The organism is Acidobacteriota bacterium (assembly GCA_038040445.1).
GTDB lineage: Bacteria > Acidobacteriota > Blastocatellia > UBA7656 > UBA7656 > Onstottus_A > Onstottus_A frigus.
The window spans coordinates 57,672-104,113 of record JBBPIG010000009.1; the positions used below are offsets into that span (position 1 = coordinate 57,672).

Sequence of the window (46,442 nt, forward strand, 5' to 3'; positions counted from 1 at the left end):
AGAAATGGTACGAGATGTCGCGCAAGATGGAAGAAGTGATGATGCGCGAGAAGCACTTGAACCCGAACGTGGACTTTTACTCGGCTTCGACCTACTACGCGCTCGGTATTCCTACCGACCTGTTCACGCCGATTTTCGCTTGCAGCCGCATCTCCGGGTGGACAGCGCACGTGCTCGAACAGTACAGGAACAACCGGCTGATTCGGCCACGAGCTGAGTACATTGGCCCGCGCGGATTGAAGTACATTCCTATTGAACAGCGTGACTAAAAGTGAGTCCTCGACGAAGTTGATGGAGCTCGATTCTTCCTGGTCCCCTCGCAACTTGCCTGACATCACGCGCATTTAGTCGTATAATCCACGCGAGTGGACTGCAGCCCGGGAGACTATGAGATTAGTCCTTCCTAAATGTTTGCCTTCCCCAAGGTCGCGAAGCTTACGCGATCAACGTACATTAACGGAGGTCCCCATATGAGAGCGAAACTCGTGACGTTCGGATTCACCGCAGCCGCAATTCTAGCGCTAGTGCTTCAGGCTTCATCGCAGGCTATCGCACAAGGAAACGCCAACAAACCTGCCGCCGCAAAGAAGGCGAAGCCGGCGCCTAAACCCCCTGAAGCTAAACCAGCTCCACCCGCCCCTGCCGCCGGGGAGGCAACGATGGCTGCCAAACCGAAGCCCAAACCGAAGCCAAAACGAAAAGCCTCGATGGCGATGGCGGGCGTCCCCATGGGCGCGCCAGCTTGCATTAAGCACCTGACCAAGATGGCGGAAAAGGATCCCTTGATCGACTACGACGGGCATCCGTCGGAGATCATCAACGGCGGCCTGCTCTGGAACGACCCCAAGTCCCGCTGCTCAATTGCCGGCGACGAAGCGACGAAGAAGAAGGTGGTCGAGCTGGCAATCGCGTGGCGGAGCAAGGACGCCTCGAAGGTGCGCTCGCTTCTCCAGGAGCTCGAAGGTATGGCCAAGTAGAACTGGCCGATCGCAAAGCGCGGCTGTTCCGGGTGGTGGTGCGAGCTGACAGGCCCGTGCCACCATTCGGTGCATATAACTTTCCCTTCCTCTATACCCGCCCGCCCGAGCGCAACCATGTCGTTGCTTGACATGCCCAGACACGCTCGGATAGGTTCTACTTAACCCAAACCATTTAAGATGCAAAAGACAACAATATCGGTCAAGCGGATTACTGTCGGTTGTGCTGTCGCGCTGGCCAGCTTGTTGATCGCCGGGTGCGGCTTGCTGTCTTCCGATGCAAAGATCGATGAAGGCATAGTCATCGCTCCGAAGCTGAAGATTCGCTCGTCCACTGCCCTCGCTGCGCTCGATCTCGCAGAAGTGAAACGCGGCGACCGACTCGAGATACTCGAGCAGGCCCAGGTGAAGACGCCGACGCGCACCAACGAGTGGTACAAAGTCAGAACGAAAACCAAAGACGCGACCGAAGGGTGGGTCGAGGCGCGCTACGTCATAAACAAGCCGGTCGTAGACAAAACGCAAGAGCTTTACGAAAAATCGAAGACGATATCCTCACAAGCCACCGGCCGCTTGAAGGTTCAGACTAAGCTCAGAGTCGATCCGGGCGGCGACGTTATTACCTACCTGAGTCGCGGGACGATGGTTGACATCGTCGGCAAGACTCGCACAACGATCAAGCCTGAAAAGCAACAGGAAGCCGACGACAGCGAAGATACCGACGAGCCTGAAACCCGCACCGTCATCTGGTACCAGATTCGTCTCCCCGAAACGGAAGTCCTGCGCGCGGGCTGGGTGGGTGCGCAGCAGGTGCAACTCGATACGCCCGACGAAATACTCTACCTCGAAGGCGAAGGGCGGCGCTTCACCGGCTGGGTTGTGTTTGATCAGACGAAGACCAAAAAGGGCGAGTTGAAGGACAACTACATCGCTCTGATGAAGAACCTGAGCACCGAAGGTCCGATCGATTTCACCCGGCTCTGGGTGTTGATTTACGCGCCGGATCAGGGTCGATACGTGGGCGCGAGAATCGAAGACGGATTACACGGCGTTCTGCCCGTCGCCATTCACCCCGACCATAAGGGCTTTACCATTCACGAGCTCGACGAGAACGGTAAGCCCGTCGCTGTCGAGTATGAAGCGATTCGCCGCGATGCCAGTCACTTGACTGTCAACCGCCTCTCACCGAAGTTCGTTTACAAGAAACAACCGGGCAAGCGTAAGGCAAAGAGCTAAATGTAAGGGAAGACTTCGGTACCGGCGGAAGCTGTACGCGTCGGCCGCTTTACCTTTTATCCTTGTTCTCCTCTATTGCCCGGATCATTTTCTCGAGCGAGCGCTCGACGGCTTCGGCTATAAGCTCGACCATCGGTTTTGTGTTCATTCGGATTCCTTCATCAAGCGCGGCGCGATAGGCTGCATGCTTTTCTGGTTTGATGATGATGGGTGGAAGCTCGCGGCGCAGGGTGAATAGACTTGCGGCCAGCAGCGCGGTCCGCTCGTTCGCCGCCTCGAAGGGCTGCATTTCGATCAGCCGCAGAAAGACGATTGAAGCCTGCTCGACGGGATGAAGCTCAGTAAAGGAGTCGGCGGTGTACCACTGGCAGGCGCTGTCGATCATCACCGGCAGAGCCTCAGCCGGCGCAGGCTTCACGCGCCGAGCCTCACCCGCGCTGCTACGAAACGCCGAGGCTTCTCCGGGTACCTTGTGAAGGCTGAGAAGCAGGTCGGCGGTGAGTCTCGCAGCTTGGCCCTTCGCGCGAACCAAAGAAGTAACCGTCCGCAGCGACTCGAGCAGAGCCGTCGCCGATCGGTCGCTATCCGTCGCGGCGACAGAAACGGACCCGGCCCGCGCGACATCCTCGTGCTCCACCGCCACGCCTTCAAGTCTGAGCGTCGAATAGACGAACTCGGTCTCCGCCCACCGCTCGAGCGCTTCTCTCTGCTCCGCCGAGAGCTGAAGCTCGGTTAGCTGTTTGTGTTTCTGATTCACCCTGCTTATCCACTCGGAGGTGGCTCGAGTGAACAGGATCGTTGGAGTTCTTCTCTCGGGAGGTTTTGGCATGTTGTTCGAGCCGGTGCGTTGCTCAGCCCGGAATGCGAGGCACTTCGATTTTCAAATCGGGTTCGTTGTGTATGAAGGTTATTTGCAACGTGCCCGCTACGTCGGTTGTCTGAGACCCTTCGCCGGCGGACTCATTGCTCGCGCTGAAGCTTGCGAATGAATCATTGCTTTCCCTGGTCAACCGCAGATCGGCAGCCGCCAGCGCTTCGCGAAGCCGCGCCACTCGGTTGCCTGGAATTTCAAAACTGAAGCAGACCGATACATTCGAGAACTGTTTCACGTCAAGCACCCACGCGGCGCTGGCGGCTAGCGCAGACCTGACGCGCGCGATCATTTCGCCTCGGTTCGCTCGGGTGACGGCATTAATTCTCAGGAACTGTGGAACCACACTTCATTTATAGCGAGTCCCGTGCTTGATCACCATACCGACATTCTGAAGCAGGTCGATATAACGAAGCACGTCGCCGCGCACCGCGATGATGTCGGCGTATTTTCCTTCGCTGACCGTTCCAACCTGGCTGTCGACTTTCATCAGCACAGAAGGCCAGTAAGTTGCGGCTCGAATCGCGGTCATCGGGTCGACGCCGAAATGATTGACCCACGCATCAAGCTCGTGCCACGTGCTCTGGCTGTGAAACTTCATCGGTATGCCGCTATCAGTGCCGATCAAAAGCACGACACCTGACTCGGCGAGTTGCTGAAACTTTCTCTTTAGCGTCGGCCGCCGGTTGGGCGTGATTTGAAAATAAGGAAGCCGGTCCGGATGTTCGAGGGATTGCTTTATGTCCGCGACAATCGCCTCGGTCAAGCCAACCTGCCAGGACGGATCATCCAATGCTTCGCGGTTTTCGCGCACGTACTCGTAATTCAACAAGCCCTCAATCGTAGGCGTCCAAAACAGCGGACCGAGGCTCATCTTCGCAGTTCGTTCGCGCAGCAGGGCGACGATGTCCGGCGGGTATTCAGGGGCGGCGGCCAGCCCGGTGTGTTCGAAGCAATCGACGCCGGCTTGAAGCCCTCGGCGAATCTCTTCCGGGCGATGCGAGTGAGCGACGACCGTCAGCCGATGCTTGTGAGCTTCATCGACCACGGCTTGCACTTCTTCCATGGTCATCTGGTCCTGATCGATGAGCTTGATGCAGTTGACTCCCGCTTCGGCCAGCTTGCGCACCTTGTCGCGGGCATCTGCGGCGCCATTGGTTCCCCATCGAAAATACTCAGTGCCCGGGTACGGCTCGTGTTGAATGAAGGGCCCCGATACATAGAGCGTTGGCCCCGGCAGCTTGCCCGCGTTGATCCGATCGCGTACGGATAGGCTCTCTTTGAGCGGCCCGCCGAGGTCGCGCGCGCTGGTGACACCGGCCATCAGCAGTTGCTTCGCCGAAGCCGGCATGATTACGTTTTCGAACTGGGGCGTATAGGTCTTGTCCCAGTGCGCGTAGTCGCTGTGGCCGTTGATCATCAGGTGAACGTGCATGTCCCAAAGCCCTGGCAGAACGGACATGCCTTCGGTTGAGATGACTTCAGCGCCTTTCGGAATCGCGAGCGAGCCGACTTGCCCGACGGCCTTGATACGCTCGCCATCGATAATGATGACGCTGTTGCGAATGGGCTTGCTGCCGAAGCCATCGATGAGCGTGCCGCCGACGAGCGCTTTGATGGTTTGCGATTGGGCCGGCGCCGAAATGTTCATCGCCAGAAGAGCGAGCGCGCCAACGAGCGCAAGTGATAACGAGAAACCCCGAGATGTTTTCATCCGATTCTCCTCGACCGAATTGTAGTATGAAGTGCGCGCACACCAAAGTTGCGATGAACCACGGGAAGGCTGAAGTTCAGGGCTAGGATTTTCTCGCCGTCAATACCAACAGCACTGGAAAGCCCAGATATTTCGCCGCCGCGTGAACCGACGCGGCCAGTTCTTCGTCGCCAGTGAACTCGCGCACCTCGACGTCAACGAACCCAGCGTCTTCGAAGATATCGACGTGCTCCCGGACTGTGTAGTGAAATGCGCCCAGCCGATACTCAACCCCTTCTTGCTCGAAGTTCGCTTCGATTCCAGCCGCCGACATCTGCGGATGGTAGACAGAGAAGACCAACCTGCCGCCTGGTTTCAGCACCAGATAGAACTCGCGCGAAACTGCGCCAAGGTCGCTCAAGTGCTCGCCTATTAGGGCGCACAGGGCCGCGTCGAAGGTTCCAGGCTTGAAGGGCAGCGGGCGCTCAAGGTCCGCTAACGCAAGAGGCGCGTTTGGGTAGTGGCGATGCGCGACCTTCAACATGCCGGGCGCGAAGTCGATTCCAATCGGCATGGTTCCCGCCGAAAGCAGTTGCCTTAAATGTCTTCCAGTACCGCAGCCGGCGTCGAGTATCAGTTCGCCGCCCTGCGCTGCGAGCGCCTTGCTAGTATGTCGCGAATCCATCGACACCACCGGGTTGGGCGTCGAGTCATAGGTTTTTGACCAGAGGTCATACCCCTGGCGCGCGCTAACTCTCTCGATCTTCCTTCCAGGAGGTAGCATAGACTTTAGTCTGTGTCTCGTGATTACCGTACAAGAAGAATCACCCGGACACAGACTAAAGTCTATGCTACGAGGCTTCCGCGCTTGACAGCAACTCGGATAGCACGTGACACTTTGAGGCGCTTACCAGGATTGATACAATCGATCGTTGGTAAGTTGTTCTCCGCAGGTAAGCAGCAACAATGCAAACGGAACGCGAACTTAGACAGCAGATCGTCGAGATAGGCCGCCGCATTTACGAGCTAGGATTCGTCGCGGCATCCGATGGCAACGTCAGCGCGAGGCTTACGGACGGGACGATACTCACCACGCCCACGATGGTGTGCAAAGGGCGTATGACGGAAGACATGCTCGTGCTGGTGGACATCGACGGCAAAAAACGCCGGCGCGACGAGCGGAATCCTTCGTCCGAGTTCGCGATGCACAAGACAATCTATCAACTGCGTCCGGATGTTCACGCGGTGGTACACGCGCATCCCCCTTTCGGGACGGGCTTCGCGGTAGCGAATGTTCCGCTCGATAAGCCGTTGCTGTCCGAGGTTATACTGACCCTTGGATGCGTGCCGCTAACGGGTTACGGCACGCCCTCTACAGACGAGCTGCCTGCGTCGCTGGCGCCGTTCATTCCACATCACGATGCGTTATTGTTAGCGAACCACGGCGCGGTCGCGTACGGGCCGGATCTCGAGCTGGCATTCGCGCGGATGGAAACGCTCGAGCATTTTGCAAAGATAACCCTGGTCGCTCGATTAGTCGGGAAACCGCGCGAACTGCCGCCCGAGGCGATTGAAAAGCTGTTAGACGTGCGCGAGCGAGCGGGTTACATGCCCGCGGGGGCGCGAGGCTGTCAGGCTTGTGGTTTTTCGCACGGACACGCCTCGACCTGTGCCGTTGGGAGCGCGACTCGATCTTACGGCACGAATGGAGATGATACGGTGACGCTGACTCGTAAAGAGTTGACGGCGCTTATTACCGAAGCAGCGCGACTAGTCGCGCGAGAAATGAAACAATGAGATTGCAGATTGCCGATTTCCGATTGCCGATTTCGGATTAGATGGCCACGATCCGAGTGTGGACCGTCAAATCGGCAATCGGCAATTCAGGATTCGAAAGGGAGATTCTATGGAAGCGCTTGGAATGATCGAGACGAAGGGGTTGGTAGCGATGATCGAAGCGGCTGACGCGATGGTGAAGGCCGCTAACGTGACGCTGATCGGTTATGAAAAGATCGGCGCCGGGCTGGTCACCGCCATCGTACGCGGTGACGTCGCGGCGGTGAAAGCGGCGACCGATGCAGGCGCGGCGGCGGCCAGGCGTGTTGGCGAGCTTGTTAGCGTTCACGTCATCCCGCGTCCGCACTCGGCGGTAGACGAGAACATGCCGGTCACTTACGAGTCGCGCGAAAAATGAGGAAGACGTCCGTGGTCAGTAGTCCGTAGTCCGTAGTCCGTAGTCCAGATTGTTCGGACTACTTTGACCACTGACCACCGACCACTGACCACTGACCGCTGACCACTGATTATGATTCTTGCTCGAATAGTTGGAACGGTAGTGGCCACCCGCAAGGACGATCGCCTTCACGGGAGAAAGCTGCTTGTCGCTCGGTTAGTGGGCGTTGATGGCCAGGACGAGAAAGGCCATCTCGTCGCGGTCGACACGGTGGGCGCGGGAATCCACGAAGTCGTCTTGATAGTGCAGGGCAGCTCTGCGCGAATGGCCTTCGGGTGCAAGGAGTGTCCGATTGACGCCGCGGTTGTAGGCATAGTTGATACCGTTGAAGTCAGTAGTCCGTAGTCCGTGGTCCGTAGCTCGTTGCTCGTTGCTCGACCAGAAACTACGGACTACTGACTACGGACCACGGACTCTCATGAACACCATTCGAGTAGCGCTGGCCCAGATCAATGCGACGGTGGGCGACCTTTCGGGCAACACTCGCCTGGTGCTCGACTACATCGCCCGAGCGCGAACGGCCGGCGCGGACCTCGTCGCATTTCCCGAGCTCGCACTCACCGGTTACCCTCCCGAAGACTTGCTGCTCAAGCCTCATTTCGTGCGCGATAACCTTGACGCGCTCGACAGAATAATCGCCGCGGCAAATGATCTGATAGTCATCGTGGGCTTCGTCGATACGGACGGCTCGGATATCTATAACGCGGCGGCGGTGATCGCCGGCGGAAAGCTCGTGAATTCCTATCACAAGAACTTTCTACCTAACTACGGAGTGTTCGACGAAGAGCGGTATTTTCAGCGGGGCACTACCTGCCCGGTTTTTTTGTTGGGGGAAGCGCGCATCGGCTTAAACATTTGCGAAGATATTTGGTACCCCGGTGGCCCAACAAAGATGCAGGCGCTGGTGGGCGACGCGCACCTCGTCATCAATATCTCTTCATCGCCCTACCATGCCGGCAAGATACCGGATCGCGAACGGATGCTGTGCACGCGAGCCGAAGACAACGCAGTTGCGCTTGCTTACTGCAATCTGATCGGCGGGCAGGATGAGCTGGTCTTCGACGGTAACAGCGTGATCATCGACGAAGACGGCCGTATCATCGCGCGCGGCTCCGCGTTTGCCGAGGACCTGGTTTTGGCCGACATCAACATCGAACGAGTTTTCTCAGAGCGGTTACACGATCCGCGCCGCCGCCGAGAGAAGCTCAAGGCAAGCGCGGGCGATTCACTTTATCTGGTCGAGCTCGGAAACGGTTTGCGGCCTGCGCCGAACAGGCCGCCGCTCGATGTTCGGCTAAATGAAAGGCTCGAACAAACGGAAGAGATCTACACGGCGCTGGTCACCGGCACGCGCGATTACGTGCGCAAGAACGGCTTCGATAAGGTCTACCTCGGTCTGTCGGGGGGCATCGATTCGGCGTTGACGGCGGTGATCGCCGCCGATGCGATCGGCCCCGACGGTGTGAACGGCGTCTTCATGCCTACGCGATATTCGTCTTCGGAGTCGGGGCGTGATGCAAGCCGGCTCGCCGAAAACCTCGGCATGCATTTTCAAGTGATCGAGATCGAAGAGACGTTCAAACAGTATCTCCAGATGATGGCCCCGGCGTTCAACGGGCTTGCGGAAGACACGACGGAAGAGAATCTCCAAGCCCGTATCCGCGGCAACATCCTCATGGCGCTGTCAAACAAGTTTCACGGGCTGGTGCTATCGACCGGCAACAAGAGCGAGATGAGCGTAGGTTACTCGACGCTTTACGGGGATATGGCCGGCGGATTCGCGGTGTTGAAGGATGTGCCCAAGACTCTTGTGTACGAGCTTGCGCGGTTCGTCAACCGTCGAGGCGCTCGGCCGGTGATCCCGGAATATGTAATCACCCGCCCGCCTTCCGCCGAGCTGCGCCCGGACCAAAAGGACCAGGACACGCTGCCGCCTTACTCCGTGCTGGATGAGATTCTCGAGGCTTACATCGAAAAAGACATGAGCGCTGAGGAAATCGCGGATTCCGGATTTGACCTTGAAACCGTTCGATGGGTTGTGAACCGGGTGGACTTTGCCGAGTACAAGCGGCGCCAGTCAGCACCGGGCATAAAGATCACTCCGCGCGCATTCGGCCGCGACCGGCGCATGCCGATCACGAATAAGTATCACAATTGACAGCTATCGTCATCGACAGCGAGATTGATAGTGCGGGTCCCAATGTAGACGGCCTATTCAGTTGCGGTGCGATGAATGAGTGGGATCAAGAGCCCTAAGAAGACGTCGGTCATAACTGTGTATCACGGAAGAAAACTCTGGTCGGCGGGTGCCGTAATAATGGCTCCTGCCATAGAGTACCAACTTGCTCGTCGAAGAGCGTTCAAAGAGGCGCGCTCATTCGCGAGAGGACTTCTGGAACTGTTGACCGATTACAGCAATCCGAGCCTGCTGAATCTTGCGATGTACCAAGCGCAGGTCTCTGGTAAACAAAATCCTTTTGTATCCACATCTCCATCACGGGACATTGCGCGGTCGTTCGCTTTGTCTAGAGGCACTCCCGGTTATATAGTAACAATACAAGTTCCTATTGATGAGTTTTACGACTTTAACAAGGTACGATCGACATATGGTATTCCTCAACGTCCTGAGTTTGAGTGGCTTGAGGAACTGGGAATACCGCTCCAGATCGCTTCTCCCTTTGAAATAATAAGAGTAGACCGGGTAACCGGAGTAGTAGAGCACAAGACTACCATTTATAAGAAAAAAAAATGAAGCAAGTCACCAGCAAGACGAAAATATCGAGTGAGATACTATCCACAGCGCTTTCGCGTTCCCTAGAAAACCTTGGAATAGACATTGTTCGTTTCCAAACCCTAGCACTTGGCGAACGAAAACTGGCTCTTTGTGAGGCGATATATCGAACCGCTGGACACGCCCGTACAGAGATTGATTGGTATGCCGACCGAAGTGAACTTTATATGAAAGAGCTATGGGACTTTTCACCGGCACAAATAGACCAACATCAAACTATGGTCGATGCCCTAATCGCGTTAGTGTGCTTAGGGGAAGTATCCTACGTTCGCCCTTTGGTTGCCTATCTATCATTCCCAGAACCTAGATGGTCAATTCTGATATGTCCCGTACTAGAAGCCACGTCAAAGAAGTTCATTCGCACGCCCACTTATAGCATTCCAAGCGCTTCTGAACTGTCAGCTTGGCGAAAGTGGGCGGTGAAGCTGGCAGAGCCACCTATTCTAAAAGATTACGGAGACATTCTTTTATCAGAGTTTGATATAGGAAAGATGAAGTTAGAGTGGTCTTCAGAATTGAGCGACTTTTCTTGGTTACTAATGAGAAACGAATTCTTTGTAACGCCCTGGAAATATTTTAACGAAAGCGAAGCTAAATATTGCGCACTGAGATTATATGAACCCTTGAAAAGCGGGGATTGGACAGACTTCGCTGATACACTCGAGCAGTATGTTTATGCTGAAAGGCCGGCAAGCAATTTCAAGACAATAGTTGCCTGCATAAATGACATAATGCGGGAACTAAATTTGTCCAGGACTCGATTGAAGGAAGAATGGCTTAGTATCGTGAGTAAAGGAACCATAAGGCCGTTCACGGCTTTGGTACTGTTCCAGATACTAGAGCGACCAGGAAAAGACAGACAATTGGCTTACGAATTTGCCGAGCAATTATTAGGGAAAGGGACTTCCACCTCTACTATTTCAACGATGGTAAATCTCCTCTTACAATCGAGAAGCGGGCATTCAGTTTATCGGATAATAAAGACGTTCGCCGAGCTTGACAAAGAGCCGGCGAGAATTAGAGACATATTGAGTGATCTGTATCCTATGGCCTCTCACTTGGCATCGCTCTGGATAACGAATCTATTTGCTACGGAAATGGAGTATTTAATTATCCTAGGATCTGAACAACCCAAAAGTCGATCGACATTGTTAGGAATTGTGGCAAAGAAATTTACTGATAACGACAAAGACCTCCTGAAGTTGTCAGAATTCCAGCACTCGGAAAATCCCGACTGTAGACTGTTCTCTTATAAAATGAAGATACTCTCTGATCTGCGAGAGCCTCTTCAACGGCACTTGCACGATCGCGATATAAATACACTTTCCATGGTTTCGGAGTACAAGGATATATTCTATAGCTGGTTCGTCCGCTACGATCCTCTAGAAGCCAGCAGCTCGGCTAAATTGGGAGCTCTCCTGTTGAAGGAAAAAAATGAAAGAAATATCTAACTGGAGCTGAGCATCTTGGGCTTGTTTGTATCATACTGCGGACCCATTAGCCAAAGACCGGAGCCGCGAGGAACTCCCGACGAAGCTCCCCGCGCCGCGCATCGGAATAGACTAATGACTTCGCGCTTACGGCTTCTCTACGATATCTGCCTTCAAAGTCGAGATGGCCGCTGCTACTTCCTTTTGCTCCTTCTCGGGAACTTTGAACTTAGTGAGAGTCGCCACCAGATGTTTGACCGCGATGTTCCAATCCTCTTCGGTGATGCCGAGCCCCTTGTGCGACGTCTTCATATCACGGCCGATGTACACGCAAGGCCCGCCGGTCGCCGCGCACAATTGATCGACCACCAACTGCCGGATTCTCATCTTCGAATTGTCGCTGGCCCCCACAAAGAAGCGGCCGAGCGTCTTGTCGGTTGCCAGCCGCCCGATGAACTCATCGGTTACCGCGGCAAGCGCGTCGTATCCGCCAAGCCTCTTGTAGAGCGAGGCGCCGCTCTGAGCCGATGCCGTGCGAGCGGGTCCAACGCAAGATAGTAGAACAGCGATCGCAAGGGAAAGACCTAACAGGTGATTCTTCTTCACATTTTCCTCCTTAACTGATGTTTTTGGTTGTGGCAGCTAACCCAGCCTGTCTGCCTCGGTTCAATAAGTCTCCGAAAGGATCGATGATGATTAGCGAGCAACGAAACCGGGCCGCCGGCGTTCGGGCCGCTGATGATTACGTAGCCGAGCCCTGAATCGGATTGTTGGAAGGAGGAGGGCGCGAGAAGTGGACTGCTTCTCGCACCCCTCAGTTTGAGCCTCTCGACTCTCAGGCGAAAGTCGCGTTTGGCAGGGTTGAGGCTCAATGCCCTGAGCGCGAGGAGGGGATGGTTCTCCGCACCCAGGGGTACTTGGTGGCCGGCCGGAAGGAGGCCAGCCAAAACCGGCGGCTATTTGCTTGAGCGGAAGGACCGCCGTGTATGAATCCAGATGCCCGATCGCTCTCCTGCCCATCGACTGATTTTGTCTTCCCCTCCTACATGATCAGGACGGAAAGAGTGTTTCGTTTTTTGCAGAATTATTTAAGAAAAATCTCGAACGGGACGTGCTCGAAGTCTGATTTGAGGGCTAAACGTGGTGATAGCGAGGGTTCGTTCGGTGAGAATGCCTCTATGCCAACGGGACTATTAATCCCGTGGGGATTGCAGCTTAGGTGCTCGTTCGAGATCAGGCAAGCTGAAGCTTGAACTCTGAACCGCTCGGCCTTCAGTTATCCTTCCATTCCGGTATGCGCCCCGGAGTCCACGGTGCGCCTGCCGACTCCATTGCCTTCTCGAGCTTCGCAACGTCGCCTTCGACCAGCGCCCGCAATTGGGCGAGCACCTGTTCGAATTCTTGCGCGGCCGCGGCATAGTGGTCCTTCTGGGTTTGAGTGGGAGCCGACGTTGACATGCGTTGATCCGAAACGATCGTGCCGACTCGTTCGACGATCGACGGCGGAAGGATTTCCTGCCGCTGCCGAAGTGCGCTATCGCCACGCAACGCGCGGAGAATTTCGTTTGTGCGCTTCTCGATCGACGACGCGTCGGCGGTAAGCCTTGCTTCGGCGGCTGGGGTTTCGTGCAGCGCGCGCTTCATTTGGCCTAGCCGGGTCTTCAACTGGTTTGCAGTTTCCAATGCGCCGCTCACCGCTCGTTGAAGGCGCGCGACCTTCTGCTGAAATTCCACCAGCACGGCGCGATCTGGCGTCGGCATTGTAGCCTGGCCGTCGACAAAAACAGTGAACTCCTGCGGCGCTGAAAGCTGACCGGTCACGCCGTTCACCCGTTTTGAGACGGCCACGGTGTATTTGCCGGGGATAACCAGCGGGCCTCCCGGCGGTTCAGCAAACGGATCTTCTTCGCCGTCTGCGGGCCGTGGAGGCGCGAGCGTCGGAGCCGGATAACGAAGGTCCCAGCTCATGCGATTCATCCCTGGCGTGGCAGGCGCGTTCAGTCGCCGCACTACTCGACCCGATGAGTCCGTTATGGTGAAGATGATCGCGGGCGCTTCCTCCTCTTCTTCGGCGCTCAAGTCCGCAAGCGCGGGGTAGGGAAGCGGCGTGCCTTTTCGTTCGGCTTCTTTCTCGGCTTCCTGGCGCTTCTGCTTTTTAGTCTTCGGCGCTTCTTTCAGATGGTAGGTGAACGTCGCGCCGAACGGCGGGTTGTCCGCGGTGAAGAACGCTTCGCCCTGGAATGATTTTCCGCGCCCGCCGAGCGGCTGAGATTGGATGTACATCATCGCGTCTTTGACCGGGAACAGCGTAGCTTCTTGCGTAAGCATCTCAGGCTTCAATGCGCGAAGCGGCGCATAGTTGTCCAGGATGTAGATGCTCCGCCCGAACGTGCCGACTACCAGATCATTCTCCCGCTTTTGAATCGCGAGGTCGCGAACCGAGATTGTCGGCAGACCGCCTTTGAGTTGAATCCACTTCTGGCCGCCGTCGATGGTGAAGAACAATCCAAACTCGGTGCCGGCGAACAGCAGATTGGGATTGACGTGATCTTCTGCGAATGCCAGCACGGGTCCATTAGCCGGCAAGTTGCTCTTGATCGAAGCCCAGGACTTTCCGCGATCGGTGCTCTTGAGCAAGTAGGGCGCGAAGTCGCTTCTCTTGTGATTCTCAAACGCAGCATAGACCGTGTCGGCATCGTGTTGGGAAGCAGACAGGCGGCTCACATAAGTCATATCTGGCACGCCTGGGAAGCTCTCGATCTTGCGCCAGTTCTTTCCGGCGTCTTCGGTGATCTGAATCAACCCGTCGTCGGTCCCGACGTAAATCAACCCTTCCTTTTTTGGGGATTCCGCGAGCGCGGATGAGTTTCCGAACGGATCGGTCGAAGTGTGCTTTGCGACGGCGTCGGGTCCCCAGATCTTACCCATCACCGGCAGTTTGTTTCGATCCAGCGCGCGCGACAGTTGCCCGCTGATCAGTTTCCAGGTGTCTCCCCGGTCATCGCTGCGAAAGAGTTTGTCGGCGGCGAAGTACAGCCGCGTGTGTGAGTGCGGGCTGATGATAAACGGCGAGTCCCAGTTGAAGCGGAGCCCGTCTTCGCCCTTTCGCTCTCCGGGTTGGATGCCCATGCGTTCGCCGGTGCGTTTGTCGAAGCGCACGAGCGAGCCGTACTGCAGCTCGGCGTAGATCGTATTCGGGTCCTCCGGATCAACCTGAGTCCGGAACCCGTCGCCCCCGTGGGTGACGAACCAGTCTGAGTTGACGATCCCTGACGCGCTCCGGGTGCGAGACGGACCTCCAACGCTGTAGTTGTCCTGCATTCCCCCGTACACGTTGTAGAACGGCGTCGAGTTGTCAACAGTCACATCATAAAACTGGCCTAGCGGAAGATTGGATTTGAACTGCCAGTTCGCGCCTCGATCATAGCTCTCATATACGCCGCCGTCGCAGCCTACCAGGTAATGTCTGGTGTTATAGGGATCGATCCATATCACGTGATTGTCTACGTGCTTCGACTTTTCTCCCAGCCTTCGAAGAGTGCGCCCGCCATCGTCGGAGACCATCAGAAACACGTTCATCACGTAGATCCTGTCGAGTTCTTTCGGGTCGGCGAAGATCTGAGAGTAATACATCGCGGTGGTGTCAAATGGATTTCGCCGCTCCCAACTGCCTCCTCGATCCGTCGAGCGGAAGATCCCTCCCTTGGCGTCCGCGGCTTCAACTGTTGCGTAAAGCACGTTCGTATCGACGGGCGAGATGGCTAGGCCGATGCGGCCCATCTCGACCGTCGGCAGCCCGGCCCTGAGCTTGTTCCAGGTCGCTCCTGCGTCGGTCGATTTGTGAATTGCGCTCTCGGGTCCGCCATTGATCAAGGTCCAAACGTGACGCCGGCGTTGATACGAAGCGGCATAGATTGTGTCGGGATTGTTGGCATCGATCACAACGTCGGTCACGCCCGTGTTCTCGCTGATTGAGAGAATGTTCTTCCAGGTCTTGCCGCCATCGGTGGTCTTGAACAGTCCGCGATCGCCACCCGGTCCCCAGAGCGGGCCTTGAGCGGCTATGTAGACCGCATCCGAGTTGCGAGGATCGATGGCGATGCGGCCGATGCGCTCGGAGGCTTTCAAGCCGGCGTTTTTCCACGTCCTACCGCCATCGTCTGAGCGGTACACGCCGTCGCCATACGAGACGCTCCGCTGGCTGTTGTTCTCTCCGGTGCCGACCCACACCGTAAACGGGTTCTTCGGATCAATCGTGATAGTGCCGATCGAATACGAGCCTTCATTGTCGAAGACCGGAAGCCATGTGGTTCCGGAGTTGGTCGTCTTCCACACGCCCCCCGACGCGGCGCCGACGAGATAGCGGCTGTGATCGGTGGGATCAACCGCAATGCTGCACACGCGGCCCGAAGTAAAGGCAGGCCCGATGGAGCGAAGTCGCAGCCCTGCGAAGGTCGGAGCCGACATTGGATCTGGCGGTCTACGCGGTTCTTCTTTCTTAGGCTCTTCTGTTGGCTTGGCTGCCGACTCTTGCGCGCCCTTGTCTTGAGGCTTCTTCGCGTCGTCTTGCGTCGCGTTGTCGGGCTTTTCCTCCGGGGTGAACGCGGATAACCCTGTGGGCATCAGGACCGCAATCAAACTTGCGACGAGAAGAATACGGATGATTCTCACGGCAGTCCTCCGATGAAGAGTGTTCGTAGTTCGGCCTTCAGGCGGAAGTTCGTAGTTCAGAGTTCAAGCTTCAGCTTGCTTCCACGGCTTTACCCGATCGAATCACGCAAGCTGAAGCTTGAACTCTGAACTACGAACGGGTCGGGCGCGCTAAGGCAGCCGCTCGAAACTGAACTCGACACCCGGACTGGCGACCGGCTTGAGCGTTAGCTTCTTGCCGTCGAGCTTGTACTCCCACTTAGTCGTCGTTCCCATTGAAGACGGGCCTGCCTGCGCGAGCTGTAACAAGCTGATCACGTTGCCCTGTACCTCGAAAGTGCCACAAGTGGCGGCAAGACCCTGGAACGCCGCGACAATCTTTTTCGCGCGCTCTTCCTGGGGCTCGCTTTGCTCCCAGGTCTGGCGTCCGACGCTCGCCTTAACGAACGCCATATACTTGCCGTGCACAACGATCATCCCTTTTGCTTCGGCTTCAGTCTGACCGCCTCCCTCAAACTTCAGGCTGACGAATTTGTACGCGCCCTCGAGCTTCGGATCGGCCGCGAATACGTTCACCGCCGAGACGAGAACAATCAAAAGAACAAGTGCTGCTTTGAGTTTCATCAGAATTCTCCTTGGTTATGAACTGTGAATCGAGTCGGGAATGATACCGTCTGGCGCGCGATTCTATCAAGGAGAGGATAGACCACGGATGAGGCGATCTGACGGATTTACGCGGATCTGATCCGTGCGAATCCGTCGCATCAGTGTCATCCGCGGTCCATTCCGCTAGAATGTCGCTCATGACAACAGAGACAGATAGAGTCGCGATCCTGGTCGATGACATGTTCTTCACCGCGAAGATCAACGCTGCGGCGGCGGAATGCGGACGACAGATCGAGCGAGTCAAGTCGCGCGAGCAACTCGAGGGGCTTGTCGCGAAGCCGCCGTCGCTGGTGATCATCGATCTCAACTCTGATCGTTTGGACCCTCTCGAAGTGATCCGGCTTCTCAAATCACATTCTGAGTTGAGCGCGGTGCCGGTTGTCAGCTTCGTTTCGCACGTTCAGACCGAGCTAATCCGGCAGGCTCAAGCCGCGGGCTGCGATTATGTGTTGCCTCGGTCGGCGTTCACGCAGATGCTTTTGGAGATCGTTTCCGGGAACCTTGGCGCTCTCAGTAGGCGCGCGTAGAAGTGATGACACCCAAGCCGGGATTCCGCGATGAGCTTTCCATTTTACCTTCCCCTCGGCCCGCTGCGGCTTCATCCGCATTTTGTTTTCGAAGCGCTCGCTTACTTTGTCGGCTACCGGGTCTACCTGAAGCAGCGGAAGAGTTCAGGCGATCATCTGAGTACCCGCGATAGGATGTGGATCGTAGCCGCTGCGATTTGTGGCGCTGCCATCGGCAGCAAGCTGCTTTATTGGCTAGGCGATCCTGCGCTGACTCTGCGACAGTGGAATGACTTGTTCTATCTGATGGCGGGCAAGACCATCGTTGGCGGCTTGATCGGGGGACTGATCGCCGTCGAGGCGACAAAGCGGCGGCTGGGCATCCTCAGGAGGACTGGAGACCTGTTTGCGATTCCGCTTTGTATGGGGATTGCAATTGGACGCGTCGGGTGTTTTCTATCGGGCTTGAGCGATGACACATACGGAATCGCGACCGGTCTGCCGTGGGGTATCGATTTTGGAGACGGCATCAGAAGACATCCCGTCCAGGTGTACGAGATCGTTTGGCTGTGCCTGATGGCAATATGGCTCGCGTGGCTTGCGAGAAAGCCGCATCGCGAAGGTGATCTGTTCAAGGGTTTCATGCTGGGCTATTTCGGATTCAGACTCGCGATTGATTTTCTGAAGCCCGGCCTCGCTCTTGCCGGGCTGACCTCGATTCAGTGGGCGTGCGTAATGATGTTGTTGTACTATTGCCGCGATCTTCCGTACCTGTTCGTGCGAAAGGAGGCGGCCACTCAATGACCGACCGCGTGCGGCCATATCTTTACTACGATGTAGCGGTTTCGATCTGCTCGATCTGCTATCGCAAGGTCGAAGGCAAGATCGTCTTCCAGGACGGCAACGTCTTCATGCTTAAGCGTTGCCCCGAGCACGGCGCCCAGCGAGTGTTGCTCGCCGACGATGTGGACTACTATCGCCGCTGCCGCGAAGTGTTCATCAAGCCGCCCGAGATGCCGAACGTCTACAACACGCCGGTGAAGTGGGGATGTCCGTACGACTGCGGACTGTGCACCGACCACGAACAGCACTCGTGTCTTTCGCTGATCGAGATAACCGACTACTGCAATCTGAAGTGCCCGATCTGCTATTCGGAGAGCGGTCCGTCGCGCCAGCAGTTCAGAAGTCTCGAGCAGATTGAGTTCATGCTGGACGCGGTAGTTCGCAACGAAGGTGAACCGGACGTCGTCCAGATTTCCGGAGGCGAACCGACTCTACACCCGGATTTTTTCGCGGTGTTGGATATGGCGAAGGCTCGGCCAATTCGCCACCTGATGGTCAACACCAACGGCGTGCGGATCGCTAACGATGAAGAGTTCACGGCTCGACTCGCCGGCTACATGCCGGGCTTCGAGTTGTACCTCCAGTTCGATTCGTTCGAGCGTGAAGCGTTGATGGAGCTGCGCGGCGCCGATCTGCGGCACGTCCGCGAGCAAGCTCTCGAGCGGCTTAATCGGCTCGGGATCTCAACCACGCTGGTGGTGACTCTGAAGAAGGGCCTGAACGACGCAGAGATCGGAAAGATCGTGGACTTCGCTTTGAAGCAGCCCTGCGTTCGGGGCGTGACGTTTCAGCCGATCCAAGCGGCGGGACGGCTCGAACAGTACGACCCAGCGACCGATCGGTTGACTCTCACTGAAGTGCGGCGAAGCATTCTGCAGCAGAGCGCTGTGTTCAGGCCGGAAGACATCATACCGGTCCCTTGTCATCCGGACAGTCTGGCGATGGCTTACGCATTGAAGCTAGGAGATCAGGTTGTCCCGCTGACTAGCCTGATTGACCCGCAAGTCCTGATCGGCGGACGCCGCAACACGATCGTTTACGAATACGATGACGACGTTCGCGATCACATCTTCAAGCTTTTCGCGACGAATCACTCTCCGCAATCAGGAGTGGCGAGTCTTCGCGAGCTGCTGTGTTGTCTGCCGATGGCCGAAGCTCCCGAGGGAATGGGCTACGAGAATCTGTTTCGAGTGATCATTATGGATTTCATAGATGCTTACTCGTTCGATGTCAGATCGGTGAAGAAGAGCTGCGTTCATATCGTTCATCCCGACGGGCGATTGATTCCGTTTGACACCTACAACCTGTTTTATCGCGACGGTCTCGAGCAGACACGGCTCGCACCGTTGCGGAAGCGTGCGGAGGCACTAAATGTCTGAAGAGGACTTGCCAGAAAAAGAAAGTGCGAAGCCCTTGATCCACGAGCCCGCGTCACGGGGCTCTGTCGGAAAAGGAATCGGTCTGGTCTTGCTGCTTCATCTACTGCAAATTCCAGCCGCAGCCATGATGGGCACAATCATCCTTCCTGTCATCTGCGTGACCCAGTTTGTCTACGTCCTCCCTGCGTACATCATCGCTCGCCGGAAGGGGCACGAGGACACGGCCAAGGGAATGACCATCGCAGCTTCGATAACTGCGTTGCTGAACTTCGCTTGCGCGGGAGTTGTGTTCTACAGCTTTGACTGGGCGGGAAGTTGAGCGAAACTCGCGCGGAGATCGCGCGCCGTTCGCATCCGAGATGCCTGGCTAGGCCTTTTGCGACTTCGACGTTGTAGCAGCGATTGCTCCGTAGAACTCAGGCCGGCGGTCCGCGAGCCGGTCTATCTCATAAGACCCGGCGACGTTGACAATCCTATTGTTGTTAGCTTCCTGAAGATCAACCTCGATGGTGAGCATTTCTTCGCCTTCGCGCGAAGCCTCCCCGAGCGTGTCGCCGTTGAAGTCCACAACTTTGCTTCTGCCGATGAACTCCCATCCGTGCTCGACGCCGCACCGATTCACCGCCGCGAAGTTGACGTGGTTCTCGCAAGCTCGACTGTTGATGATGAATTCTGCCGTCCGCCAAGCCCCAGTCGGCCAGTTGGTTGGCAAGACGATCAGCTCCGCGCCAAGGAGCTTCAGAGCGCGGGCGGCTTCGGGAAAGCTCGCGTCGTAGCAAATGTTGATTCCTACTCGCCCAAATGGAAGATCGAACACGCGGAATGGCTCGTCGCCGGGTGTCAGAAAGCGATCGACGCCGAGGAAAGGCAGATGAACTTTCCGATAACCGCCGATGATGCCGTTAGGACCGACAAGCATCGCAGCGTTGTAGAAGTTCGAGCCGTCCTTCTCGATGAAGCCGACAACAGCATGCGCGCCAGTCTCGCGACAGGCGTTGGCGATCGCTTCCGATGACGGGCTGTCAATCGGTTCAGCAAACGGCGCCGCTTCTTCGAGAGAATCGAAGCAGTAGCCGGTCAATGCGCATTCCGGAAGGATCACCAACTCGGCGCCGCTCTCGGCAGCCGTCCGCAGTCGCTCAACGATCTTGCGTCGATTTGCTTCGATGTCGCCGATCGCAACATCAATCTGAACGCAGGCTATCTTTGTCTTGGCCATAGTCCCTTAGCTTCGGCGCCACGGATCGAACACGTAAGCACAAGGTTGAATCGTCACGGCCTACTGCCTTCTGCCTACTGCCTTCTGCTATCTGTTCTGGCGGAGGCGTGTGGGAATCGAACCCACCCAGGCCGCCTCTCGGCGACCCGCAACGGGTTTGAAGCCCGCGAGAACCACCAGGCCCCCTGCGCCTCCGCCCGCAGTGAAACTAACAAGCGGTGCGCCATCGCGCAAGAAGGTGGTCGGTAGTCCGTAGTCCGTGGTCCGTAGTCCGTGGCTCTTTGGCGCTCGAGTAACAGGTGCGACACCACGGACTACGGACCACGGACTACGGACTACTGACAATCTTCATCTTCACCTTTTTTAAGAACCGTTCCATCTCCACCGGCGCGCGAACGTGGATGCCCTCCCCGATTTTCTCGAATCCATCGTGAGCTTCGACCGCAAACTTGATCGTGTGATCGCCAACCTCGATGACTTCCGCGCGCGTTGTCACCTTCGCTCCGACTGGCGTCGCCGCGAGGTGCTTCACATTCACCACGACTCCAACCGTAATCCAACCCTCCGGCAAGTAGTCTCTGATCGCCGCCTCAGCCGTTACTTCCAAGTGATAAATCATGATTGGGGTGCCGTACACTTCGGGCATGTGTTCGTGGAAGTGTGCCACGGTCATATCCCGGGTCACTTCGATTTCCTGAGTCGCCGTGGCTCCGATCGGTACGTTTGCCGTTGCCTTCATCGAATAACCTCGCTGGTGAGCTTGAAACCAAAGAGCCTCATTCTAGCCGGATCGGATCTGAAAGGCCACGTGATGGAAAGCGACACCTGGTGTAGCGAGAGTGCCACACGTAGCATTTCCCGAGTTGCTCGCGTGGCGGTTTTCTTGCAAAATCTTGCCGTTCTCACGCTTGATCCGGCGGCACGTCCATTGCCGAGTGATCCTATGGCAGGGTAGTTTAGTAGAGGTGGATTTGATTTGACTCGACAAACGACGCTCAAACGGGCGGTCTCAATCAGCGGCCACGGGCTTCACACCGGCGAGCCTTCACACATCACGCTCAACCCTGCGCCTGCTTACACTGGATACGTTTTCCGCCGCACTGATCTGAACAACTTCGAAATCCCCGCCGCTCCTCAGTTTGTAGCGCGGGTTAGCTATGCGACGACGCTGATGCGACAAGGCGTCATGATCGCCACCGTAGAGCATTTGCTTGCCGCGCTCGCCGGCAGCCAGGTCGACAACTGCATAATCGACGTCGATTCGCTCGAGGTGCCGATCGCGGATGGCAGCGCCGAGCCGTTCATCGAGATGATTGAGCATGCGGGAATCGCAGTGCTTGAGGCGCCGCGTCAGTTTCTGCGGGTGCTCAAGCGCGTCGAGGTTTCCCAAAACGATCGTCTTATGAGCATCAGCCCTTCCGAATCCTTTTCGATATCGTGCTTGATTGAGTTCCCTCATCCGATGATCGGCATTCAACGCCGCGAGATCGAATTGACCAACGGGCAATTTGCCAGCCAGGTTGCTCCGGCCCGCACCTTTGGCTTTCTCGATGAAGTCGAGGCGCTTCGCAACCTCGGTCTCGCTCGAGGGGGCTCGCTCGAAAACGCCATCGTGCTTACGCCGGAGGGCGGGATAATGAACCGTGAGGGGCTGCGGTTCGCCGACGAGTTTGTTCGCCACAAGATCATGGACATCATCGGCGATCTGGCGTTGTTTGGAATGCCGGTGCTTGGCCGCGTAGACGCCGAGCGCACCGGGCACGGCGTACACACGGCGCTGGTGTCTCGCGTGCTTCGAGATGATTCCGCGTGGGAAATCACCGACGCGCCTTTTCTCCAGAATGCAATACGGGCATAGTTGATCCGCCCGCCCTGGGAGCGCGGGCATCCTTGCCTGCCTCTTCTCCCGCGACGCACGGCAGGCAAGGATGCCTGCGCTCCCGGAAACCTCTCGCGTGTTGTCAACGCCTCCGCGCTCTGTGCTAACATCCCCTCTAACTGAGCGGTAGAGGGGATGGATAAATTCAGAATCATCGGCGGGCGGCCGCTTGAAGGCCGCGTTCAGATCAGCGGCGCCAAGAACTCGGCGCTGCCTTGCATGGCTGCTGCGCTGCTCACCGCGGAGACGGTCACGCTTCACAACCTTCCTTACGTTCGCGACATCATCACAATGCGGCGGCTACTCGAGGATCTCGGCTGCGAGATTCTTATGCCTGAATTGAGAACGCTCAAGATTTCGGGTGCGAAGGTCGAAGTCTTCGAAGCGCCTTACGAACTGGTCAAAACAATGCGAGCTTCGGTGCTGGCCCTGGGGCCTCTTCTTGCGCGATTCGGAGAGGCGCGCGTTTCTCTTCCAGGCGGGTGTGCCATAGGTCAGCGTCCCATCGATCTGCACCTGCGAGCCTTTCAGGAACTCGGCGCGACCATTGAGATTGAAGGGGGCGACGTTGTCGCGCGCTCGAAGCGGCTGCAAGGGCGCGAGCTTAACTTTGACACGATCACGGTCACAGGGACCGAGAACCTGATGATGGCCGCTGCGCTCGCCGAAGGCGAGACCGTGCTCAACAACGCCGCGTGCGAGCCTGAAATCGCCGATCTCGCCGAACTGCTCAACAAGATGGGCGCGCGCATCGAAGGCGCCGGGACCAGCTCCATCCGCATCGGCGGAGTCGAGGAGCTCGGCGGAGCGGAGCACACAATTATTCCTGATCGAATTGAGGCCGGGACCTTTGCAGTCGCCGCCGCAATGACCGGCGGAGAACTCGACATTGTGAATTGCGACCCTCAGCACATCGCTGCGGTTGTGGACAAACTTGGAGAAAACGGCGTGCGCATCGAGCGTCCGAACGCGTTTTCAATCCGCGTGAGCGCGGCCAATGGCATCGAGTCTTCCGATGTGACGACCGAGGCCTATCCCGGCTTCCCGACCGATATGCAGGCGCAATATATGGCTCTGATGACGCTGGCCGGCGGAGTCTCGGTGATCAGCGAAACCATATTCGAGAACCGATTCATGCACGTGTCTGAGCTTCTGCGAATGGGAGCGAGAATACGATTGAACGGCAGACAGGCGGTTGTGGAAGGCAATAGCGGATTGATGGGAGCGCAAGTCCAGGCGTCGGACCTGCGAGCCTCAGCTTCGCTGGTGTTGGCGGGGCTGGCGGCGAGCGGCGAGACGATTGTCGATCGCGTTTATCACATCGATCGGGGCTACGAAAAAATCGAAGAGAAGCTACGCTCGGTCGGCGCCCACATCGAGAGGGTTCGGGAATAGTCAGTAGTCCGTAGTCAGTAGTCCGTAGTCAGTAGTCCGTGGTCTGTCGCAACTGTTACTCGAGCGCGAAAGAGCTACTGACTACGGACCACGGACCACGGACTACGGACTTCTTTGCGATTAAGTTTGACTCGATTGCGCGCTTGGTTGATAATTGGCCTAAAGAAAAAACAACTATGGAAAACATGGAACAAAGCTGCATCTTTTGTAGCATCGTTGCCGGAGACCTTCCGGCGGAAGTTGTCTACCAGGACGAACAAGTTGTTGCTATCAAAGATGCCAATCCCCAGGCGCCTGTGCACGTGCTGTTGATCCCGCGTGAGCACAATCTCGAGTCTCTGAACGACGCTTCAAAGTTAGATCTGTCACTGATGGGACATCTGCTGTACACGGCCGCGAAGGTTGCGAACCAGATGGACATCGCCGAGAGCGGCTATCGAGTCGTCATCAATACCGGCGAGGCGGCTGGGCAAAGCGTCCCTCATCTTCACGTACACGTGCTTGGCGGCCGCCACCTGGCTTGGCCTCCCGGCTGATGGTTCTCCCATCCAGTGAACACGGGAACTACTCCGAGTCCCCGTGAAATATTGATCCACCATTCCGCCAACGCAAGACCTGCCAGCTATCTTCGAAGATTGACTCGTCACGAATCTGGTAGCCCGGGTCGCCGTCATGATCCCGGCGAGGATTTCCGCATTTGTCTCAGGATTGCTTTTGGGCCGCGGCACGCTCTTCCAGCCATTTCTTAAATGATTGTTGGCTTTCACCCGAGCGACGTCCAGCCAGAATGCCTGAGACGCTAAGATCTTCATCAAGGTCCCGCCAGTGTATCAGCGTACCATCGCCAGATATTTCTAGATTACTACGTTCCTCTGGAGTGCCATGCCACAAGCGAGCGTACCAGGCAATAGGCACCATCATCGTGCGACCGTCAACCAAGTCCACGATCAATGAATCTTCGTTGACACTGACGCTTTGAGCACGCGCCTCTTGCACTTCTGTTGGCATACGACACGCTGGCTATTTCGCTTCGATGATTTCAACTTTCTCAATTCGATCGCCGCGCGCTATTCGGTTCACTACATCCATGCCTTCCACAACCTGACCGAATACGGTGTAGCCTCCATCGAGGTGAGGCTGAGGCGAATGGGTGATGAAGAACTGACTTCCGCCGGTGTCTTTGCCCGAGAGCGCCATTCCAACCGTGCCTGTCTGGTATCTTCGAAGATTGATCTCGTCTCGAATCTGGTAGCCCGGGCCGCCGTTCTGATCGCCGCGAGGATCGCCGCCTTGAATCACGAAGTTCGGAACCACTCGCACAAACGCGAGGCCGTTATAGAAGCCGCTGCGAGCAAGATGGATAAAATTGTCGACCGTCATCGGAGCGTCCGACGCAAGTAACTCTATGCGGACGTCTCCCTTTTTCGTGTGAATCACGGCGATCGGATTCTTCCGAGCTTCAATCAGCTCGGCGAGGCGCCGCCAATAAGCGCGATCGTGGCCTGTTTCGACTTTGCCGACCTGCAGACGCCGGGTGACCACCTCGCTCGGCGAGGAGCGCAGTAGTTCCGCGGCTTTCAACCTCACGACGTAGTCTTCGTCGCGGGTGGGTTCAGATAGCACCTGAATGTTCATCGGGTGCTTGAGCTTGTGCGCCGCTTCGACGATTGCGATTCGCGCTTCGTTGATCTTGTCCGCGCGAGCCGCTTTGTACGCGTCGTAGAGCGCGGAAATCACACTATCCGACGAATCGCCGAGATCGCCGAGCAACGAAGCTGCCGTTTCGCGCACGAACACGTCGGAAGCCTTGAGTTGCTCCAACAGAATATCGCGTAGCCCTTCGGCCTTTGCTGCAGCCAACGCGCTCAAGATGGCAGGCACGGCGCGGCCATCCGGTTTGCCGTAGGTCTTGCCGGTAATGAGATCGAGCAAGAGTGCCTTTGCTCGATCGGTGGCTAGTTGTCCGAGACCCTGTGCATAGGACGCCATCGCTTTCCAGTCATCGCCAAGCAGCTTCGCCGAAGCGCTTGCATCGAAGAAGGCCGCCTCTCCAAACTTCGCGATCGCAATTTCCACTTCACCGTGAGCGCCGAGCTTTCCGTCCGCAACCCGAAACGCTCTGAGGAAGGGAAGCGCGCGCTCGTCTTTTAGGCTTCCAAGCGCGGCCGCTATCAAGAGAAGCAAGTTTTGCTGAGGCGGGACACCGAGCTTGTCGCGGTCGAACGAACGATAGCCCGCCATCAGCGAGTTGCCTGCCGCCAGCAGCGGATCAATTGCGCGCGCATCGCCGATCGCTCCGAGCGCAGTGATGGCGGCTGCGGTGACGCGCTCGTCTTTGTCGGCTAGCAGTCTAATCAATGGATCGACGGCCTGAACCGCCTTTGCGACTCCAAGCGCGCGAGCAGCTTGCGCTCGCACAAGAGCTTCCTTGTCGTCGAGCAAGGGCAACAGGCTGGGGACCGCGGAAGCAATGCCCTCGCGTATTCGCGCCAGCGCGTTGGCTGCCTGCCACCTCAAGTCCGCGTCGGCAGAACGAAGCTGTAACGCGATCGGCTCAACCGCCGAGGGTCGCTTGATTCGGAGCAACGCGGTAAGCGCCATTGACGCGATTAGCCTGGCTTCATCCGAAGCTGGGGTATTGGGGGGAGGCAGCAAACGCAAGATTGCGGCGGTGATTCCGCCGACGCCATAGTTGCCCAGCGCCTCGGCCGCCTCCTTGTTGGAAGCGATCTTCCCCAACGCCTCGATCGCCCGCGCGCGCACGACGGCTGAGGGTTCAATCGAAGCGTCGAGGCGCTCCAACAGCGCCGACACCGCGTGTTGATTTTGAATCTGACCAAGCGAGAACGCGGCCAATGCTCGCATTTCCGGGTCGCGATTCTCAGGGTTCCTATCGCTGGTCAGGATGTCGATCAGAGGCGCGAGCCCGCTGGGATAGCCTATTCGGCCAATGGCCAGAATGGCGCGCCGGCGCACACCCCCGTGCGGTGGAAGAAGCATCTCGATAAGTTCATTCGTGATAGTTCGCTCGTCTTCGTGCTGAATGATTTTCGGAATCAAGATGCGCTGCGTGCGATCGCGTTTCAGCGCCGGCTTACCGGGTGGGACGGTTGACGGAGGAAGCTGAGCGAATACGGGCGCGAGTATTAGAAGGGCAAGCGCCACGCTCAGAGTATGAGCTCTCATGGCAGTAGCATAGACTTTAGTCAGTGTGTTGTTCAACGGCATACTCAATGTCGGGTGCGCGTCACGTTTGCGCGAAAACCTGAGCTAAAAGCTCAATCCGGTTGTCTCTTCGCTACTTCTACGAGGTTGTCATAGAAGGTCGCTCCGGCGCCGATGTCGGTCAGCGCCTGGGAAACCGTCTGGTTCACGTTGGTGTGGCCTGGACTCAGCTTGTTCCACCAGATCGAAAGCGCAACCGCGACCCCGGGCTTCACCCGGTCCGTTATTCGAGCAACAAGCTGGCACTCGCCTCGATCGTTCCAGACGCGCACCGAGTCGCCGTCGTTGATCTTGCGGCGCGTAGCGTCTTCCGCGTTGAGCTGGATAAACGGCTCGCGTTCGCTTTTGAGAAAGGAATGCAGGTGTGAAAATGTCGTGTTCAAGAAGGAGTTCGCTGGCGGACTGAGAAGCTGCAACGGATAGCGCGCGGCAAGTTCCGGCGCGCTGTCAGGAGACTCGCGAGGCGGAATGAAAGCGGGAAGCGGATCGAGCCCCGCCCGCTCCAGCGCCTCGGAGTAGAACTCGCACTTGCCCGAAGGCGTAAGGAAGCCGCCATCCGCAAACGGCGCAAAGGTCTCCGGCAAATTCAAACGAGCCCATCCGTCGCGCTTTAATCGTTCGAGCGTGATTCCGCGTAGCGGCGCGTGGTCGGTTGCCAGCGCCTGGCTAATGATGTCCTCGTCCGTGTCGTCAAAGCACTCTTCGTCGAATCCCATCCGCCTGGCCAGCAACTGAAACACTTCCAAGTTGGGCTTTGCTTCGCCAATCGGTGCGATTGCCGGCTCATTGTAAACCAGATAATAGTGGCCGTACGGCTTGACCATGTCGCGATGCTCGAGCTGCGTCGTCGCCGGCAACAGGATGTCGGCGTAATCGGCGGTGTCAGTTTGAAACTGTTCATGCACGACGGTGAACAGGTCTTCACGGCGAAAGCCTTCCAGCACTTTCGACTGATCGGGGGCAATCGCCGCCGGGTTCGAGTTGTAAACGTAAATGGCCTTGACCGGCGGGCGAGCTTCGGTAAGCGCTTCGCCGAGTCGCGACATGTTGATCGTTCGTGGATTGCCGCGCGTCAGGTCCGGCCGTTGAAGCGCCTTTTCATCGAACGCGAACATCCCGCTGCTCGAAAGCAACACGCCGCCGCCTGAATCGCGCCACGAGCCAGTCAGCGCGGGGAGACAGGCAATCGTGCGCACCGCCATTCCTCCTCCGGCGTGACGCTGCAGACCGTAGTTGATCCTGATCACAGCAGGCCGCGTGGTTGCGTACTCACGAGCGAAACCAACGATCTCGTCTTCGCTCACTCCGCATATCCGGGCGGCGCGGGCGGGTGGAAACTCAGCAGCGCGGTGGCGCAGCTTCTCGAAGCCGATGGTATGACGCTCGATGTAGTCGCCGTCTTCGAGCCCTTCGCCGATGATGACATTCATCATGGCGAGAGCTAACGCCGCATCGGTTCCCGGCCGCACTTGTAGCAACTGATGGCAGTGATCCAGCGTGTGATTGCGATAAGGATCGATGCCGACGAGCTTCGCTCCGTTCGAGAGCGCTTCCTTGATCTGCGGCCAGAGGTGAATGTTGGACGAAAGAGTGTTTGTTCCCCACAACACGATCAAGCGCGCGAGATGAAAGTTTTCCATGTCCGTGCCGATCGTCGCGCCGACGGTGTAGCGCATCGCGTCACCGCCGGCGGCCGAGCATATTGTGCGGGCGAGCTTGCTTGCGCCCAGGCGATTAAAGAAGCGCCGGTCCATGCTGCCGCTGTTGACGATGCCCATCGTGCCGCCGTAGCTATAAGGCAGAATCGCTTCGGGCCCGTCGCTTGACGCCGCGATCTCGCCAAATCGACGAGCGATCGTCTCCAAGGCCTCCTCCCAGCTTATGCGCTCGAAGCGGCCTTCGCCCTTCGCCCCGGCTCGCCGCATCGGATAGAGCAAGCGATCCGGGTTATAGACACGTTCCAGGTAGCGGGCGACCTTTGTGCAGAGGAAGCCTTGAGTCGGGCGATGGTCCGGATCGCCGGAGACTCGTGTGGCGCGGCCGTCTTCAACTTCTACAAGCATCGCACAAGTGTCCGGGCAATCGTGCGGGCAAGCTGCGTGGATGATCTTAAGCTCTTGCATTGTTATTCGATCTCGCCACAAGAGAATAGACCACTGATGACGCTGATTCAACGGATGGACACGGATCTGATCCGCGAGAGGCCGTCGCATCTGTTCCCTCCGTGTTCCATTCGGCCGGTCGCCATAGTATCCTGCAACGCATGAAACTTTGGGGAGGCAGATTCAAGGGTGAAGCTGATGCCGAGTTTGCGCGGTTCAATTCATCGTTCACGTTTGACAGGCGCTTGATCGAAGCCGATGTCCAGGGAAGCCTGGCGTATGCCGAAGCGCTCGCAGCCGCCGGCGTTTTGGCCGAAGATGAAGCGCGCAGGATCGCTTGGGGCCTCAATGAGATTGTGCGTGCGGCCAGGGAAGATGTTGGGTACCTCGATAGCCGCGAGGCAGAAGACGTGCACAGCTTCGTCGAAGCCAAGCTGGTCACCGCGATCGGCGACGTGGGCGGTAAGCTACACACTGGACGCAGCCGCAACGATCAAGTTGCAACCGACCTGCGGCTATTTCTGCGCGGCGAGACCGATGCGATCGTCCAGATGATCAGGGATCTTCAAGGCGCTCTGGTCGAGCTGGCCGAAGCCAATCGCGATTGCGTGATCCCCGGCTATACCCACCTGCAGCGCGCGCAACCGATTCTGTTCGCTCACTACCTGCTGGCCTACTACGAAATGGCGAAGCGCGACCGTGCGCGCTTCGCCGAAGTTCGCGCGCGGGTGAATCGATTGCCGCTAGGATCGGGCGCGCTGGCGGGCACCGGCTTTGCGATTGATCGCGAACTGATAGCGAGAAGGCTCGGCTTTGACGGTCTGTGTGAAAACAGCGTGGACGCGGTGAGCGATCGAGACTTCGTGATTGAATTCATCGGCGCCGCGGCCATCGCGATGATGCACCTCAGCCGACTTGCCGAAGACTTTACTATCTACTCAACCGCCGAGTTTGGCTTCATCGAGCTTTCCGATGCGGTCTCGACGGGATCATCGTTGATGCCGCAAAAGAAGAACCCCGACTCGCTCGAGTTGATTCGCGGAAAAGCCGGCCGCGTGTTTGGTCACCACGTTGCGCTGCTTGCCACGATGAAGGGCTTGCCGCTCGCGTACAACAAAGACATGCAGGAAGACAAGGAAGCGCTGTTCGATACAATCGAGACGCTGCGAGGCTCACTCGGCGTGATGGCGACCGTGCTTCGAAACGTGAAAGTGGACTGCGAGAAAACACGGCAGGCCGCGTCGATTGGCTATTTGAACGCGACGGACCTAGCCGATTATCTTGTGCGAAAAGGCCTCGAGTTCCGCAAGGCTCACGAGCTTGTCGGCCAAGTCGTGATGCATGCGATAGAGCGCGGTAAGCCGCTCGAGGAGATCCCGACAGAAGAGTACCGTGAATTCTCGGCGGCGTTCGAGGATGATCTCTACGCTTCGCTGAGCTTGGAGTCGTCGCTTGCAGGCAAATCCGCGTTAGGCGGAACTTCACCCGAGCGAGTGAGCGAGGCGTTGGTTAAGGCTCGAAGCGACATAGACCACGGATGACGCGGGTTTGACGGATTCTCACGGATTTTTCTCATGACGGAGAATCGACACATGGCCGACGACACCGCTAAACCTTCCTGGAAACATCGCGGAGTGCGCATAGTTCACGCCGGCGAGCTCGACACTAACACGCCGCAGACGCCCGGGATGTATCGCGCTGCGGCGATAACTCACGCGCGAGCCGGCGCGACCAATCTCTGGGCGGGTACGGTCAGCATCCACCCAAACGCCAAGACCGGAGCCCATCATCACGGTGCGCTTGAAAGCGTCATCTACGTCGTCAAAGGCAAAGCGCGTATGCGTTGGGGCGATCATCTGGAGTTCACCGCTGAAGCCGGGCCGGGCGACTTCATCTACGTTCCGCCGTACGTTCCTCACCAGGAGATCAACGCCAGCACCGATGAGCCGCTCGAATGCGTCCTGGTGCGAAGCGGGCAAGAACCGATCGTCGTCAATCTTGATATCGCTTCCATCGAGCCTCCTGAGGAGGTCAGGTGGGTAGACGACACCCATCCGGCTGGCTAGGTTCAGAGTTCGACCTTCAGGTTGCTGGTACTCAAGCCCGCAAGCTGAAGCTTGAACTCTGAACATCCGAATGGGCGAAGCTCGAAGCGATCACTTATCCAGCGGCACCCCGACTACCGGCACGTCCCAGTGTCCAAGCAGAATCTCGAACCGGCGTTGCTCCTCGCGCTTGAAGGTTTCCTGATCAGGATAGAGCTGTTTGATGATCGGCTCCTCGCTGGCCTGGTCGGACGCAGCCGCCATGTTCTTGAAGACTATCGTCACCCGATAATCCCAACGCCCGTCCTCCGTCGCGTGATACCTGGGTGATGCAGCGGTCACGCTCAGGATGCGCCCAGTCTCGATTTGTTTCTTGAGTATCGGAAAGTGATTCTTCTTGAACAGCCGGATGAACTCATCGGCGTAGCCCCACTTCGCCTTGTAATAGTAGTCCGCGACGAAAGGCTCCTCTTTGGTTGCTTGCGGTGTCCATGCCGCCGCTGCGCACGTAAAGACCATTAGAGTTAGAACCAGCATCGCCGCCGGTCGAATAGCTTTGGTCATAACGGTTCCTCCAGGATCTAGTGTTGGTTCAGAGTTCCGAGTTCAGGGTTCCGAGTTCAGGGTTCACGGTTCAGGGTTTCTGGTTTCTGGTTTCTTCTAGTCTGGTTTGGATTTCGAGCCTAGGTACTACCCAATAACTCAAGCGCGATGCTGACCCGTAAAGGAACCCGAAACGAAACCAGAAACTAGAAACTAGAAACCAGAAACCCTGAACTCGGAACCCGGAACCCTGAACTCACTCCGTGATCATCGTGCCGGCGCCTTCGTCGGTGAACACTTCGCGCAGAAGCGCGTTGCGCCGCGAGCCGTTGATTATGTGAGCGCTTCGCACTCCGCGGCGAATGATGTGGGCGATGGCTGCGATCTTCGGCAGCATGCCTGATGACACGACCCGTTCCTGCACCAGCCGCTCAGCTTCTTCGGCCGACAAGCGCGAGATTCTGGATGAAGGGTCGTCGCGGTCGCGCAATACCCCATCGACGTCCGTCAGCAGGATGAGCTTCTCGGCGTGAAGGTGAACCGCGATCTCTGCCGCGATCGTGTCTGCGTTGATGTTGTAGATGTTGCCCTGCTCGTCGGATCCAAGCGACGAAATAACCGGCACGTAACCGTTTTCGAGCAGCAGCCGGAGCAAGCGAACATTGATTTCGACTATATCGCCAACATGCCCAAAGTCGATCGTCTCAACTTCGCCTGTTTCCTGGTTCAGCACTTTTTGAATCTCGCGCCGCCGAGCGTGGATGATGCTTCCGTCAACACCCGATAGCCCAACCGTCTCACAACCCGAACGCCGCAAGGCCGACACTACGTCCATGTTGATCTGGCCGGCGAACACCATCTTGGCGACCTCGAGCGTTTCGGTGTCGGTGACGCGTCTGCCGTTGACGATGCGCTGAGCGATGCCGAGCCGCTCGGCGATCGCGGTGAGCTGCTTGCCACCGCCGTGAATGACAGCAAGATGGATCCCTACCTGTTGGCAGAGAGTGATCTCTTCAGCAAGCGAGTTGAGCTGGTCTTGATCTTCGGTGACTTTACCCGAGAGCTTGACGACGAAAATGTTGTTCTTGAATCGCTGAATGTAAGGCAGCGCTTCGCGGAGTAGATCGAGTCTTTCGTTAATCATGGCTAAAAAACGGTTCCGGGTTTAGGGTTCCGGGTTCCGGGTTCAGAGTTCCGGGTTCAGAGTTCCGGGTTCAGAGTTCCGGGTTCAGAGTTCAAGCTTTAGCTTGCCCGGTTCCGTGTTGAGCGGTTCAGCCTTATCATCTCTTTGCAAGCTGAAGCTCGAACTCTGAACTCGGAACCCTGAACCCGGAACTAAATTATCGACGCCAGCACCGCCTTCTGCACGTGCAAGCGATTCTCGGCTTCGTCGATTGCCGCGTTCTGTGGGCCGTCCAATACCCCGTCAGTCACGATGACGTTCCGCCTCACCGGAAGACAATGCATGAACCAGCCGCTATCGGTCGAGTGCATAACTTCTTCGTCGATGCGCCAGTGTTTGTATTGCTGCCGAAGCTTGATGTCTTCCTCGGCGCGGCCGTAAAACTGTTTTCCACCCCAGCTCTTCGCGTAGACGACCCGCGCTCCGCGACAGGCTTCGCGCTGGTCGCGTGAAAACTGCACGCGCCCACCGCTGGACTTCGCCCCCGCTTCAATCTCAGCGATCGCTTCATCGCCGAGGTCGTATTCCGGAGGGCAGGCGATCGTCAAATCGAGACCGAGCTGAGCCGCAATCAACGCGAACGAATTCGGCACCGCCATCGGCAGCGGCTTCGGGTGATAAGCCCACGAAAGCACCACGCGCTGATGTGACAGAGTCCCAAGTTTTTCACGAATGGTCATGGCGTCGGCCAGCGCCTGAAACGGGTGATGCCGGGCCGATTCAAGATTGAAAACCGGGACATCACTGTGCTCGGCGAAACCTCGCACGACCGGATCAGTCATCTCGTCGTCGTAATTCTTCATCTCCGGGAACGCTCGCACGCCGATCGCCGCCGCGTAGCGCGACAGCACTCGCGCGGCCTCTTTGATGTGCTCGGTTTTGTCACCATCCATCACTACCGATTCGCGGTGCTCCAGACTCCACGTGCCCGTGCCCACGTCCAGGGTCACGGCGTTGCCGCCTAGCTCATAGACCGCTATCTCCATTGAGGCGCGAGTGCGAAGGGAGGGATTGAAAAACACGAGCGCGACACTCTTGCCCTGAAGCGGCCGCTCGCGATAGTCGCCGGCTTTGATCTTCGCCGCGAGATCGATGAGCGAGGTCAACTCATCCGCCGTGAAATCAGCGGTGCTCAGAAAGTCTTTTCCTCTGATATCCATAGTCCGACAGCTCATCGACCACGGAGTGGGCGGATTGGACGGATTCACACCGATCAGATCCGTGAGAATCCGTCCGATCCGTTTCATCCGTGGTCTATTTGGCCCAGCTCATCCAAAAACAAATCAATCTCAGCCCGTCGCAGCGTGAGCGGGGGCAGCAGCCTCAACACGCTCGGATCGTCCGACAGCCCAGTGATTATCTTCTTCTCCAACAGCACCTGCTGAACGGACTTCGCGGTTGCGCCTGGGAACTTGATCCCAATCAAGTACCCGAGCCCCCGCACTTCTTCAATCGTGGATAGTGTCTCGAGCTCACCAAACAAGTACTCAGAATTCTCGCGCACGTTTTCGAGCAGCCGCTCATCGCGGATCACATCGATTGTCGCTTCGAGAGCGGCGCTCGCCAGCGGCCCCCCGCCGAAGGTTGTTCCAAGATCGCCGGTCCTTATCTCGCCGGCAATCGCATCGGTCATCAACACCGCGCCCATCGGCACTCCGCTAGCAATGCCTTTGGCGAGCGTGACCAGGTCGGGGACGACAGCGAAGCGTCCGGCGAAAAAAAACTCGCCCGTCCGGCCCATTCCTGTTTGCACTTCATCGTAGATCAGCATCGCGCCCGCCTGATCGCACATCTCGCGGAGAGCTTGATAGAACTCCGCTTCAGCCATCCGCACGCCGCCCATCGATTGAATAGGCTCGAGGATGACCGCCGCTGTCTCTTCGTCCAACAGGGTTTCGACCGACGCGACGTTGCCGAAGTCGGCGTAAACGTGGCCTTCAAGCAGAGGCGACACGTTCTCGCGATACTTCGCAAGACCGGTGGCCGAGAGCGACCCCGGCGTGCGTCCGTGGAACCCGCCTTCAAATGAAATGATTTTAGTGCGGCCGGTGAGCATGCGCGCGATCTTCATCGCGTTCTCGTTGGCCTCGGTGCCCGAGTTGACGAAGAACGTTTTGGTGAGTGGCTCGGGCGCGGCTTCGATGAGCTTCTTCGCCGCCCGCGCACGCGCGTCGTTGTAGACGAGGTTCGAATAGAAGATCAACCGCGCAGCCTGATCGGCGATCGCCTGAACGATGCGCGGATGAGAGTGCCCGGTTGAGACAACCGCGTGCCCGCCGTAAAGATCCAGATAGCGCTCACCGGTTGAGGTGTAAACCCAAACGTCTTGGCCGCGCTCGATGACGAACGGAAACTTCTTATAGGTCGCGACCTGATAGTGCTCTTCTATGTCGATCAGGTTCTCTGGCTGTGGTTGAGTCGTCAATTCCCTTCTCCTTGGCTCCCGGCAATGCTAGTTCTCGCCTTGGGCGGTCTATGCTTAGTCGGTATCGACACCGCCGATCGAGCGCCGAACCGGGTAGTCTGCGACGATCGCCCGGCCGTCGCTAAGCGCTCGCACTGAATGCAAAGTGTCCGGCGGCACGATGGCCACACAGCCGGCCTATCGAAGAGCATCACGTTGCAGTTCTTCAATCAGAGGTTTTGGATCCTTGCCCGACCGGATTTCGCGCCATATCGCGAGCAGTTTGTCTTTGTGGCGTTAGAAGATCGGATCTAATGGCCGTATCGTATCTGCGGTACTTACGTGCGAGCGATTTAGGCATGATCCTTTCTCCTGTTTCAATAGAAAAGCTTGCTACGTGTCGTTCTCCACCGTAATCGGCGTGTACGTGAGGTTTTTGGTGCTGCTCTTTTAGACAAATGACAAGAGTCACCTGATTGTTGAGTTGTAGGACAGGGGCACTAGCGTCTGCGGACGAAATCACATTCGCACTTCGAATCGGATCCGTTCGATCCAACGCCACGTCGTCCTGCGACTCTATGAGGACGGTATCTCCGTTTTCGAATATCACTCTAAAGGCAGTCACTTCCTCGATACAAAGAGCTCTCTGCATCTCGGCCAGTCTCTCTCTCAACGTGCTCATCTTGTACCTCAGAACCTGACGATTATTGCCTTCCTCCGACAGCGGCCTAGGCAGGAACGAGTCTCGTTTCTCTGCGGAAACGCTTCACGAGCGGGTTTGGGTGCGACTGCCATGAGCTGCGACATCCTCCCAGGGATTGATTCTTGCCAATTCATCTTTCAAAACCCTTTCGGCAACTTCCGTGTCGTATGCGGCCTGGGCACGCAGCCAGTAGCCGTTAGATAGGCCGAGGAACCGGCACAGTCGCAAATCGGTGTCCGCCGTAATAGTACGTTTGCCGGCCACAATCTCGCCGATGCGCTGCGCCGGCACGCCGATCTCCTTCGCCAGCCGGTACTGACTGATCCCCATCGGCCTCAGAAACTCCTCCAGCAACAGTTCGCCGGGCGTTATGGGCTTGAGTATTCGCATAGTCATCTCCGTCAGTGATAGTCCACGATTTCGACATCTTCAGCTCCAGCCTCGGTCCAGCGGAAGCACACGCGAAACTGATCGTTAACGCGAATGCTGTACTGCCCCGAACGATCACCCTTCAGTGCTTCCAGCCGATTGCCGGGCGGCACCCGAAGATCGCTTAACTTACTCGCGATCTCCAACTGCCGCAGCTTGCGGCGTGCGACGGCCGCTATGCTCACGAAGCGCTTGACCCGGTTGCCCTTCGAGAGCGCTAGCGTGTCGCGACACTTGAAAGACTTGACCACGTGCCTTGATGGTAACGCCGGCCGTGATTACCGTCAAAGGTCGCTCCTGCCGGCTTCGTTATGAACCGAGAAGCCGGGAGGGCGGCGGGCGTGCGCGCCCACACTATGGATTGCTCCCGGGCAGCACCAAGCCCGTCCGCTCGCCGAAACCAAACGTCAAATTCATATTCTGCACGGCCTGTCCCGCCGCGCCTTTCACCAGATTGTCGAGCGCGACGAACACGATTATGGTGTCGCCGCTTGCGGCCCACCCGATGTCTACGAAGTTAGTGTTCTTCACCCAGTTGATGTCCGGCGAGCCGTCAACCAGTCGGATGAAGAACTCATTGCCGTAGAACTCTCGAAATAAGTTCCCGACTTCGTCACGCGTCATCGACTTAGTCGGAGTCACGTAGATCGATGCGAAGATCCCGCGCACCACAGGAATCGAGTGAACCTGAAATACCAGATCGCATTCGGATGACCACTTCGAGTTCACACAGGCGAGCAACTGTTCTACTTCAGGCTGGTGCTGATGCTCGAATGTCTTGTAGGCGTAGAGGCTGTTCGCTCGCTTCGGATGATGAGTGTTGGCCGCTGCTTTCGCCCCCGAGCCCGACGAACCGGTTTTCATATCGGCAATCACTTTGCCAGTTGCGAGTCCAGACGCGACCAACGGGTAGAGCCCCAGTTCGAGCGCGGTGGCGAAGCACCCGGGATTCGCGATGCGTGTTGCTTCCTTGATTTGATTGCGATTCACTTCGGTCAAACCGTATACGAACTCGCGCTGCGTCTGCATCGCAGTGTGCTCGCGTCCGTAGAACTGTTTGAACTTTGCTTCATCGTTCAATCTGAAATCGCCCGAGAGATCGATTGCCTTTAGAGAGCGGGGAAGCGAGGGAACGATCTCCATCGCCTGGCCGTGTGGCAAACCGAGAAAGACGCAATCGAGTCCGTCGAGGGCGCCAGGATCGGGCATGGCGGCGAACTTGAGATCGGTGAGCTTCGCAAGGTTCGGATGCACCGCGTCGACTCGCTTGCCGGCGTGCTCGTTAGCGGTGACCAGCGTCAGTTCGACCTCTGGATGAAACAGCAAAATGCGAAGCAACTCGCTTCCGCCGTAGCCCGATCCTCCGAGTATGCCTGCCTTGATCAAATGCTCTCCTCTCTCTTTTGTTCGCCTCTTGCGTCTTTGCGGGGGCTTTGCGAAACCCAACATTCGAATCGCTTGTTTCGCGCAAAGACGCAAAGCCCACACAAAGACGCAAAGAGAATTACCTCTGAGCCCACTCTGCTAGTTTTGTCTTGATCAAATCAGCGAGATGCTCTCCGCCATTGACCGCGTTCGCCGCGTCCAGACCAAGCTCGCGCTTTACGTAGTCCGTGCCCATCTGCGAGTCAGCCACCGGACCCGAGATCACATCGATCTTGACGCCGTGACTGGCCAACAACTCACGACCGCCCCACGCGCCTACGAAGTCGCCCGCGCAAAAGACAAGCGCTGCAGTCGCGTCCATCAGCTCCTGATCCTTGAAGATCGTCTCGACGCCGTAGCCGCCCAGGATTCCGTCGCCAAGCTCGATCACTATGCAATCGGGCGCGGTCTCGGCGAGCTTCGATATCACGCCCTTCGCCATCGGCGCCAGATTCGCGAGCCCGACCGTCGATGGAAGACCGCAGTCCAGAAAACTCATCGTCTTGATCGCTCCGTGGTCCTCCATATTCAACGTGTCACGCAGGCAAGCTACTCCGGCGAGCTTTGCGGCTGCGACGCGGCGGCCCTCGCGCGTGAGGTGCTTGATGATCTCGGTCGCGGCGTAGGTCTTGCCCGAGTTCATACAGGTGCCCGCCACCAGCACGAGTGGCACCGTGTACTCTAGCGTATCGCGCGGCGCGATGGCGCCTTCGGCGATGTTGAGGACGCGCCCGTCGCTTACCGGCATGCCTATCACTTCGACTTCGATTGCGTTGCTCAAGCTGTGATGATGACCCACGCACCGGCCGATCAACCCGCCAAGGTTGAGCAAATGCAATCGATCACCGGCCTGAACAGTTTCGGGAACGTCGCCGACAAACCCCTTCAGGGCGCGCCGATAGCCGAGCACTCCGGCGATGATGTCGCCGGGGTTGATCTTCGCCATTCGCCCGGTCACCAGCTCGAGCGTGTTATAGGTCGCGTTGTCGGTGAGCGTGCGGACGACGACTACGTTGCCGGCGCGCGCTTCACAACGAATGGTTATTTCGAGCTCGTGATCGAGACCGAGATTCACTGTTGACGACGCGATCTTATCGACACGCACTAATCGCAGGTCAGCGTCCTGCTCAGTGGCGATCACGTTTTCTTCAATCGTTCGACTCATCATGCTTAGCTCCTATTCAACGTCAGACTGAAGCGAGACCTCAATCAAAACTGCCCAGCGATCCTCAATCTTCTATCTTCGATCCTCGTTTCTCCTCTGCCATCTTTCTCATCCTCAGCCGCAGCGCGTTCAGCTTGATGAAGCCTTCCGCATCGCGCTGGTTGTACACCGTGTCGTGCTCGAACGTTGCGTACGCTTCTGAATAGAGCGAACACGGAGAGCGGCGCCCGACGACTGTGCAGTTGCCCTTGTACAGCTTCAGCCGCGCAGTGCCGCGGACGTTCTTCTGGGTTTCATCGACCAACGCGCGAATGGCTTCAAACTCGGGCGTGTACCAGAAACCGTAGTAGATCATTTCGGCCACTCGAGCGTTTAGCGAATCTTTCAAGTGCGCGACTTCGCGGTCGAGCGTGAGTGATTCGACCGCGCGATGCGCCGCGTGCAGAAGCGTCATGCCCGGCGTTTCATACACACCCCGCGATTTCATTCCGACGAATCGATTCTCAACCAGATCGACTCGGCCGATTCCGTGCTCTCCTCCCAATCGGTTCAACCGGTCGAGAAGCGAAGCCGGCGATAGAATCTCGCCATCAACGGCGACCGGCACGCCCGACTCAAAATCGATCTCGACGTATGCCGGCTTATCAGGCGCGTCCTCCGGCGACCGGGTGAGGATGAATATTGAGGCCGGCGGTTCAGCCCACGGGTCTTCGAGTATCCCGCCCTCGTAGCTTATGTGCATGAGGTTGCGATCCATCGAGTAAGGCTTCTCTTTCGTCGCCGTTATCGGGATCTTGTGTTGCTGTGCGTAAGCGATCAGGTCCGAGCGCGATTTGAACGGCCACTCGCGCCAGGGGGCGATCACTCGAATGTGCGGATCGAGCGCGTAGTAAGTGAGTTCGAACCGGACCTGATCGTTTCCTTTTCCAGTCGCCCCGTGCGCGACCGCGCGAGCGCCTTCTTGTTGCGCGATCTCGATTTGCTTCTTGGCGATAAGCGGCCGCGCCAGCGACGTCCCGAGCAGATAAACGCCCTCATAGACGGCGTTGGCCTTGAGAGCGGTAAACACAAAATCGCGCACGAACTCTTCGCGCAAGTCCTCGACGTAGAGCTTCGACGCGCCGGTCGCGAGTGCTTTCTCTTCAAGACCGCCGAGCTCCTGGGCTTGACCAACGTCGGCCGCGAAACAGATGACTTCGCAATCATAAGTTTCTTTCAGCCACCGCAGGATCACAGAAGTATCGAGCCCTCCCGAATAAGCGAGCACGATCTTGCCGATGTGTTCCGTTCCAGTTTGCATCAATCAGTTCTCCAAATTCATCGCGGCCACAGGGCGTTAACCCCCGAACGCGCCGCGCGCTTATTGACTGCGCGCGATCGCGGACGAGAATCCGCGAAGAGCTTAACGATCTTCTTCATGGCAAGCCGCTGAGCCGCAACGTTCTTGACTGCGATCAGAATCGTGTCGTCGCCCGCTACCGTACCGACTATCTCGTCGATGTTCGCGCGGTCGATGGTGAGCGCCGCCGGTTGAGCGAGTCCGACTTCGGTTTTCACCACGATGATGTTGTCGCCGGCGGTGTCAATCTCGGTGACCGGGCCGCCGGCCTTCACAGCGTCCTCCGGGGCAATGTAATGGCCGTCAAGCTTCGTGAGTCCGAGCTTTACTATGTCGCGCGAGATGCTTGACTGCGTGGCCGCAAAGCCGCGCCGCGACAAGTGCGCGGCGAGTTCTTGCTGAGTGGCCACCGGCCTGGCGCTTATGATCTCGAGTATCTTCTGATGCCGGGTTCCCTTTGCGGTCTTATGCATTGCTCGCCTCACTATGCGCATATTATGCGAATAGGATGCATAAACTAGCACAAAGGTTTAGAAATGGTCAAACTGGTTTTGTGGTCCGGCGCCCGGTCGACGTCTTGAGTTGGTTGTTTGAGGAGTCCAATTGATCCTGGCCGCATGGGCAAAAAGAAGACCGGCCCCCGTTATGCTACCAAGCGTGTCGAGGGCGATGTTCTGCCGGTGCAAAAGGGTGGTTTGAAGCGAGTTGCCCTACGGCAGTGATTCCGCTATTGCTGCTTTGCGAGTTGGCAGGTCAACGTGTGCTTCCTGCTGCCTTCGATGTTGACGGTCTCGCTGTGGTCGATGTAGTCCGGTTTTTTCCTTACTATCACGGGGTGAGGCCCTTCGACAAGCACGAAGGTCTTGCCGGAGTAGTCTACAAACTTACCGTCAATCAAGACCTCCGCCTGCTCTGGTAGGGATTCGACCTTCAGTTGCCCGTACTTATTGCGGGTCGTCGGCACATAGTCCGGCTTGTTACCGAGCTGATACTCCCACGAGACGAAAATATCTGGCAATTCATCGGCAGTTATGATCCCGTTCAAGTAAATCGGTACCAGCTTGTGTCCGGCGACGCTTATTTTCCCGCGGGCATACCATCTTGCGTGGATGCTTTCGGCAGAAAGAAAGTCCACAACGAAGGAGGCTTTGGCACCTATGGTCAGCTCAACCTTGTTCGATGCCTCCCACTTTTCAACCGATGAAACAAGGTCGGGGCGATTAATGTTCCGGAGTACGTACATTCTCGTGTTCTGTGTCATCGAGGAAATTAGGGGCTCTACGTCGCTTGCACCTATTCCCTGCGCCCCGCGCTTCATTGGCCCTTCGGCGCCGATGCCCTGAGCGCTCGTTTCCTGAGCCGCCAGGAATACAGTAGCCATCGTCAAGAGGACGCACCAAGATTCTCGGATACTAACTCTCATTTGTGATTACCTCCTTGTTTGCATTTGCGGGCGGACCCTGATTGATCGGGGGAGTAGTTTCAAGCAAGGCAAAGATGACAAAAAATATCACGGACAGCCAAAGACAATAGTACTGAAAGCGCCGGGGTATCTCGATTAGTGCGTTGGAAGGGTCGTAAAAACTATTCGACAGCATCTCTACCATTTTAAAGTATAGAATGTAACCAAAGTATATTGAAAACACCGCAAAGACACTGCACACGGCCATAGTCATTCGTCGCCCACGCGACTGAACTCTAAACGGCTCGTCTTTCTTAAGAAGGAGCGCTCCAACGCCGCCAATAACTAAGGTTGCCAAAGAAGTCATCAGCTTGTTCATTTCAATAATTATCTCGGAGGACCGCTTTTGTAATTCATTGAGAGTCTCGATTGCGACCCCGGGTTCCGGCTTGGGATTGAAGCAAATTTCAGCAACGATCCAACCGAGAATGACCAACGAGACAAACAAGACCGTTGGCAACCAATGAGGTGTTTTAGTCATCATGTTTCCTCTTCCGAAGCCCAGAGCCGCGCCCGCTTACCTCTCTCATTACCCCATGACGGAAAATGTCGGGAGAATAATGCAAATTCCTTCTCGTTGATTTAGGATGCCGAACCGCTATATTTCTTAGGCTGGCGAACCGGAGCGATTAGGTGGTGGCCAGTGACCATACGATTCGCAAGCTTGCCGCGGAAGCGGCTAAATTCGACAGACGCTGAGGTTGTTGTTTATGAGCAGGCGGAGTACCTGCGAGGCTTGCTCGTGGGGGTTGAAGAGTGGTAGCTCGCGAAGCCGGCCGCGTCGGGCAAGATGTCGTTGAAACAAAAGGCCGCGCATCTTGCGCACACCAACGAGATGTTGGCCGAGCGCGTCGAGCAAATGCTGGAGTTGGACGAACCACCGATCAAGGTGATCGACGCGGCGCTCGAAGACCTGCAGTCATATAAGGCCGCCGATCTGGAGAAGGTCAAGGAGGAGTCTTCATGCGGCGGCGAGCGATTGATCGAAAAGCTCGGCAAGTTGTATCCGCAAGACTGGGAGAGGCGCGGGTCTCATCCCGAATTTCACAACTACAACATGCAGATGACCGTCGAGCACCTGCTGCTGCACGAGGCCCATCAACTGTATGGCATGGAGCAGTTGCGCGCCGCGCCCGAGATCGATGGGACCAGCGCTGAGTGTTACTTACGGTGGTATAGCCTGATTGTTGGTTCTCGTTCGAGTAGAGGACGCTTTCCCGACTGACAACGACGCGACGGTTCAGACGTGAGCCTGACGCCTAGTAGCCCTTTTCGCGGAAAACCAGCAAGTACAGACCGGCGCCGATGATCGGGAACAGGAGTATAAGAATCATCAACACAACCTTGGTGGTCGTGTCGCGGTTCGAATTCACCACGTCGTTCAACGCAAATATGTCCAGGATGATGGCTGCGATTCCAAGAAGCGAAAACATGATTTCTATTGTCCTCCTGTTGGGTTGTCGCTCTAGGTTACGAGCCGGTCAAATCGAAAGTTCGACAATAAGCCGCCCTCACTTTACGCTACAAGAGTGGATCATCGGGCTATTGAGGCTTCTTCTTCTCGACGGGCCGAAGCTTTTCGAGTAGCTGAAACGATTCGTTGGCGATCAAGCTCCCGAAGCTTGGACCGAACAGCGAGATCGTCGACTCGTAGGTCTTATGACGATATTCGTCTTCGGTGATGATGTAGCCAAGCGCGTCGTTGGTCAGCCCGAGCAAAAAGGTTTTCTCGAAGCCAAGCATCTTGCCGCGCTCCTTGACCTGAAAATTCAGAATGCTGCCAAGCTCGCCTGGGATCGTCACGAATGCGATGCGGCCCGCGAACGAGATTGCGCTGATCTCCGACTCATAGCTGGACGGGTAGGTCATCGTGGGCGGGAAGACCGAAGTCGGCACGATCTTCAGCGTCAACGGTGTTCGAGCGAGTTTGATATCGATTGCGTCCTGCGGCTTGATCATGAGCACGATCTTGAACGCTTCGGTCGCCAGGATCGTGCCGACGTTTTCCGCGCGCTGCCAGCCGTCATCGCCTTGAAACGCGTGCGGAGCGATCGTCCCCTGCGCGCCGTTTGCGAAGATCGCTACGGCGTCGCCCCCAATCATTCGCTCGAGCGCGTTTCTGGCGTAGCCGACGAAATCAGCCGAGAAAGTCATGTTCTCCGGGCCCAACACAGTCGGGTGAGCGGCGAAGTTCATCAGCACCGCCATTGGGTTTCCGGTCGCCGCCGAGTCGATTCGAATCACGCCGACCTCGGGATCGACCGGACCATTTGGCGGCCAGCTCGACCTGAAGCGAGAGATGCCTCGCGCCTCGCCCGCCCCAAAAGCTATGCGGGCGGGCCTAAGAGTCTTGTTCGCGGAGATGATCGCTTCAGCGGTTCGTTGTTCGTAGAACCCGCGAATCTTTGGATCGAACTTGCCTGCAAGCACATTTGCGAGCAACGGCAACATCTCCATGAAAGCTCCGCCCCCGGAGTGCGTGTGCGACGACATCACGAAGATGTGATCGGGAAGAATCTGGGTGGCAGCCGAGGCTATGCCCCGGATGCGTTCGACCATGCCGTGATCGAAGCCCAGATGATCGACGCTGACGAAAGCGAGCTTCTCGACACCGTTGTCGATGATCAGGGCACGTGCTTCGGTGGGATCGTGCATGCCGGTTGAAGGCTGGGCTCGCCGCGCGCCGTAACCCGCCAGCGGAGTGCCGACCGGAGGCGTGATGTCCGATTTCGCGGCGCCTGCCATCAGCTTGCCCTGCGCGCTTGCGGTCAGCGCAAGGCATAAGAGCAGAAGAATATTAGCGATCGAGATTGTGAGATTTCGTTTCATGAAGTAATTGTGCCGCCGCCATCCACGACAAACGTGTGACCGGTGATATAGCCGGAGGCCGGCGCCGCTAAGAAAACCGCTACGCCTTTTAACTCGCCTTCCGCCCCGACTCGGCCCATCGGGACCCCGGCTTCGATCATGGGTTGTGCGACTTCCAAGACTCTTTCCGTCATTCGCGAAGGAAAGAATCCCGGCGCGATGGCATTGACTCGAATACCTCGCCGGGCCCACTTCGCGGCGAATTCGCGGGTCATCGCGATCAATCCACCCTTGGCCGCGACGTAGCCGATTATATGCTGGCCGTTCTCCATCGAGCCCCTGAGTCCGGCTATGGACGCGACATTGATGATGTTGCCGGTGCGGCGCTTGAGCATTTCGCGCCCAACACGTTGAGAGAAAAGAAAAGCGCCGGTCAGATTGGTCTGGAGCACCATGTTCCACTTCTCGAGCGAATGGTCTTCGATGGGCTCTCCCCAGGTCACGCCGGCGTTGTTGACGAGAATGTCGATTTGACCATAGATCTCGATGGTCCGATCGACTGAGGCCTGAACATCGGCGACCTTCGACACATCGCACAGCGCGCCTTCGCACCTGAAGCCGCGACTGCGAAATTCTTCGACGGTTGGTGTCAACCATTGCTCGCGGCGCGCCAGCAGCATTAGCGAGGCCCCGGCTTCGGCAAGACCTTCCGCCATTTCCTTCCCGAGTCCGCGTGAACCGCCCGTTACCAGCGCGACCTTTCCCGAGAGATCAAATAGTTCTTTCAACGTTGGCAAGTATCGAGTCTCCTTCCTTAGTTCCCTGGGAGCGCAGGCATCATTTCCTGTTTGGGCCTGCCTGGCATTGCGCGAGAAGAGGCAGGCAGGGATGCCTGCGCTCCCAGAGCTAGCCCGGCCGCACATCCGTCGGAGTAGGATCCTTCTCCCTGGCTTTAGCCTCATCCCATAGTGCGTCCATCTCGATGTGATCTGAGTCTGCCGGTTTGCGGCCCTGCTCTCGAAGCTTGTCTTCGATATAACGGAATCGTCGCCGGAATTTTCTGTTCGAACCCTTTAGCGCACTTTCGGGATCGATGCCGAGGAGTCGCGCGACATTCACCGCTACGAAGAGCAAGTCCCCGACCTCGCCGGCGATCTCCTGATGAGTCGGGTGCTCGTCGGCCACCGCCTGCTTCAGCTCTTCCACCTCTTCGTCGAGTTTTTCAAGGACCGAGGCGACATCCGGCCAATCGAAGTCGACGCGCGAGACCTTCGTCGTCATCTGAAACGCTTCCATCACCGCCGGCAACTTCGACGAAACGCTGTCCAGCATCGAGGGGTTCTCTGCGCGCTTGCCCTTTGCTTCAAGCTCGGCTTCTTTGATCGCTTCCCAGTTTCGAAGCACTTCGCCGGCGGTCTGAGCTGTGTCCTCGCCGAACACGTGTGGATGGCGGCGGATCATCTTGGAGGCAATGCGCTCGATCACCTCGGCGACGTTGAAGCGGTTTTCTTCGGTTGCGATCTGGCTGTGAAAAACGACTTGAAGCAGCAAATCTCCAAGCTCGCCGACGAACTCCTCATCGTTGCCCTCGTCGATGGCTTCGACGACCTCATAGGCTTCTTCGAGCATCATTGGCTTGAGGCTCTCGTGTGTCTGCTCGCGATCCCAGGGACAGCCGCCGGGCGCGCGCAGCCGCGATATCAACGCGACCATCTCGGCGAATTTTTCCCCTGCCGTATTTGAGTATGAGTCCGCCACGCACCGAATCTACAAGATGAACCGGCAAAGGGCAAAGGGCAAAGAGCGGAGGATCGAGAATGGAAGATCGAAGGTTGAGGATC

The 46,442-nt window shown here is 57.2% G+C and carries 46 protein-coding genes, 1 tRNA gene and 1 pseudogene (1 of these 48 only partly in view); 19 read left to right on the plus strand and 29 right to left on the minus strand.

Features of this window, described 5'->3' with window-relative positions; translation table 11 throughout:
* The 3 genes from AABO57_11895 to AABO57_11905 form a co-directional block, all read left to right on the plus strand.
* Positions 1-269 carry the end of a citrate synthase gene (locus AABO57_11895; protein ID MEK6286436.1) on the plus strand. It extends 871 nt beyond the left edge of the window, so only the last 269 of its 1,140 coding nucleotides appear in the window; its start codon lies off the left edge, out of view; the stop codon is at positions 267-269.
* A gap of 201 nt (positions 270-470) precedes the next feature.
* Entirely contained in the window at positions 471-977 is a 507-nt protein-coding gene (locus AABO57_11900) for a hypothetical protein (GenBank protein MEK6286437.1), read from the plus strand.
* Between the two features lie 180 nt (positions 978-1,157).
* Positions 1,158-2,213, plus strand: a complete 1,056-nt coding sequence (locus AABO57_11905) for an SH3 domain-containing protein (protein ID MEK6286438.1) — start codon at positions 1,158-1,160, stop codon at positions 2,211-2,213.
* A gap of 49 nt (positions 2,214-2,262) precedes the next feature.
* Here the strand turns inward: AABO57_11905 and AABO57_11910 are convergent, their stop codons facing one another.
* The 4 genes from AABO57_11910 to AABO57_11925 all read right to left on the minus strand — a co-directional run bounded on the left by AABO57_11910 (position 2,263) and on the right by AABO57_11925 (position 5,561).
* On the minus strand, positions 2,263-2,970 hold the full coding sequence (locus AABO57_11910) for a Fic family protein (protein MEK6286439.1): 708 nt from the start codon (positions 2,968-2,970) through the stop codon (positions 2,263-2,265).
* A 94-nt stretch (positions 2,971-3,064) separates the two neighbouring features.
* The gene (locus AABO57_11915; GenBank protein MEK6286440.1) at positions 3,065-3,376 is read right to left on the minus strand and encodes a hypothetical protein; all 312 of its coding nucleotides are present in this window, start codon (positions 3,374-3,376) and stop codon (positions 3,065-3,067) included.
* Positions 3,377-3,433: 57 nt separating this feature from the next.
* The gene (locus tag AABO57_11920) at positions 3,434-4,735 is read right to left on the minus strand and encodes an amidohydrolase family protein (protein MEK6286441.1); all 1,302 of its coding nucleotides are present in this window, start codon (positions 4,733-4,735) and stop codon (positions 3,434-3,436) included.
* 145 nt (positions 4,736-4,880) lie between these two features.
* Positions 4,881-5,561 carry a methyltransferase domain-containing protein gene (locus tag AABO57_11925; GenBank protein ID MEK6286442.1) on the minus strand — a complete coding sequence of 227 codons (681 nt, stop codon included), beginning with the start codon at positions 5,559-5,561 and terminating at the stop codon, positions 4,881-4,883.
* A 182-nt stretch (positions 5,562-5,743) separates the two neighbouring features.
* On the opposite strand from AABO57_11925, the gene AABO57_11930 reads away from it, so the two are divergent.
* The 6 genes from AABO57_11930 (at position 5,744) to AABO57_11955 (ending at position 11,252) form a co-directional block, all read left to right on the plus strand.
* The gene (locus AABO57_11930) at positions 5,744-6,574 is read left to right on the plus strand and encodes a class II aldolase/adducin family protein (GenBank protein MEK6286443.1); all 831 of its coding nucleotides are present in this window, start codon (positions 5,744-5,746) and stop codon (positions 6,572-6,574) included.
* Positions 6,575-6,683: 109 nt separating this feature from the next.
* Complete coding sequence (eutM, locus tag AABO57_11935; protein MEK6286444.1) at positions 6,684-6,971, plus strand: ethanolamine utilization microcompartment protein EutM; 288 nt, start codon at positions 6,684-6,686, stop codon at positions 6,969-6,971.
* 111 nt (positions 6,972-7,082) lie between these two features.
* Positions 7,083-7,355: a EutN/CcmL family microcompartment protein gene (locus AABO57_11940; GenBank protein MEK6286445.1), complete on the plus strand. Its 273-nt coding sequence runs from the start codon at positions 7,083-7,085 to the stop codon at positions 7,353-7,355.
* A 73-nt stretch (positions 7,356-7,428) separates the two neighbouring features.
* Positions 7,429-9,168 (plus strand): NAD+ synthase, encoded by a 1,740-nt coding sequence (locus AABO57_11945; protein ID MEK6286446.1) that lies wholly within the window; start codon positions 7,429-7,431, stop codon positions 9,166-9,168.
* A 75-nt stretch (positions 9,169-9,243) separates the two neighbouring features.
* Positions 9,244-9,762: a hypothetical protein gene (locus tag AABO57_11950; GenBank protein MEK6286447.1), complete on the plus strand. Its 519-nt coding sequence runs from the start codon at positions 9,244-9,246 to the stop codon at positions 9,760-9,762.
* Positions 9,759-11,252: a hypothetical protein gene (locus tag AABO57_11955; GenBank protein MEK6286448.1), complete on the plus strand. Its 1,494-nt coding sequence runs from the start codon at positions 9,759-9,761 to the stop codon at positions 11,250-11,252. The genes AABO57_11950 and AABO57_11955 overlap by 4 nt, the downstream gene beginning before the upstream one ends.
* Positions 11,253-11,378: 126 nt before the next feature.
* Here AABO57_11955 and AABO57_11960 read toward each other — a convergent pair whose 3' ends face one another.
* The 3 genes from AABO57_11960 to AABO57_11970 form a co-directional block, all read right to left on the minus strand.
* Positions 11,379-11,837: a group 1 truncated hemoglobin gene (locus AABO57_11960; GenBank protein ID MEK6286449.1), complete on the minus strand. Its 459-nt coding sequence runs from the start codon at positions 11,835-11,837 to the stop codon at positions 11,379-11,381.
* Positions 11,838-12,503: 666 nt separating this feature from the next.
* Positions 12,504-15,902: a glycosyl hydrolase gene (locus AABO57_11965; protein MEK6286450.1), complete on the minus strand. Its 3,399-nt coding sequence runs from the start codon at positions 15,900-15,902 to the stop codon at positions 12,504-12,506.
* Between the two features lie 150 nt (positions 15,903-16,052).
* Positions 16,053-16,505, minus strand: a complete 453-nt coding sequence (locus tag AABO57_11970) for a lipocalin-like domain-containing protein (GenBank protein ID MEK6286451.1) — start codon at positions 16,503-16,505, stop codon at positions 16,053-16,055.
* 179 nt (positions 16,506-16,684) lie between these two features.
* Here AABO57_11970 and AABO57_11975 point away from each other — a divergent pair, with 179 nt between their 5' ends.
* The 4 genes from AABO57_11975 to AABO57_11990 are packed head-to-tail and all read left to right on the plus strand — an operon-like array spanning position 16,685 to position 19,594.
* A complete protein-coding gene (locus AABO57_11975) occupies positions 16,685-17,074 on the plus strand; it encodes a response regulator (protein ID MEK6286452.1) in 390 nt (129 codons plus the stop codon).
* 30 nt (positions 17,075-17,104) lie between these two features.
* The gene (locus AABO57_11980) at positions 17,105-17,857 is read left to right on the plus strand and encodes a prolipoprotein diacylglyceryl transferase family protein (protein MEK6286453.1); all 753 of its coding nucleotides are present in this window, start codon (positions 17,105-17,107) and stop codon (positions 17,855-17,857) included.
* Positions 17,854-19,275, plus strand: a complete 1,422-nt coding sequence (locus AABO57_11985; protein MEK6286454.1) for a radical SAM protein — start codon at positions 17,854-17,856, stop codon at positions 19,273-19,275. Before AABO57_11980 ends, AABO57_11985 begins: the two co-directional genes overlap by 4 nt.
* The gene (locus AABO57_11990; protein MEK6286455.1) at positions 19,268-19,594 is read left to right on the plus strand and encodes a hypothetical protein; all 327 of its coding nucleotides are present in this window, start codon (positions 19,268-19,270) and stop codon (positions 19,592-19,594) included. The genes AABO57_11985 and AABO57_11990 overlap by 8 nt, the downstream gene beginning before the upstream one ends.
* 48 nt (positions 19,595-19,642) lie before the next feature.
* On the opposite strand, the gene AABO57_11995 is transcribed toward AABO57_11990, so the two are convergent.
* The 3 genes from AABO57_11995 to AABO57_12005 all read right to left on the minus strand — a co-directional run bounded on the left by AABO57_11995 (position 19,643) and on the right by AABO57_12005 (position 21,233).
* Positions 19,643-20,494 (minus strand): carbon-nitrogen hydrolase family protein, encoded by an 852-nt coding sequence (locus AABO57_11995; GenBank protein ID MEK6286456.1) that lies wholly within the window; start codon positions 20,492-20,494, stop codon positions 19,643-19,645.
* 97 nt (positions 20,495-20,591) lie between these two features.
* Positions 20,592-20,689: transfer RNA gene (locus AABO57_12000), tRNA-Sec, on the minus strand.
* Between the two features lie 133 nt (positions 20,690-20,822).
* Positions 20,823-21,233, minus strand: a complete 411-nt coding sequence (locus AABO57_12005) for a hotdog domain-containing protein (protein MEK6286457.1) — start codon at positions 21,231-21,233, stop codon at positions 20,823-20,825.
* Positions 21,234-21,470: 237 nt separating this feature from the next.
* On the opposite strand from AABO57_12005, the gene lpxC reads away from it, so the two are divergent.
* The 3 genes from lpxC (at position 21,471) to AABO57_12020 (ending at position 24,304) form a co-directional block, all read left to right on the plus strand.
* The gene (gene lpxC, locus AABO57_12010; GenBank protein MEK6286458.1) at positions 21,471-22,352 is read left to right on the plus strand and encodes a UDP-3-O-acyl-N-acetylglucosamine deacetylase; all 882 of its coding nucleotides are present in this window, start codon (positions 21,471-21,473) and stop codon (positions 22,350-22,352) included.
* Positions 22,353-22,508: 156 nt separating this feature from the next.
* Positions 22,509-23,768 (plus strand): UDP-N-acetylglucosamine 1-carboxyvinyltransferase, encoded by a 1,260-nt coding sequence (gene murA, locus AABO57_12015; protein MEK6286459.1) that lies wholly within the window; start codon positions 22,509-22,511, stop codon positions 23,766-23,768.
* 185 nt (positions 23,769-23,953) lie between these two features.
* The gene (locus AABO57_12020) at positions 23,954-24,304 is read left to right on the plus strand and encodes a histidine triad nucleotide-binding protein (GenBank protein MEK6286460.1); all 351 of its coding nucleotides are present in this window, start codon (positions 23,954-23,956) and stop codon (positions 24,302-24,304) included.
* A 166-nt stretch (positions 24,305-24,470) separates the two neighbouring features.
* On the opposite strand, the gene AABO57_12025 is transcribed toward AABO57_12020, so the two are convergent.
* The 3 genes from AABO57_12025 to AABO57_12035 all read right to left on the minus strand — a co-directional run bounded on the left by AABO57_12025 (position 24,471) and on the right by AABO57_12035 (position 29,116).
* Positions 24,471-24,776, minus strand: coding sequence for a DUF2442 domain-containing protein (locus AABO57_12025; protein ID MEK6286461.1), 306 nt, complete (start codon positions 24,774-24,776; stop codon positions 24,471-24,473).
* A gap of 12 nt (positions 24,777-24,788) precedes the next feature.
* A complete protein-coding gene (locus tag AABO57_12030; protein ID MEK6286462.1) occupies positions 24,789-26,954 on the minus strand; it encodes a peptidylprolyl isomerase in 2,166 nt (721 codons plus the stop codon).
* A 92-nt stretch (positions 26,955-27,046) separates the two neighbouring features.
* Entirely contained in the window at positions 27,047-29,116 is a 2,070-nt protein-coding gene (locus tag AABO57_12035) for a molybdopterin oxidoreductase family protein (protein MEK6286463.1), read from the minus strand.
* A 140-nt stretch (positions 29,117-29,256) separates the two neighbouring features.
* Here AABO57_12035 and argH point away from each other — a divergent pair, with 140 nt between their 5' ends.
* Positions 29,257-30,636, plus strand: coding sequence for an argininosuccinate lyase (gene argH / locus AABO57_12040; protein ID MEK6286464.1), 1,380 nt, complete (start codon positions 29,257-29,259; stop codon positions 30,634-30,636).
* Between the two features lie 51 nt (positions 30,637-30,687).
* Positions 30,688-31,161 (plus strand): cupin domain-containing protein, encoded by a 474-nt coding sequence (locus tag AABO57_12045; GenBank protein MEK6286465.1) that lies wholly within the window; start codon positions 30,688-30,690, stop codon positions 31,159-31,161.
* Between the two features lie 90 nt (positions 31,162-31,251).
* Here the strand turns inward: AABO57_12045 and AABO57_12050 are convergent, their stop codons facing one another.
* From AABO57_12050 to AABO57_12105, 12 genes are all read right to left on the minus strand, one after another.
* A complete protein-coding gene (locus tag AABO57_12050) occupies positions 31,252-31,704 on the minus strand; it encodes a hypothetical protein (GenBank protein ID MEK6286466.1) in 453 nt (150 codons plus the stop codon).
* 235 nt (positions 31,705-31,939) lie between these two features.
* Positions 31,940-32,827 (minus strand): acetylglutamate kinase, encoded by an 888-nt coding sequence (argB, locus tag AABO57_12055; GenBank protein ID MEK6286467.1) that lies wholly within the window; start codon positions 32,825-32,827, stop codon positions 31,940-31,942.
* Between the two features lie 191 nt (positions 32,828-33,018).
* Positions 33,019-34,026 (minus strand): N-acetylornithine carbamoyltransferase, encoded by a 1,008-nt coding sequence (locus AABO57_12060; GenBank protein ID MEK6286468.1) that lies wholly within the window; start codon positions 34,024-34,026, stop codon positions 33,019-33,021.
* A gap of 83 nt (positions 34,027-34,109) precedes the next feature.
* Positions 34,110-35,291, minus strand: coding sequence for an aspartate aminotransferase family protein (locus tag AABO57_12065; GenBank protein MEK6286469.1), 1,182 nt, complete (start codon positions 35,289-35,291; stop codon positions 34,110-34,112).
* Between the two features lie 745 nt (positions 35,292-36,036).
* Positions 36,037-36,363 carry a HigA family addiction module antitoxin gene (locus tag AABO57_12070; GenBank protein ID MEK6286470.1) on the minus strand — a complete coding sequence of 109 codons (327 nt, stop codon included), beginning with the start codon at positions 36,361-36,363 and terminating at the stop codon, positions 36,037-36,039.
* 11 nt (positions 36,364-36,374) lie between these two features.
* Complete coding sequence (locus AABO57_12075) at positions 36,375-36,653, minus strand: type II toxin-antitoxin system RelE/ParE family toxin (GenBank protein MEK6286471.1); 279 nt, start codon at positions 36,651-36,653, stop codon at positions 36,375-36,377.
* A 103-nt stretch (positions 36,654-36,756) separates the two neighbouring features.
* Positions 36,757-37,788 carry an N-acetyl-gamma-glutamyl-phosphate reductase gene (argC, locus tag AABO57_12080; GenBank protein ID MEK6286472.1) on the minus strand — a complete coding sequence of 344 codons (1,032 nt, stop codon included), beginning with the start codon at positions 37,786-37,788 and terminating at the stop codon, positions 36,757-36,759.
* A 118-nt stretch (positions 37,789-37,906) separates the two neighbouring features.
* Positions 37,907-38,992: a hypothetical protein gene (locus AABO57_12085; protein ID MEK6286473.1), complete on the minus strand. Its 1,086-nt coding sequence runs from the start codon at positions 38,990-38,992 to the stop codon at positions 37,907-37,909.
* 64 nt (positions 38,993-39,056) lie between these two features.
* On the minus strand, positions 39,057-40,292 hold the full coding sequence (locus tag AABO57_12090; GenBank protein ID MEK6286474.1) for an argininosuccinate synthase: 1,236 nt from the start codon (positions 40,290-40,292) through the stop codon (positions 39,057-39,059).
* Positions 40,293-40,309: 17 nt separating this feature from the next.
* Positions 40,310-40,804, minus strand: coding sequence for an arginine repressor (locus AABO57_12095; protein ID MEK6286475.1), 495 nt, complete (start codon positions 40,802-40,804; stop codon positions 40,310-40,312).
* Between the two features lie 254 nt (positions 40,805-41,058).
* Positions 41,059-41,754: a PEGA domain-containing protein gene (locus AABO57_12100; protein MEK6286476.1), complete on the minus strand. Its 696-nt coding sequence runs from the start codon at positions 41,752-41,754 to the stop codon at positions 41,059-41,061.
* Positions 41,744-42,277, minus strand: coding sequence for a hypothetical protein (locus tag AABO57_12105; GenBank protein MEK6286477.1), 534 nt, complete (start codon positions 42,275-42,277; stop codon positions 41,744-41,746). Before AABO57_12105 ends, AABO57_12100 begins: the two co-directional genes overlap by 11 nt.
* A 300-nt stretch (positions 42,278-42,577) precedes the next feature.
* Between AABO57_12105 and AABO57_12110 the strand changes: the two are divergent.
* Positions 42,578-43,018 (plus strand): annotated as a pseudogene (locus tag AABO57_12110) (DinB family protein).
* Between the two features lie 34 nt (positions 43,019-43,052).
* On the opposite strand, the gene AABO57_12115 reads toward AABO57_12110, so the two are convergent.
* The 4 genes from AABO57_12115 to mazG all read right to left on the minus strand — a co-directional run bounded on the left by AABO57_12115 (position 43,053) and on the right by mazG (position 46,314).
* A complete protein-coding gene (locus AABO57_12115; GenBank protein MEK6286478.1) occupies positions 43,053-43,226 on the minus strand; it encodes a PLD nuclease N-terminal domain-containing protein in 174 nt (57 codons plus the stop codon).
* A gap of 109 nt (positions 43,227-43,335) precedes the next feature.
* A complete protein-coding gene (locus tag AABO57_12120; protein ID MEK6286479.1) occupies positions 43,336-44,622 on the minus strand; it encodes a neutral/alkaline non-lysosomal ceramidase N-terminal domain-containing protein in 1,287 nt (428 codons plus the stop codon).
* Positions 44,619-45,398, minus strand: a complete 780-nt coding sequence (locus AABO57_12125; GenBank protein MEK6286480.1) for an SDR family oxidoreductase — start codon at positions 45,396-45,398, stop codon at positions 44,619-44,621. The genes AABO57_12120 and AABO57_12125 overlap by 4 nt, the downstream gene beginning before the upstream one ends.
* Positions 45,399-45,507: 109 nt before the next feature.
* Positions 45,508-46,314, minus strand: coding sequence for a nucleoside triphosphate pyrophosphohydrolase (gene mazG / locus AABO57_12130; protein MEK6286481.1), 807 nt, complete (start codon positions 46,312-46,314; stop codon positions 45,508-45,510).
* Positions 46,315-46,442: the final 128 nt, after the last annotated feature.

What these genes read in the sequence shown, in the direction of transcription:
- AABO57_11900 (MEK6286437.1), top strand. Translation starts at nt 471, where the DNA reads ATGAGAGCGAAACTCGTGACGTTCGGATTCACCGCAGCCGCAATTCTA.
- AABO57_11905 (MEK6286438.1), top strand. Translation starts at nt 1,158, where the DNA reads ATGCAAAAGACAACAATATCGGTCAAGCGGATTACTGTCGGTTGTGCT.
- AABO57_11915 (MEK6286440.1), bottom strand. Translation starts at nt 3,376, where the DNA reads ATGATCGCGCGCGTCAGGTCTGCGCTAGCCGCCAGCGCCGCGTGGGTG.
- AABO57_11920 (MEK6286441.1), bottom strand. Translation starts at nt 4,735, where the DNA reads ATGAACATTTCGGCGCCGGCCCAATCGCAAACCATCAAAGCGCTCGTC.
- AABO57_11925 (MEK6286442.1), bottom strand. Translation starts at nt 5,561, where the DNA reads ATGCTACCTCCTGGAAGGAAGATCGAGAGAGTTAGCGCGCGCCAGGGG.
- AABO57_11930 (MEK6286443.1), top strand. Translation starts at nt 5,744, where the DNA reads ATGCAAACGGAACGCGAACTTAGACAGCAGATCGTCGAGATAGGCCGC.
- eutM (MEK6286444.1), top strand. Translation starts at nt 6,684, where the DNA reads ATGGAAGCGCTTGGAATGATCGAGACGAAGGGGTTGGTAGCGATGATC.
- AABO57_11940 (MEK6286445.1), top strand. Translation starts at nt 7,083, where the DNA reads ATGATTCTTGCTCGAATAGTTGGAACGGTAGTGGCCACCCGCAAGGAC.
- AABO57_11945 (MEK6286446.1), top strand. Translation starts at nt 7,429, where the DNA reads ATGAACACCATTCGAGTAGCGCTGGCCCAGATCAATGCGACGGTGGGC.
- AABO57_11950 (MEK6286447.1), top strand. Translation starts at nt 9,244, where the DNA reads ATGAGTGGGATCAAGAGCCCTAAGAAGACGTCGGTCATAACTGTGTAT.
- AABO57_11955 (MEK6286448.1), top strand. Translation starts at nt 9,759, where the DNA reads ATGAAGCAAGTCACCAGCAAGACGAAAATATCGAGTGAGATACTATCC.
- AABO57_11970 (MEK6286451.1), bottom strand. Translation starts at nt 16,505, where the DNA reads ATGAAACTCAAAGCAGCACTTGTTCTTTTGATTGTTCTCGTCTCGGCG.
- AABO57_11975 (MEK6286452.1), top strand. Translation starts at nt 16,685, where the DNA reads ATGACAACAGAGACAGATAGAGTCGCGATCCTGGTCGATGACATGTTC.
- AABO57_11980 (MEK6286453.1), top strand. Translation starts at nt 17,105, where the DNA reads ATGAGCTTTCCATTTTACCTTCCCCTCGGCCCGCTGCGGCTTCATCCG.
- AABO57_11985 (MEK6286454.1), top strand. Translation starts at nt 17,854, where the DNA reads ATGACCGACCGCGTGCGGCCATATCTTTACTACGATGTAGCGGTTTCG.
- AABO57_11990 (MEK6286455.1), top strand. Translation starts at nt 19,268, where the DNA reads ATGTCTGAAGAGGACTTGCCAGAAAAAGAAAGTGCGAAGCCCTTGATC.
- AABO57_11995 (MEK6286456.1), bottom strand. Translation starts at nt 20,494, where the DNA reads ATGGCCAAGACAAAGATAGCCTGCGTTCAGATTGATGTTGCGATCGGC.
- AABO57_12005 (MEK6286457.1), bottom strand. Translation starts at nt 21,233, where the DNA reads ATGAAGGCAACGGCAAACGTACCGATCGGAGCCACGGCGACTCAGGAA.
- murA (MEK6286459.1), top strand. Translation starts at nt 22,509, where the DNA reads ATGGATAAATTCAGAATCATCGGCGGGCGGCCGCTTGAAGGCCGCGTT.
- AABO57_12020 (MEK6286460.1), top strand. Translation starts at nt 23,954, where the DNA reads ATGGAACAAAGCTGCATCTTTTGTAGCATCGTTGCCGGAGACCTTCCG.
- AABO57_12025 (MEK6286461.1), bottom strand. Translation starts at nt 24,776, where the DNA reads ATGCCAACAGAAGTGCAAGAGGCGCGTGCTCAAAGCGTCAGTGTCAAC.
- AABO57_12030 (MEK6286462.1), bottom strand. Translation starts at nt 26,954, where the DNA reads ATGAGAGCTCATACTCTGAGCGTGGCGCTTGCCCTTCTAATACTCGCG.
- AABO57_12035 (MEK6286463.1), bottom strand. Translation starts at nt 29,116, where the DNA reads ATGCAAGAGCTTAAGATCATCCACGCAGCTTGCCCGCACGATTGCCCG.
- argH (MEK6286464.1), top strand. Translation starts at nt 29,257, where the DNA reads ATGAAACTTTGGGGAGGCAGATTCAAGGGTGAAGCTGATGCCGAGTTT.
- AABO57_12045 (MEK6286465.1), top strand. Translation starts at nt 30,688, where the DNA reads ATGGCCGACGACACCGCTAAACCTTCCTGGAAACATCGCGGAGTGCGC.
- AABO57_12050 (MEK6286466.1), bottom strand. Translation starts at nt 31,704, where the DNA reads ATGACCAAAGCTATTCGACCGGCGGCGATGCTGGTTCTAACTCTAATG.
- argB (MEK6286467.1), bottom strand. Translation starts at nt 32,827, where the DNA reads ATGATTAACGAAAGACTCGATCTACTCCGCGAAGCGCTGCCTTACATT.
- AABO57_12060 (MEK6286468.1), bottom strand. Translation starts at nt 34,026, where the DNA reads ATGGATATCAGAGGAAAAGACTTTCTGAGCACCGCTGATTTCACGGCG.
- AABO57_12070 (MEK6286470.1), bottom strand. Translation starts at nt 36,363, where the DNA reads ATGCGAATACTCAAGCCCATAACGCCCGGCGAACTGTTGCTGGAGGAG.
- AABO57_12085 (MEK6286473.1), bottom strand. Translation starts at nt 38,992, where the DNA reads ATGAGTCGAACGATTGAAGAAAACGTGATCGCCACTGAGCAGGACGCT.
- AABO57_12090 (MEK6286474.1), bottom strand. Translation starts at nt 40,292, where the DNA reads ATGCAAACTGGAACGGAACACATCGGCAAGATCGTGCTCGCTTATTCG.
- AABO57_12095 (MEK6286475.1), bottom strand. Translation starts at nt 40,804, where the DNA reads ATGCATAAGACCGCAAAGGGAACCCGGCATCAGAAGATACTCGAGATC.
- AABO57_12100 (MEK6286476.1), bottom strand. Translation starts at nt 41,754, where the DNA reads ATGAGAGTTAGTATCCGAGAATCTTGGTGCGTCCTCTTGACGATGGCT.
- AABO57_12105 (MEK6286477.1), bottom strand. Translation starts at nt 42,277, where the DNA reads ATGATGACTAAAACACCTCATTGGTTGCCAACGGTCTTGTTTGTCTCG.
- AABO57_12115 (MEK6286478.1), bottom strand. Translation starts at nt 43,226, where the DNA reads ATGTTTTCGCTTCTTGGAATCGCAGCCATCATCCTGGACATATTTGCG.
- AABO57_12120 (MEK6286479.1), bottom strand. Translation starts at nt 44,622, where the DNA reads ATGAAACGAAATCTCACAATCTCGATCGCTAATATTCTTCTGCTCTTA.
- mazG (MEK6286481.1), bottom strand. Translation starts at nt 46,314, where the DNA reads ATGGTCGCGTTGATATCGCGGCTGCGCGCGCCCGGCGGCTGTCCCTGG.